This is a genomic window from Streptomyces sp. NPDC049597, from assembly GCF_040675505.1.
Taxonomy (GTDB): domain Bacteria; phylum Actinomycetota; class Actinomycetes; order Streptomycetales; family Streptomycetaceae; genus Streptomyces.
Map to the genome: position 1 here is coordinate 57,491 of NZ_JBFAOY010000013.1, position 57,138 is coordinate 114,628.

The window sequence follows — 57,138 nt, forward strand, 5'->3', positions numbered from 1 at the left end:
AGCGTACCTGTGCCGGGAGCGGGGTCTTGCAGGGAGCCGGACGGACGTGAGACGGGGCGACGACGAACGGGACGGGCTAGCCTGAATCAGTCGAAAAGCGGCATTTCCCGGTAAGGAGGGGCGGCATGGCAGCAGGCGCCCCCCGGGTCTTCGTCTCGCACCTCGCGGGCGTACCCGTCTTCGACCCCAACGGCGACCAGGTCGGCCGCGTGCGCGACCTGGTGGCCATGCTGCGCGTCGGGCGGCGTCCGCCCCGGCTGCTGGGACTCGTCGTCGAAGTGATCAGCCGCCGCCGCATCTTCCTGCCCATGACCCGGGTCACCGGTGTGGAGTCGGGCCAGGTCATCACCACCGGCGTGCTGAACATGCGCCGCTTCGAGCAGCGCCCGACCGAACGCCTGGTGCTGGGCGAACTGCTCGACCGGCGGGTGCGCCTCGTGGAGACCGGCGAGGAGGCCACGGTCCTCGACGTGTCGATCCAGCAGCTGCCGGCCCGCCGCGACTGGGAGATCGACAAGGTCTTCGTGCGCAAGGGCAAGGGCGGCGCGCTGCGCCGCAGGGGAGAGACGCTGACGCTGGAATGGTCCGCCGTCACCGGGTTCTCGCTGGAGGAGCACGGGCAGGGCGCCGAGAGCCTGCTGGCCACCTTCGAACAGCTGCGCGCCGCCGACCTGGCCAACGTGCTGCACCACCTCTCCCCCAAGCGCCGCGCCGAGGTGGCCGCCGCGCTCGACGACGACCGGCTCGCCGACGTGCTGGAGGAACTCCCCGACGACGACCAGGTGGAAATCCTCGGCAAGCTCAAGGAGGAGCGCGCGGCCGACGTCCTGGAGGCCATGGACCCCGACGACGCCGCCGACCTGCTCTCCGAACTGCCCGAGGAGGACAAGGAACGGCTGCTGACGCTGATGCGCCCGGACGACGCGGCCGACGTGCGCCGGCTGCTGTCGTACGAGGAGCGCACGGCGGGCGGTCTGATGACGACCGAGCCCATCGTGCTGCGCCCGGACGCCACGGTCGCCGACGCCCTCGCCCGCGTCCGCCAGGCGGACCTCTCCCCGGCACTCGCCGCGCAGGTGTACGTGTGCCGGCCGCCGGACGAGACGCCGACGGGCAAGTTCCTGGGCACCGTGCACTTCCAGAGGCTGCTGCGGGACCCGCCGTTCACCCTCGTCAGCTCGATCGTCGACAGCGACCTGCCGCCGCTGTCGCCGGGCACCCCGCTGCCCGCCGTCACCAGCTACCTCGCCGCGTACAACATGGTCGCCGCGCCCGTCGTCGACGAGAGCGGCTCGCTGCTCGGGGCCGTCACCGTCGACGACGTGCTCGACCACCTGCTGCCGGAGGACTGGCGCGAGACCGAGTTCGAGGAGTCCGCCCATGGGTAGCGGCGGCGAGCTGGGATCGGGCGAGCGGGGCGAGACGCGCGAGCGCATGCCGGCGGGCGCGAGCGCGGCATCGCGGCGGGCACGGCTCGACCTGCCGCGCGCTCCGCGGCGCGCCCTGCTGCCCGAGTACGACCCGGAGGCGTTCGGGCGGCTGTCGGAGAAGATCGCGCGCTTCATCGGAACCGGCCGGTTCCTGGTCTGGATGACGGTGACGATCATCGCCTGGGTGGTGTGGAACGTCAGCGCGCCGCAGCACCTGCGCTTCGACGAGTTCCCGTTCATCTTCCTCACCCTGGCGCTGTCGCTCCAGGCCTCGTACGCCGCGCCCCTGATCCTCCTGGCGCAGAACCGGCAGGACGACCGTGACCGGGTCAACCTGGAGCAGGACCGCAAGCAGAACGAGCGGTCGATCGCCGACACCGAGTACCTGACCCGGGAGATCGCGGCGCTGCGCATGGGCCTCGGCGAGGTCGCCACACGGGACTGGATCCGCTCCGAGTTCCAGGACCTGATCAGGGAGATGGAGGAGCGGCGCGCGCTATTCCCGCCCGAGCACTCGGGACACAGTGACGAAGGCGACCGCTGACAGGGCTTTCCCCGGGCGGGAGGCTGCGCCGTACCATCGTCCGTATGGTTACGGAAGACGCGGTGCTCGAGGCACTGGCGACAGTGAACGACCCCGAGATCAACCGACCGATCACCGACTTGGGCATGGTGAAATCGGTCGACATCGGGGACGACGGCACGGTCGCCGTCACGGTGTACCTCACCGTCTCGGGCTGCCCCATGCGCGAGACGATCACCAAGAACGTGACCGACGCGGTCGCCCGCGTCGACGGCGTCGGCCGCGTCGACGTCTCGCTCGACGTCATGAGCGACGAGCAGCGCAAGGACCTGGCGGCGTCCCTGCGGGGCACGGCCGCCGAACGCGAGGTGCCGTTCGCCAAGCCCGGCTCGCTGACCCGCGTGTACGCGGTGGCCTCCGGCAAGGGCGGCGTCGGCAAGTCCTCGGTGACCGTGAACCTGGCGGCCGCGATGGCGGCCGACGGGCTGAAGGTCGGCGTCGTGGACGCCGACATCTACGGCCACAGCGTGCCGCGGATGCTGGGTGCGGACGGCCGTCCCACCCAGGTCGAGAACATGATCATGCCGCCGTCGGCGAACGGCGTGAAGGTCATCTCGATCGGCATGTTCACCCCGGGCAACGCGCCTGTGGTGTGGCGCGGCCCGATGCTGCACCGCGCGCTCCAGCAGTTCCTCGCGGACGTGTACTGGGGCGACCTCGACGTACTGCTGCTCGACCTGCCGCCGGGCACGGGTGACATCGCGATCTCGGTCGCCCAGCTCGTGCCGAACGCCGAGATCCTCGTCGTCACCACGCCGCAGCAGGCGGCTGCCGAGGTCGCCGAGCGCGCCGGTTCCATCGCGGTGCAGACGCACCAGAAGATCGTGGGCGTCGTCGAGAACATGTCGGGCCTGCCGTGCCCGCACTGCGACGAGATGGTCGACGTCTTCGGCACCGGCGGCGGCCAGAAGGTCGCCGAGGGCCTGTCGCGGACGACCGGCACGACGGTGCCGGTGCTGGGCTCGATCCCGATCGACGTGCGCCTGCGCGAGGGTGGCGACGAGGGCAAGCCGGTCGTGCTGACCGACCCCGACTCCCCCGCGGGCTCGGCGCTGCGCACGATCGCCGGCAAGCTGGGCGGCCGCCAGCGTGGCCTGTCGGGCATGAGCCTGGGCATCACGCCGCGCAACAAGTTCTGATCCGCCTCGCCTCCGCGTGTGCGACGGGCTGATTCCTGGAGAGGGAATCAGCCCGTCGGCGTCCGGCCCGGGGCAGCCTCGCCACGTCCGGCGGCACGCACGATGTCCGGAGGTCCACGGGGCGGAGCCGAGGCCCGCCGGACGGGCAGGAAGCCGCTGGCCCCGGGCGCGGTGACCCCCGGGTGGCGGGGCCGGGCACGCGGCCCCGAGCGCCCGCGCAAGAGCACCGGCCGAGGTCAGTCCATGTACGCGGACACGTCCACCACCGAGAACCCGAGCCCGTACGCGCTCATGCCGCGCCCGTACGCCCCGATGTGGACTCCCTTGTCCGTCGTCCCGGCGAGCACCCAGCCGAACTCCGCCTCGCGGTAGTGGAACGGCGTCGGCACCCCGTCCACCGGCAGCGACAGCATCGACCACGCCGGACCCGTCAGGTCGTCCGCGAGCTCGAACGCCGTCTCCGTCTGCTGTTCCAGCCAGTCGTCGCGCAGCGAGTGGTCCAGCTGCGGCGGCCAGGTGTGCGCCAGCAGGCCCGAGCCCGCGAGCCAGGCCGCGGACGAGACCGTCGTGGCGTCCAGGACTCCCGTACCGTCGCCGCTGTGCCGGAGCGGACTCGCCGCGACGGTCACGACGACGGCGAAGCGCTCCTTCTCCCCTCCGGCCGCCTCGGACCGTATCGACGGCTCGTCGCCATGACCGATCGCGCCGTGCTGAACGGTTCCGTCCGCCGCGGTGCCCACCTGGAGCAGCCGACGCGGGCCGGTGAAGACATCGTCCAGCCCGTACCAGGGGAAACCGGCGCTCATGAAGCCGTCGGCCGTACGCCGGGCAGCCGCCGCAGCCGTTCCCCCCTGCGTCGCGCGGGGACCGCTGCCGCCCTCGGCCGGCTCATCGCCCGCCGTGTCCCGCGCCGTCACCCGACCCGTCGTCGCCATCTAGCCGGCCGCCTCCTCCGTCGTTCGTTCCTTCAGCGGACCCGCCCCCCTCGGGCGTCCTCACTGCCGGACAGATGGAGAGAATAGCCACCCCGCCCCCGCGCACAGGGGATGACGGTGCTCGGGCGCGCTCAGGTGGCGTCGGCGTCGAACGGCGGCCGCTCGTCCCGATCGGCGCTGTCGCGCTTCTTCAGCAGGTCGGGGCCACCCGAGGGCGAGCCGTTCACCGCGGCCGGGACGGAGCCCTCGGACACGCCGGACGGCTCCTTGCCGTTGACGGCGTCCGCGACGTCGTTGATCTCCTTCTTGAGATCGAAGCTGCTGCGGAGCTCCTTCAGTTCCTTGAGGTCCTCGTTCTCCGCGAGCTGCTTGCGCAGATACGTCTTGGGGTTGAGGTCCTCGAACTCGAAGTCCTTGAATTCCGGGCCCAGTTCGCTGCGGATGTCCTCCTTCGCGCTCTCGGAGAACGCGCGGACCTTCCGGATGAAGCGGGCGGCGTCCTGGATCACCTTCGGCAGCTTGTCGGGGCCGAAGACGAGCACGGCGAGGATCACGAGAGCCACCAGCTCCAGTCCGCCTATGTCATTGAACACCCTGCTGCTCCTCGTGCTCTCTGTGGCCCGCAGGTCGGATGTGGTCCGGACCCGAACCACGGTACCTGGCGAAACTGTCGCCCCGGTACCGTCCGGTCGCCGCGCGGATGGTCATGAGCTGTCCGCCGAACCGAGGGTCAGCGTCATCGTCCGCTCGTCGCCGCCGCGCCTGATCGTGAGCTCCAGCCGGTCGCCCGGCCGGTGGGCGCGGATCTTGACGATGAGCTCCTCGCCGCTGTGCACCCGCTGCCCGTCGACCTTGGTGATGACGTCGCCCGGCTTGATGCCGGCCTTGGCGGCCGGGCCGCCAGGGGTGATCGACGGGGTGTCGTCCTTGCCCCGTTCGCCGACGCGGGCCCCGTCGCCGGTGAACTTCATGTCGAGGCTGACCCCGATCACCGGGTGCGTGGCCTTCCCGGTGTTGATCAGCTCCTCCGCGACGCGCTTGCCCTGGTTGATCGGGATGGCGAAGCCGAGCCCGATCGAGCCTGCCTGGCCCTCGGCGCCCGCCCCGGTGTCGGCCGCCCTGATGGCGCTGTTGATGCCGATGACCCGCGCCTTGCTGTCGACGAGCGGGCCGCCCGAGTTGCCCGGGTTTATCGGGGCATCGGTCTGCAGCGCGTCGACATAGCTGACGTCGCTGCCGTCGCCCTTCTCGCCGCCGGCCGTGATCGGGCGCTCCTTGGCGCTGATGATCCCGGAGGTGACGGTGTTCTGGAGGTCGAACGGGGCGCCGATGGCGACGACGGGGTCGCCGACCCGGACGTTGTCGGAGTTGCCGAGCGGCAGCGGCTTCAGTCCGGAGACGCCCGTGACCTTGACGACCGCGAGGTCGTACCCGCTGTCCTTGCCGACCAGGGTGGCCTCGGCCGTCTCCCCGCCGCTGAACGTGATCGTGATGTCGCCGGAGGTCCCGGCAGGGTCGACGACGTGGTTGTTGGTGAGGATGTGGCCCTGCCGGTCGAGCACGAAGCCGGTGCCCGTGCCCTGTTCGCCGCCGCCGCTGACGTGCAGCGTGACGACGCTGGGCAGGGCGCTGGCCGCGATCCCGGCGACGCTGTCGGGCGCGCGGTCCCCGTTCTCGCGGTCCGCCTGGGGGAGCTCCACCTGGACGATGCCGCCGTTGCGCTCGACGTACGCGCCGATGGCGCCGCCCGTGCCGCCCGCGACGAGGGCGATGACGAGCGCGCCGACGAGCAGTGGGCCGCGCCTGCGCTTCCTGGCGACCGGCTCGCCGGGCTCGGTGAGCGGGCGGCCCGGTGCGCTCCAGGGGTCGTACTGCAGCCACACGGAGTTCAGCGGCTGCGGGCGCTCGTCGGCAGGCGGCTGCGGGTGGTGGTGCATGGGCTGCTGCGGGTGCGGGACGGCCGGCTCGGGCTGCGCCGGCGGCAGCGGGGCCGAAGGGGCGGCGTGCGGGGCCGGCGGTGCGGGCGGCACCGGCTGGGCCGCGTGCGGGACGGTCTGCGGCACCGTGTACTGCGCGGGCACGGGCGTGCCCTGCGCCGGGGTCGGGACCGGCCGCTGCACGGGGGGTGCGGGGGCCCAGGGGCCCGGGCCGCCGTAGGGCGGCGTGCTGTAGGGATCGGGCTCGTGCAGCGGAGCCGGCCTGGACGGAGCCGTCGCGACGGGCGTCGCCGGGGCGGCCGTGTCGGCGACTGCGGGTGCGGGGGCGGCGACCGTGTCCGCGATGACGGGCTCGGCGGGCTGCGGCGGGGCCGCCGTGTCGGACAGGGCAGGCTCGGCGGGCTGCGGCGCCGTCGTCGGGGCGGTGGCCTTAACCGTGGCCTCCCGGCCCGCCTCGGGCGCGGCGGCCGACGGCTGCGCGTCGGCCGGCTCGGATTGCTCCGGCACGGAAGGCGTCACCCGCACCGCACTGGGGCGGCTCCACCACTTCGCCTTGGATCCGGTGGGCTTCCCGTCGTCCATGATCTCCCCGCAACTGCCGGCCTCTGCGGTACCCCTGCGGGGCACGCACCCAGGATTCAACCAGGTTTGCGAATCCCTGCGCAGGGGCCGGTGCGTGCTGCCGTCAGCGCGGGGGCGCCATCGACGAGCCGGGGGCCGTCGGAGCCGCGAGATGCGTGGGGGCCGGGGTGGCGGTCGGTGAAGCGGCCGAGCCGATGGCGAGCGGGAACGCCGACGCCGTGGGCTGTATCAGTGGCGGCGGCAGGGCAGCGGAGTTGTACATCAGCAGCGCTGCCGTGTACGGGTGTGCCTGCTGCGGGCTCGGGGGTGCGGTGGGCGCGACGGCGTGGAACGGACCGGTGTCGGGCTTGACCGGCGTACCCGTCGCGCTCCGGCGCCGCTCGCCCTCCACGCCGCGCAGGGAGACCGCGCCGCCAGTCGTCGTGGCTCCGGAGGAGGCGCCGGTGGGCCCGGCGGACGCCGTGCGGACGGGGGTCACCTTGCTGCCACCGCTCTGGCCGCGGGCACTCGTCTCGCCGGTGACGTCCAGGGGGACGGCCCCGCCGAGCGCGATGGCGGCGAAGGACACGGCGCTGGCCGCGGCGAACGCGAAGCGTCTGCCGCGCCACGGGGAGCGCTCAGCATCCGCGCGACCGACCTCGTGGATACGGAAGCCGCTGCCCGCACCCGGCAGGATCGCGTGCGTACCCCCGGGGACGTACCCGAAGGTCTCCCCGCGAGGTTCGCGGGTATGTCCCGCGGACGGGTTCAGAGCTCCGAGCACACCGTCGGAGGGGCGGCCGCCGAACGGACCGCCGCGGTCGTCGTCGCCGCCCGTGTCGGCGGGCAGCCCCTGGAGCCGGGCGAGCAGCCCCGCGGACAGCGGCGGCGGCGCGGACTGCGCGAACACGCTCTTGAGGCGGCGCTGGGCGTCCGCCTCCGCCTTGCACTTGGGGCAGGTCGCCAGATGCGCGAGGACGCGGTCGCGCACGTCGTGTTTCAGCTCGCCGTCGACCAGTGCGGCGAGCCGGTCCCCCAGATGCTGCTCCGCGGGGGTCGGACTGGTGCCACTCACGCCGGCGCGACCTCCCCGGCAAGGCCGACGACACCCGCCAGGGACCGCTGCTGCTCGGCACGGGCCTCCGGGGACCGGTGCTGCAGGGCCTTGCGCAGATGCGAGCGGCCGCGGTGGATACGGCTGCGGACGGTGCCGAGCTTCACGCCCAGGGTCGCGGCGATCTCCTCGTACGACAGCCCCTCGATGTCGCAGAGCACCACGGCGGCGCGGAACTCCGGGGCGAGGGTGTCCAGCGCGTGCTGCACGTCGGCGTCGAAGTGGGTGTCGTTGAAAACCTGCTGGGGGGACGGCTCGCGGCTGGGCAGGCGCTCGGCCGCGTCGTCGCCGAGGGCGTCGAAACGGATGCGCTGCTTGCGGCGGACCATGTCCAGGAAGAGGTTGGTCGTGATGCGGTGCAGCCAGCCCTCGAACGTGCCGGGGGTGTACGTCGACAGCGAACGGAAGACGCGGACGAACACCTCCTGGGTGAGGTCCTCGGCGTCGTGCTGGTTGCCCGTGAGGCGGTAGGCCAGGCGGTAGACCCGAGCGCTGTGCGTGCTGACGATCTCCTCCCAGGTGGGAGGGGTCCACGCCTGCGATTCCGCATCCGATGCGAACGTCGCGGTGGCTACGGAGTCGGCGGGCACGGAACGGTCAGCGGTGTTGGTCACGGATTTGGGCTCACCCACCGACCTGAGGAAGCGCCTGAGCACTCCTCCCCGGTCCGCAGGTGCAGCCGCACCTCCCCTGTCAGCTCTGGTGGTGTCCAGCGGAGCCCCTACCATAGCCACCTCGCCCGTTAGCTCCGGATAAGAATCTTTACGTGGATTTGGGTCCATGGATCCGGCCCCTGCGACCGGCCCGGTCCACGCCCTCTCCCCGTCCTTCCTCAACGTCCGGTCCCATCTGCGGGTTCCCGGGTGCAGCGGATACAGTCAGCGTCGCGCCAACTACGGGGACAGGAGAGGGTCATTACCGCCAACCGGCAGACGAGCTGGGCGTTCGCCGACGCCTTTGTCGCCGAGGACGACGCTCTGCGCTGGGCCCGCGAGCGGGCCCGGGAGGCAGGGCTGCCCTCGGTGTCGCCCGGCACCGGCTCCGCGCTGCGCCTGCTGGCCGCCACCGCCGACGCCAAGGCCGTGGCCGAGATCGGGACCGGGACCGGTGTGTCGGGGATCTACCTGTTGCAGGGCATGCGGCCCGACGGCGTGCTGACCACGGTCGACCTGGAGCCGGAGCGCCAGCAGTTCGCGCGGGAGGCGTTCCGCGCGGCCGGCTTCGCGGCGAACCGCGCGCGCTTCATCCCCGGCGGCGCGCTGGACGTCCTGCCACGGCTGGCCGACGGCGGATACGACCTCGTCTTCTGCGACGGGGACCGTACGGAGTCGCTGGACTACCTCGCTGAATCGTTGCGCCTGCTCCGTCCGGGCGGGCTCGTCTGCTTCGAGGGCGTGTTCGCGGACGGCCGCACGGTGGACTCGGCGGCGCAGCCGTCGGAGGTGCTGAGGGTCCGGGAGCTGCTGCGCACGGTGCGGGAGAGTCCCGAGCTGGTGCCGACACTGCTGCCGGTGGGCGACGGCCTGCTCTGCGCGGTACGCCGCGGCTGAGCGCTGCGCGGGGCCGCCCGCCGTCGCTGCGTCCGGCTGCCCGCACGTCCCGGGCACGCCGCCCGGTGACCACTGTGCGCCTGGGCCGAGGCCTCTCCAGGGCGCTGCACGGGGTGACCCGCAGCGGGCTCCGGGCGACCGCTCCGGGGCGGCCCCGAAACCCGCGCTCCCTGCACGCGGCGAACGACCCGGGCCAAGAAAGCGCGCTGCCCCGGCACTCGGGTGCCGGGGCAGGCGAAGAATCAGGGCGCGTCAGCCGACGACCTTCTTGAGGGCGTCACCCAGTGCGTCGGCTTCGTCCGGAGTCAGCTCGACGACAAGCCGACCGCCGCCTTCGAGCGGAACGCGCATGACGATGCCCCGCCCCTCCTTGGTCACCTCGAGCGGGCCGTCGCCCGTCCGCGGCTTCATGGCCGCCATGCTCGTTCCCCTTCCTGAAACCAGCTCATCGCAGCCGGCGGCCCCATGACAGGTGCTGTGTCACCGGCATCGAACACATTGCTTCCAGGCCATTATCCCGCATGGCGGGACCCAAAGACCAACATCAGTCCGCATCGCTTACGCAACGCGCTCTCGCAAAACCACCCAATACGGCGATCGGCCTGCGATACTTCGCCACCCTGCGAAGCCGCCGCGACGAGGATTGTTTGACGCAGGTCACATGTCCCCGCCCGGCGATCTCCGCCATGCTGGGCCCCGACATTGCCGTCAGAACCGCAAAGGGGACCCACCATGGCCGACGCCGTGCTGTACGACGTGAGCGACGGACTCGCGACGATCACGATCAACCGGCCCGAGGCCATGAACGCCATGAACGTCGAGGCGAAGGTCGCGCTGCGCGACGCCGCTCGGGCCGCCGCCGCCGATCCCGGCGTACGCGCGGTGCTGCTCACGGCGACGGGCAAGGCGTTCTGCGTGGGGCAGGACCTCAAGGAGCACGTGGAGCTGCTGGCCGCCGACCGGGAGTCGGGCAGCGGCGGCACCATGAGCACGGTGCGGGAGCACTACAACCCGATCGTCCGCGCGCTGACCGAGATGCAGAAGCCGGTCGTCGCGGGCGTGAACGGCGTCGCGGCCGGCGCGGGCCTGGGCTTCGCCCTGGCCGCCGACTACCGGATCGTGGCGGACACGGCGAAGTTCACGACGTCGTTCGCCGGGGTGGCGCTGACCGCGGACTCCGGGGTGTCGTGGACGCTGCCCCGGCTGGTCGGCCAGAGCCGCGCGGCCGACCTCCTGCTGTTCCCGCGGTCGTTCTCCGCGCAGGAGGCGTACGACTGGGGCATCGCGAACCGGCTGGTCCCGGCGGACGAGCTGGCCGCGCAGGCGGCAGCCGTGGCCCGGGAGCTGGCCGAGGGGCCGACGGTCGCCTACGCGGCGCTGAAGGAGTCGCTGGCGTACGGCGCGAGCCGTTCGCTGAGCGAGGCGCTCGACAAGGAGGACGAGCTGCAGTCGAAGGCGGGCGCCTCCGAGGACCACGCGATCGCCGTGCAGGCCTTCCTCGCGAAGGAGAAGCCGAAGTACCTCGGCCGCTAGTGACCTGAGCCCCAGTGACCTGAGCCCCGCTGCCGCGCATCGCCGCGTGAGCCGCGAGATCCGGGAGAGCGCCTAGGGACGCGGGCCGCGGGCCACACAGTCGGCGAGGTGGTCGTCGACGAGGCCGCACGCCTGCATCAGGGCGTAGGCGGTCGTCGGCCCGACGAAGCGCAGGCCGCGCTTCTTGAGTGCCTTGGACAGCGCGGTCGACTCGTCGCTGACGGGCGGGACGTCGGCCAGGGTCCGCGGGACCGCGCGCCGGGCGGGATCGGGGGCGTAGGACCAGATCAGGGCGTCGAGCTCGCCGGCGGGCCAGTCGGCGAGCACGCGCGCGTTGGCCACGGTCGCCTCGATCTTGGCGCGGTTGCGGATGATGCCGGCGTCGGCGAGGAGACGCTCCTTGTCGGCGTCCGTGAACGCCGCGACCGAGGCGATCTTGAAGCCGTCGAAGGCGCTGCGGAAGCCCTCCCGCCGGCGCAGGATCGTGATCCAGGACAGGCCGGACTGGAACGCCTCCAGGCAGAGCCGCTCGAACAGCGCGTCGTCGCCGTGGACGGGGCGGCCCCACTCCTCGTCGTGGTAGGCCACGTAGTCCTCGGTGGACAGGCCCCAGGGGCAGCGCAGAGCGCCGTCGGGACCGGGCACCGCACCGCCGCTCATCGGTCCGTCTCCTCTTCCGGCTTGCCGAACACGTCGCCGCGGCGGGCCGCCGTCGCCTGTGCGCCGGCCAGCGCCGACTCCAGGTCGGCGATACGCGCGTCCCGCTCGGCGAGCTCGGCGCCGAGCCGGTCGAGGACCTCGTCGACGTCGTCCATCCGGTAGCCCCGCGGGGACACGGGCAGGCGCAGGGCCTCCACGTCCGCGCGACCCAGCGGGCGGTTCAGCGGGAGGGGGTCGGTCAGCTGCTCGGGCGCCACCTCGGGCAGGGCCGCGCTGTCGCCGCCGCCGACGACGGCGAGCGTGACCGCGGCGACGACCACGACCATCGCGATCAGCAAGAACAAGAACACGAGCGACCCTCTCCCCTGACGACCTGGGAACACCCCGGGCGGAAACACTCCCGTGCCGATCGTGCCACGGGAGACTGACAGTAGGGTCGCAGGGCGGACGATCTGAGGAGGAAACTGCGGATGCTGCGGCTGGGACGGCGCGAGTTCGACGCGCACGAGCCGGTGATCATGGCGATCGTGAACCGGACGCCCGACTCCTTCTACGACCAGGGCGCCACGTTCCGCGACGAGCCCGCGCTGTCCCGGGTCGAGCAGGCGGTGGCCGAGGGCGCGGCGATCATCGACATCGGCGGGGTGAAGGCGGGTCCCGGCGAGGAGGTGAGCGCCGAGGAGGAGGCGCGGCGCACGGTGGGGTTCGTGGCGGAGGTCCGCCGGCGGCACCCGGACGTGGTGATCAGCGTCGACACCTGGCGGCACGACGTGGGCGAGGCCGTGTGCGAGGCGGGCGCCGACGTGCTGAACGACGCGTGGGGCGGGGTGGACCCCCGGCTGGCCGAGGTCGCCGCGCGGTACGGCGCCGGCCTGGTGTGCACGCACGCGGGCGGTGCCGAGCCCCGTACGCGCCCGCACCGGGTGGCGTACGACGACGTGATGGCGGACATCCTGCGGGTCACGGTCTCTCTCGCCGAGCGGGCCGTCGAGCTGGGCGTACGCCGGGACGGGATCATGATCGACCCCGGTCACGACTTCGGGAAGAACACCCGGCACAGTCTGGAGGCGACCCGCAGGCTGGGCGAGATGACGGCGACCGGCTGGCCGGTGCTGGTCTCGCTGTCCAACAAGGACTTCGTCGGCGAGACGCTCGACAAGCCGGTCAAGGAGCGGGTGCTGGGCACTCTGGCGACGACCGCCGTCTCGGCCTGGCTCGGGGCGCAGGTGTACCGGGTGCACGAGGTGGCGGAGACCAAGCAGGTGCTGGACATGGTGGCGTCGATCGCGGGCCACCGCCCTCCGGCGGTCGCCCGGCGGGGACTGGCCTGACGGCACGCCGCCGGTGCGCTCCGGGGAGGTCCGGGGCACACCGGCGACGTGGGGCGGCCTACCTGCCGGTCTCCTTGGTGACCATGGCGACGGCCTCTTCCACGTCGTCCGTGACGTGGAAGAGCAGCAGGTCACGCTCCGACGCCTTGCCCTGGGCGACCACGGTGCCGCGCAGCCAGTCGACCAGGCCGCCCCAGTACGCACTGCCGAACAGGACGATCGGGAAGCGGGTCACCTTGCGGGTCTGGACCAGGGTGAGCGCCTCGAACAGCTCGTCCAGGGTGCCGAGACCGCCGGGCAGTACGACGAAGCCCTGCGCGTACTTCACGAACATCGTCTTGCGGACGAAGAAGTAGCGGAAGTTCACGCCGATGTCGACGTGCTGGTTGATGCCCTGCTCGAAGGGCAGCTCGATGCCCAGGCCGACGGAGATGCCCTTGGCCTCCCGCGCGCCCTTGTTGGCGGCCTCCATGGCGCCCGGCCCGCCACCTGTGATCACGGCGAAGCCGGCGTCGACCAGCGCCCGGCCGAGCTGTACCCCGACCTCGTACTCCGGTGTGCCGGGGCGGGTACGGGCGGAGCCGAACACGCTGATGGCGCTGGGCAGTTCGGCGAGCGCGCCGAAGCCCTCGACGAACTCCGACTGGATGCGCATGACCCGCCAGGGGTCCGTGTGCACCCACTGGGAGTCGCCTTCGGTGTCCAGCAGCCGCTGGTCGGTGGTCGTCGGCTGGACCTGCTCCCTGCGGCGCAGTACCGGTCCCAGTCGCTGCTCCTCCAGCGCGCGCAAACCCTCGGAGTTGCTGCTCATGACCTGCTCCCTCCGCCGAACATCATTTTTCTTCGGGCCAGGGTAGGTCGGCGGACGTTACGAATGGCGAAATAAGGGCGATCCGCCGGCCCTCGATGTCGGGAAGCACGGGACCGCGCAGGGGCCACGGAGGGCCGCCGGGGCGGTCAGGCGGTGAGCCACTCCCGCAGCCGCTCCTCGCAGTGCGTGATCTTGTCGACGGCCACGTGCTCGTCCCGCTTGTGGGCGAGGAGCGCGTCGCCGGGGCCGTAGTTGACGGCCGGGACGCCGAGAGCGCTGAAGCGTGAGACGTCGGTCCAGCCGAACTTGGGCTGCGCGGTACCGCCCACGGCGGCCATGAACGCCGCCGCGGCGGGGTGTGAGAGTCCGGGCAGCGCACCGCCTGTGTGGTCGTCCACCACGAATTCGCTCACTCCGCAGTCGGCGAACACCTCGCGAACGTGGGCTTCGGCCTCCTCCATGCTGCGGTCGGGGGCGTAGCGGTAGTTGACGACCACGGTGCACGCGTCGGGGATGACATTGGTGGCCACGCCGCCCTCGATGCCGACGGCGTTGAGGCCCTCCCGGTACTCCAGCCCGTCGATCACCGGCCGGCGGGGTTCGTACGCGGCGAGGCGGGCGAGGATCGGGGCCGCGGCGTGAATGGCGTTGGATCCCATCCAGCTGCGCGCGGAGTGGGCGCGCTCGCCCTCCGTGCGGAGATGGACCCGCAGCGTGCCCTGGCAGCCGCCCTCGACCTGGGCGTCGGAGGGCTCCAGAAGGATCGCGAAGTCGCCCGTGAGCCACTCGGGATGGGCGTCTGCCACATGACCCAGGCCGTTCAGGTGTGCTGCGACCTCCTCATTGTCGTAGAAGACGAACGTGAGGTCACGGTTGGGCCGGGGAACGGTGGCCGCGATGCGCAGCTGGACGGCGACGCCCGACTTCATGTCGCTGGTGCCGCAGCCCCACAGGATGCCGTTCCCGTCGAGGCGCGAGGGCAGGTTTCCCGCGACCGGAACCGTGTCGATGTGCCCGGCCAGCACCACGCGCTCGGCCCGCCCCAGGTGCGTCCGGGCCACGATGTTGTTGCCGTGGCGGTCGACCGTGAGGTGCGGCAGGAGACGCAGGGCCTGCTCGATGGCGTCGGCGAGGGGCTTCTCCTCCCCGCTGACCGAGCGGTGGTCGACCAGCGCGGCGGTGAGCGCCGGGCCGTCCAGGGTGAGGTCAAGCACGTGTTCGGGCATGGCACAGACCCTAACGCCACCTCCAGTACCGTGGGCGTCGTGTCCGAGACCGCCTCCCCTGTCCGGCGCGGCCGCCTCCTTCGCTTCGCGGCCGCGTTCCTCGTGCTGTCGGCTCTCATCGGCTACGTCGTCGTGCAGTACGTCACCGGCGGCGGCCCGCCGCGCTGCGTCGTGCGCACGTCGCAGGACGGCGGCACGTCGTACGAACTCTCCGCGGAGCAGGCGGACAACGCGGCGACGATCTCCGCGGTCGGCACCACGCGGGGCATGCCCCAGCGCGCGGTCACGATCGCGCTGGCCACCGCGCTCCAGGAGTCGGCGCTGCGCAACATCGAGCACGGCGACCGGGACTCGCTCGGCCTGTTCCAGCAGCGTCCCTCGCAGGGCTGGGGCACGCCGGAGCAGATCCTCGACCCGGTGTACGCGGCCGGGAAGTTCTACGACCATCTCGCCGAGGTGCCCGGATACTCGCGTCTGCCGCTGACCGTGGCCGCCCAGCGTGTCCAGCGCAGCGGCTTCCCGCAGGCGTACGCGAAGCACGAGCCGGACGCCACGCTGCTGGCGGCGGCGCTCACGGGCAGCGCGGCGGCCACCCTGACCTGCGAGGCCCGGGAGGGCGGGCGGGCCGGCGATCCGGCGAAGCTGCGGTCGGAGCTGGTGCGCGCCTTCGGCTCCGACGTGCTGCCGCGCGGTGGCGCGGGACGTGGCAGCGCCGGCGCGCAGGACACGACGGAGCTTGCCGTACCGGTGGCGTCCGCGGTGGCGGCGGACGACGGCGCGGCGTCGCGGAGGGGCTGGGAGCTGGCGCACTGGGCGGTGGCCCGTGCGGACGTGCTGCGCATCGCGGAGGTCTCGTACGGGGGCCGGGTGTGGAGCACGGCGCGGTCCGAGGAGGGCTGGCGCGAGGAGCTGCCCGGCGCGGGCGGCAGGGCCGGCGCGGGTGCGTCCGGAGGCGGCACCGCCGATCAGGGCACGGGCGACGTCCGGATTCGGCTCGCACAGTAGTCCGCCGCCTCCCTCGAAGGAGGCATTCCACTCCCTTCGCGCGGAGGGCGCACGGCCGCTGCCACGCAGACCCGGTGGATTCCCGAAATCCCTTGCACGGCAAGGGAAGTGACGGTTCGCCAGTGCGCCGGACATGGCAATGTTCGCCCGTTTTCCGGCGAAGCCGATTATGCGACGCGTTACCAATTCTTTACCTGGCGGCACCGCAACTTCTCCCGGCCTCCCCACGGTTGTCAGGACGTCCGTACGCCGGACAGCAGATCACGCACCACGCACAGTCCGAACGTCCTCTCGCTGCAAGGAGCATCATGTCCCTCCCCCTGACCCGTCGGATCGCCCGTGCCGCGCTGCTCATCGCGGCGGGAGCAGCTCCCGTGGTCGGTGCGGCCGGCTCCGCTGGCGCCGTGGAACTCCCCCAGGCCCCGGTCGGCGGCCTGACGGCCCTCGACTCGGACAACGTCGACGGAACGGTCGGCGGTGTCTCGAAGGAGACCACCGAGGTGGCCCGCCAGGTCGGCGGCCAGTCGGTCGAGAAGGCCGCTCCCGCGGCGGCCAGGACCGTCGGCAAGACCGTCGTCAAGACCGCCAGGACGGCCGCTCCGGTCGCGAAGAAGGCCGCCGGTGCCACCGCCGGCGAGGCGGGCGGCCTGATCGGCGGTGCCGCCCAGGGCGGTCTGCCCACCGGCGCGCTCGGCGGTCTGCCGCTGGGCGGCTGATCCGCCGCCGGCCGGTCACGCGTCGGCCGGCCGGCGGGCCGGGGCCTCGGCGGGCCGCGGCTCGGGCAGGCCGGCGGGTGACCGCGAAGGGCCCGGGAGCCACCGCTCCCGGGCCCTTCCTCACGTCCGGTGCGCCGACGGCCCCGGCGCCTGGGAGATCAGCCCAGGCGCTTCACGGCCGCCTCGACCCGCTCGTCGGTGGCCGTGAACGCCACCCGTACGAACCGCTCGCCCGCCTCTCCGTAGAAGTCGCCGGGCGCGACCAGGATGCCGAGGTCCGCCAGGTGTCCGACGGTCTCCCAGCACGGCTCGTCACGCGTCGCCCACAGGTACAGGCTGGCCTCGCTGTGCTCGATGCGGAATCCGTGCGCCTCGAGCGCCGAGCGCAGCGCCGTACGGCGGGCCGCGTACCTGGCGCGCTGCTCGACGACGTGCGCGTCGTCGCCGAGGGCCGCGACGGTCGCCGCCTGCACGGGGGCCGGGGTCATCATCCCGCCGTGCTTGCGGATCCGCAGCAGTTCGCCGAGCACGTCCGCGTCACCGGCGATGAACGCGGCACGGTACCCGGCCAGGTTGGACCGCTTGGAGAGCGAGTGGACGGCGACGACGCCCTCGTACGTGCCGCCGCAGACGTCCGGGTGCAGCACGGACACCGGATCGGCCTCCCAGCCGAGCTCCAGGTAGCACTCGTCGCTGAAGACCAGTACGCCGTTCTCACGCGCCCAGGCGACGATCCGGGTCAGCTCGTCCTTGGCCAGCACCTTGCCGGTGGGGTTGGACGGCGAGTTCAGCCACAGCAGCGCGAGGCCGGCCGGGTCGAGCTCTGTCGGGTCGTCGTAGACGACGGGCTCCGCGCCGCACAGGCGCGCGCCCACCTCGTACGTCGGGTAGGCGAGCCGCGGGTAGGCGACCCTGTCCCCCGCGCCGAGGCCGAGCTGTGTGGGCAGCCAGGCCACCAGCTCCTTGGAGCCGACGACGGGCAGCACGTTGGTGTGCTCGACGTTCACCGCGCCGAGCCGGCGCTCCACCCAGCCCGCCAGCGCGTCCCGCAGCGCGGCCGTGCCCCACACCGTGGGGTAGCCGGGCGAGTCGGCGGCGGCCACCAGGGCCTGCTGGATCAGCGGGGGCACCGGGTCGACGGGCGTGCCGACGGAGAGGTCGACGATCCCGTCGGGGTGGCCGGCGGCCGTCGCCTTGTACGGCTCGAGCTTGTCCCAGGGGAAGACGGGGAGGCGCGAAGAGACTGAGGCCACGGCGGCGCTCGCTTTCTGGTACGTGGGCGTCACACGCCTCGGTCCCGTACGGACGACGAGCCGTACGGGACCGGGGGATGCGGATCGGATCTGCCGCCCCGCGGCGGATCGGCGGCTCAGCGGCCGGTCCGCCGGCGGGCGCGGATCAGTCCCGGCGGCTGATCAGCCGTTCTGCGGGGGCAGCGCGGCGATGAAGGGGTGGTCGCGCTCGATCAGGCCGAGCTTGGAGGCACCACCGGGCGAACCGAGCTCGTCGAAGAACTCGACGTTCGCCTTGTAGTAGTCCTTCCACTCCTCCGGCGTGTCGTCCTCGTAGAAGATGGCCTCCACGGGGCAGACCGGCTCACAAGCACCGCAGTCGACGCATTCGTCCGGGTGGATGTACAAGGACCGGGAGCCCTCGTAGATGCAGTCGACGGGGCACTCCTCGATGCACGCCTTGTCCTTGACGTCGACACAAGGCTGCGCGATGACGTAGGTCACGCTGTCGTTCCTCCTCGGTAAGGGCTGGCTTGCGCGGGAGCGCGGCGTCGTCGATGCCCGCCCCTAGTATCTCCGTTCTTGGCAACGATCCGAACAGGAGGGGCTCGCAGAGCTGTGGAATTCACTGCCGGCGGACGACTCGAGGTCCGTATTACACCTGATGACGTGGGGAAACGAGTCTCCGTCCGGACCGTGGACGCGCCCGGCGGTCCGGGACACGCCTTCACCGACACGGTCGGTGTTCTCACATCATGGACCGGCGGTGTGCTGCTGATCACACGGCGGACCGGCGAGAGCGTCCACATCGCGGAATCGTCCCTGGTCGCGGGCAAGGTCGTACCCCCGGCACCGGCCCGTCGGCGGGGTCCGGCGGCCGGCTTCGAGGAGCTCGCGCGGGTGATGGCCCGGGCCTGGCAGCCGGTGGAGAGCGAGCGGCTCGGCGACTGGGAGCTGCGGGCATCGTCCGGCTTCACCCGGCGCGCCAATTCGGTGCTGCCCCTCGGCGAGCCCGGGATGGAGCTCGACGCGGCGCTTGAGCGGGTGCGCGACTGGTACGGACGGCGCGGCCTTCCGGCGTACATGCAGACCGCGACCGGCGCCGCGGGCACACAGGAGGAGCTGTGCGCCGAGCTGGAGGCGCGCGGGTGGCGGCGCGAGGTGTCGGCCCAGGCGCAGGTCGGCGGCCTCGCACCGGTCGGCGATCTGGACGCGGACGTCACGCGGGTGGAGCTGGCGCGCACCGTCGACGAGGCGTGGCTGCGGCGCTACCAGCGGTCCGGTGTGCCGGGCCCCCATGTGCTCAAGGTCCTGGGCAGCGGCCCTTCGGTGTGGTTCGCCACCGTACCCGGCACCGGGGAGGTGCCCGCGGCGATCGGCCGGTGTGTGGTCGACGGACGCTGGGCGGGCTTCATGGCGGTGGAGGTCGACCCCGAGTACCGCCGTCAGGGGCTCGCCAGGGCGGTCATGGCGGCCCTGGCCCGGCGGGCGCTGGAAGAGGGCGCGTCGGCCGCCTGGCTGCAGGTGGAGACGGACAACGAGGCGGCCCGCGCGCTGTACGCAGCCATGGGTTTCGCGGTCCACCACCACTACCACCACTTCCGAGCGGCGTAGACGGGTACGAGAAGCGTATGCAGCACGATTCCCGGCAGCAGTCCTGGCGGGAGCGGTTCGCCGAGGAGGCCCGCGCCGAACGCCCCGACCTCGCCCTGCTGTGCCTGCTCGTCGGCACGCAGGCGGACCACGCGCTGGACGAGGCGGGCATCGACGCGGCCCAGATCGAGCTGGACCGTCTCGCGGGGATGCTGCCGTACGGGCTCACCACCCCCCACGCCTGGGCACGGGCGCTGGCGGACCTGCTCGGCGGCCGGGAGGGCTTCCACGGCAGCCCGGCGGACTACGAGAGCCTGGAGTCTTCTCTCCTGCACGAGGTGCTGCGCCGCCGCCGCGGCCTGCCGATCCTGCTCTCCGTCGTCTGGACGGAGGTCGCCCGACGGGCGGGCGGGCACGTGTACGGCGTGGCCCTGCCCGGCCATTTCGTGGTCGGTTTCGGCGAGGCCGACGCGCAGGTCCTCGCGGACCCGTTCGCCGCGGGACGGCTGCTGACGGCACAGGACACGGAACTCCTCGTGACGAGCACAACGGGCGCGCCGCTGACCCCGTCGATGCTGACGCCCGCGGACCCGCTCTCGGTGGTGTCGCGGATCCTGAACAACATCCGCGCCTGGGCGTCGCCCCGCCCGGAACGCTCGGACGTGGCCCTGTGGGCACTCGACCTGCTCCTCCTGCTCCCCGCCCACCCGGCCCGGCTCCGCTACGAACGGGCCCATCTGCTGGTCCAGCGCGGCGACTTCACGACGGGCGCGGCGGAGATGGAGGCGTACGCGGAGGTGGTGTCGGCGGTGGACCCGACGACCGCGGATGCGGTCAGGGCCCGGGCCCGGGCGGCGCGGGCGATGCTGAACTGACGGGGGCGGACGGCTTCCCCGGGCGCGGGAGGACCCGCCGCTCCTGACCGGCCCGGTCCTGGCGGGCCGGGCCGGTCCGGTCGGGGAGCGGGGGTCGCGGTCAGAGGCTGTTCTTGTAGAGGAGCAGGTTGGGGGTGCCCGCCGGATTGTTCTTGATCACACCCTTGGTCGCGTTGGCGGTGATCCAGCTGTTCACCGTGGAGGAGGCCGCGTCGCCCATGGCTCCCTTGTAGAGCGCTCCGACGCCCGCCACGTGCGGGCTGGCCATCGAGGTGCCGCTGATGGTGTTGGTGCCGCCGAGGAGCCAGGCGGAGGTGATGCCCACACCCGGTGCGTAGGTCTCGACGCAGGAGCCGTGGTTGGTGAAGGAGGCCGCGGTGTCCGTCCTGTCGGAGGCGGCGACGGTCATCACGCCGGAGGCGCTCGCCGGCGAGGTCGCGCAGGCGTCCTCCCCGTCGTTGCCCGCCGCGACGGCGAGGAAGACGCCCGAGTTGTTCAGGCTGGTGGCGGCGCTGTTGACGGTGGCGGAGAAGCCGCCGCCGAGCGACATGTTGGCGACCGCCGGCTTGACCGCGTGCGTGCGCACCCAGTCCATGCCCTCGATCACGTCGGCGTTGGTGCCGATGCCGGCGCAGTTGAGGACGCGTACGCCGCGCAGTTCGACGCCCTTGGCCACGCCGTGGGCCAAGCCGCCGATGGTGCCCGCGACATGGGTGCCGTGACCGTTGCAGTCCAGGCCGGTGCCTTCGAGGGTGGCGTCGTAGGCGATCGCGGCCCGGCCGCCGAAGTCCCGGTGGCCGGGGTCGATGCCGGTGTCGATGACGTACGCCGTCACGTTCGAGGCGGTGGTGGTGTAGCTGTAGGTGGTGGACAGCGGCAGGGTGCGCTGGTCGATGCGGTCCAGCCCCCAGGTGGCGTTGTTCTGGGTGGCGCCGGCACGGACCTCCTGGTCCTCCTCGATGCGCGTCACCGCGGGGTGCTTGCGCAGGGCGGTCAGCTGACCGGGGGTGAGTGCGGCGGCGAAGCCGTCGAGGACGGAGTCGTAGGTGTGCCGCGGCCGCACACCCGCGAGGCGGGCCAGACCGGCGGCGTTCGTGCCGGACTCGAGCGTGACGATGTACTGGCCGGGTACGGCCTTGCCGGTGGCCCGGACCACCTCGGCCAGAGGGCCGTCATCGTGGGTCGCGGCCTCCGCGGTGGCGGGCAGGGCGGCCACGGCGAGGGGGATCGCCATCAGGGCGGCGGCAGTTCGTGTCTTCACGGGGTGCCAGTCCTCCTTGTCGACGTCCGCCGAGGGGTCACCACGGCGGACGTTCCATGTGGGGGGGCGACAGGGAACGTATGAGCGACGCATGCCGGCGGCAAGGGGCATGACAAGGTTTTCCTCGCGAGTGGAATGCCGCCTCTCACTTCGCTGCCCCTGCGTGCGCATGCCGGGCAACTGCCCTGCCGACAAGGGGAGTTAGCGACAGGAGCGGCCGCGAGCGCAATGGGAGGCGACCTCGCGATGGGCGACCTCACTGGGCGGTACGACCCCGGCCACGCCCTGCCCCTGCCGCATCCCCAGCGTGTCCCGCATCCTCCCGCGCGACTGGCCTTGCTCCGCACACGGAAAAGCCCCTGCCCGCATCGGGCAGGGGCTTTGACGAGCGGTTTCGCTCGGGCTGCTCAGCTCGGGTCGAGCGCGATCACGGCCGTGCGCTCCGCGGGGGTCTTGCCTCGCAGGGCCGGGCCCATCGCCTGGGCGACGTCGTCCGCGGACACCTGGTGCTGCTTGCCGTCGCCCTTGGTGATCATGATGCCGTCGAAGACACCGTCCAGCAGCTCCTCGATGGCCTGCTTGTCGTAGACCTCGACCAGCTTCCCGTCGATGGGCTTCATGGAGAGGATCTTCGGCAGGGACTTCGCCGGGCCGAACTGGATCGACTTGTCACCCGCCTTGATCGTGATCAGGCCGGACATCGCGGGCTGGGCGAACTCCTTCATCGCCCGGTCCAGTTCCGCCTTCGTGATCGTCGGCTCGCGGGTGGCCACCGGGAGATCGACCACGTTCGGCCTGCCGGTCTCGACCTGGGCGCGGTACGCGTCCTTCACCGAGATCATCGAGCGGCCGACGTCCAGGGACTGGCCCGCCTTCCCCGGCACGGCGACCGCCTTGCCCGGCTCGAAACGGATCGTGCCGTCGGTGGCCGAGCCGGACGTGCCCGCGAGGTCGGCGAGCGCCACGCTCAGCTTCTCCTCGTCGACGAGGATCACCGGCTCGGCGACGCGCTCGCCGCCGAAGAGGGAGCCGATCACCGACACCGGGTTGTAGTCGCTGCCCGCGGCGGCGCGCACCGTCGCCTGGCTGTCCAGGGAGAGGCCGGCCTTGTCCGGGGCGAGTTCGGCCTTCTTGCCGCCGACGGAGAGCTGGAGCGGCGTGCCGGCCCGCTCGCCGAGCGCCGCGTCGAGCTTGTTGACGGCCTCGTCCCGCGTGCCGCCGCCGATGTCGACCCCGAGGACCGTGGTGCTCTTCGGCACGTCCGAGTGGTTGAGCAGCAGACCGGCGCCGTACGCGACGCCGAGCAGGCCGATCAGACCGACGCCCACGAGCATCAGCTTGGAGCGGCCCTGCTTCGCGGGCGCGGGCGCGGGCCGGGGCGCCGGCCGCGACTCCGCGGTGGAGACCGGGCCCGCCGGGCCGCCGCCGGGGCCGGCCGGGAACTCCGGCGCGGAGAACTCGGCTTCCGGACCCTGCGGGCCGCCCAGCGTCGGGAACGGAGAGCGGTGCTCCGCGGGGACGACGGGAATACCGCTGGTCAGCGTGTCACCGGAGACGTAGCCGCCACCCGGTTCGGGCGCAGGCTTCTGCGGGGTGAGCACCGCGGTGTCGTCGGACATGCGGGGCCCGCCGCCGGGGCCGCCGGGCATTCCGCCGGGCGTCATCGTGCCGGTGGCGGGGCCGGACGTGGGGCCCGCGGGGCCGGAACGACCCGGCCCGCCCGGCGGACGCACGCCCAGCGGGGGCGTGTTGGGGCCAGGTGCGAAGCTGTTGCCGCCCTGGCCGGGGCCCTCCGGGCGGGGGCCTGCCTGGCCGCGGCCGCCGCTGGGACCGTCCGGGCCGGGCGCGCCGCCGAGGCCGGGCCGGGGGCCGTCGGGGAAGTACGGGCTGCCCGTGCCGGGAGGCATGCCGGTGCCGGGAGGCGTGCCCGTGCCGCCGCGCGGGCGCGTGGGGAGGGGAGGCACACCCGCGTCCTCGGCGAGCGCCGCGAGCCCCGACTTGCGGGGGGCGTCGTCGCCCGCGCCCGGTCCGCCGGCGGAACCCGGGCCGCCGGCCGCCGGACCACCCTGCGGGGCCGGGGCAGAGGCAGGGGCCGCGGACTTGCGCGGCGCGAACCAGTCGCTCGCCGCCGGCTTCTCCCCGGTCGCCGGGGCCTCCGCCGTCTCCTGGGAGGCGGCGGGCCGCGGGACGCTCCCGGTGCCCTCGCTCTCACGCTCGCTCGCGCCGTTGTCGCCATCGGCACCGGCCGCCGATCCGTTCCGCGCGCCGGCGTCGGTGTCACCCATCGGCGTACGCATCACGACGGGCGGGATCGGCCGCGATCCCGGGATGTTGATCCGGATCCGCGTCGTCAGCGTGGTCTCGGTCTTCTTCTCCTCCGGCTGTCGCGGGGAAGCGGCGCCCTCGTCCGGAGCGTCCTGCGTCGGATGCAGCGACGGATACTGGCGGGATCCGTACGGCGGTGTTCCCGAGGGGTACGCGGCTCCACCGCGCCCCTGGGGGCCGGAGGACGAACTGTCAGTTTCACGACTCAAAGCAGGTTCTCCCGATTGGCTTCGCCGCCCGTTCTTACTGGACAGCTACTGCTGCGGGCGGCTCGGCGGCGCGCACCACCATACTGGCCACCGCCGACGCACACCCGGGGACTGCGGTAAGCGGCTCCCGGCGGCCCTTCGGCGGGCCGTACGGGCACGGCCGGTTGAAAAGCACCGGGGCCCGTCGGTCGACCCACCCTAGGGGGCCGCCGAACCGGCTGCGTGCTGGGGGTACGGGCTACGGCTGCCCGCCAAGTCGGCCCGGCCCGCCGCCCGGTTGCGACAGCCGCGACATGGTGGCACACATCACAGCCGTGGCCATACCGCCGAGCATGTAGACGAGTGGCCCGATCCCGGAGGTGAACATGGCGTCGCCCTCAGGGCGTCCGACGCTGAGCACGACGATGGCCAGCAGCCAGCCGACGGCAGACGCGGCCACCCCGAGCTGACCCCCGGTCGCACGCCGCGAGCCGTAGAACAAGGCGGCCGTGGCGGCCAGCGAGAGCGCCAAACCGCCCGGGAACCAGGCGCCTTGGACGAGCGAGCCCGCGATGCCGACGACCGCGCCGAGGAGCGCGAGACCGAGGTACACGACGGCTCGGCCGGGCCTCGGGGGGCGGGCGAGGAAAGAGCCGGCAGCGCCACCGCCCGGCCCCCGCTCACCGCCGTGACCGGTCGCACCACCGGAACCGGCCGTGCCCTGCCCCTTCCTTCCCTTCGCCCCTGCCGTGTCGGCGCGCCCGCGCGTTCCGCCCTTTCCGGTCGTTCCGCTCATGCGGTCACCCCCGAAGTCCCCTCAGGATTCTCACCTCGTGAGACTTTCCCAAATGCCGCGTTCTCCGCGAGCCCGTCCTGCTCCCCGGCGTCGCCGACGCCCGCGAAGAGGTCGTGCTCGCGCTCGCCGGCCGGCGCTCCACAAGCGCCGACGGCCAACTGGTAGTACTCGGTGGTGAACAGCGGCTGCCCCAGGTCGTTGGAGAGCGCGAAGAAGGCGCCGTCCACGGCGATCTGGGTGGCGTGCGCGCGCATCGCGGCCGCCTTGCGCTCCGCGTACGCGGTGCCGTCGATCTCCGTGGTGATCTCGGAGTCCTCCACCACGCCCGGGATGTCGCCGATCTCCGCGATGCCGGGAAAGTCCACACCCGCGGCGCGCAGCCGGGCGAATCCCTCCTCGGCGGCGGAGCGCGGCACCCGGTTCCAGTAGATCTTGGCGATGGCGTGCGGGGCGCCGAGGTCGCGCCGGTAGGCGGGCTCGGCGGACAGCTCGGCGGCGCGCATCGCGACGCGGTGGGTCTGGATGTGGTCGGGGTGGCCGTAGCCCCCGTCGGGGTCGTACGTGACCATCACCTGGGGGCGCACGGAGCGGATGATCTCCACGAGGTGTGCGGCGGCCTCGTCGACCTCGGTGTTCCAGAACGCGCCCTCGCGGTGGTTCTGCTCGACACCCATCATTCCCGAGTCGCGGAACCGGCCCTGTCCCCCCAGGAAGCGGTGGTCGCCGACCCCCAGCTCCTTCATCGCCGCGGCCAGTTCGCCGGCGCGGTGGGGGCCGAGCCGGTCCTCCCGGTCGGGCGCGAGATGGGCGAGATCGGCCGGAATGACCTCGCCCTCCTCGCCGAGCGTGCAGGTCACCAGGGTGACCTGGGCGCCGGCGGCCGCGTACAGGGCCATCGTGGCGCCGTTGTTGATCGACTCGTCGTCCGGGTGCGCGTGCACCAGGAGCAGACGACGGGCGGGCAGATCCTTCATACCGGACAGACTAGGCCCCCGCCGCCGGAGGCCCTGCTCAGAACTTGATGCCCCCGAGCATTCCCGCCACGTTCGTGGTCAGCTCCGTGATCGTCGGAGCCACCGAGGAGCTGGCGAGGTAGAACCCGAGCAACACGCAGACCGCCGCATGTCCGCCCTTCAACCCGGCTTTCCGGATCAGCAGGAAGACGACGATCGCCAGCAGCACCACCGCCGAAATCGAGAGTGCCACGGCGGTTCACCTCCACAGATATTCGGTCGGGACGGGCCAGTTGCATGTGCCGGAGGGTTTCTACCCACCTTGCGCTACGGATCATAACTATCCGTGCCCACGCATCGATCGGTGCACGGCAGCACACGGGGGCGCACACGCGCGGCCCCGGTGCCCTAGGTTCGGTTCCATGACAGCGACGCAGCAGCTCTCCTTTCCGCGTCAGTCGGCGCGGACCCAGCGCTTCACGCTCGGCGCTCCCCGGTCCTTCACCGTTTCGCCGGACGGCTCGCGGGTGGTCTTCCTGCGGTCGGCGTCCGGCACGGACCGGACCGGCCTGCTCTGGGTGCTCGACCTCGACGGCGCCGCCCCCGCGGAACGGCCGGCCGCCGACCCGCGCGATCTCCTCGGAGGCTTGGCCGAGCACCTGTCGCCCGAGGAGCGGGCGCGGCGTGAGCGCAGCCGTGAGGGGTCGGGGGGCATCGTCGGCTACGCGGTGGACCAGGCGGTCGAGTTGGCGGCGTTCGCCCTGTCCGGGCGGCTGTTCACGGCAGAGCTGCGGGCCGGGACCGCGCGCGAACTGACCACCCCGGGGCCGGTGATCGACCCCCGGCCCTCCCCCGACGGACGGCACGTCGCCTACGTCGCGCGGGGCGCGCTGCGGGTGACGGGCGCCGAGGGCGAGGGGGACCGCGCGCTGGCCGGACCGGAGGAGAAGAACGTCACCTGGGGTCTGGCCGAGTTCATCGCCGCCGAGGAGATGGGGCGTTCACGCGGCTTCTGGTGGTCGCCCGAGTCCGACCGGCTGCTCGTGGCCCGCGTCGACGACCGGGAGGTGCGGCGCTGGTGGATCGCGGACCCGGCGCATCCGGACCGGGAACCGGCGAAGGTCGCGTACCCGGCGGCCGGGACGCCCAACGCCGAGGTCCGGCTGTACTTCGTCACCTTGGACGGCCGGCACACCGAGGTCTCGTGGGACCGGGCCCGCTATCCGTACCTCGCGCGCGTGCACTGGTCGGCCTCCGGACCGCCGCTGCTGCTCGTGCAGTCGCGCGACCAGCGCACGCAGCTGTACCTGGTGGTCGACCCGGAGACGGGAGGCACGCGCACGGTGCACGTGGACGAGGATCCGGCGTGGCTGGAACTGTTCCCCGGCGTGCCCGCGTGGGCGCCCGAGTCGTCGGGCGCGCGCGGTTTCGGCGGCGGGAGGCTGGTGCGGATCGCCGACGAGGGCGGCGCCCGGGTGCTCGCGGTGGGCGACCGGGTGCTGACAGGGGCCCAGTTGCAGCTGCGCGCCGTGCTCGACATCGGGGAGAGCGATGTCCTCGTGTCGGCGGCGGCGGGCGAGCAGGCCGCGGACCCGGAGATCGGCGAGATCCACGTGTACCGGGTCAACGAGCTGGGGGTGGAGCGCGTCTCCGACGTGCCGGGGGTGCATGCGGCCGTCCGCTCGGGCGGTATCACGGTCCTCGCGTCCTCGGTCACCGGAGCGAGCGGCACGAGCGTGCGCGTGCTGCGGGACGGCAAGCAGATCGCGGAGGTCGTGTCGTACGCGGAGCGGCCGGTGCTCACGGCCCGCCCGCGGCTCGTCGAGGCGGGCGAGCACCGGATTCCGTGCGCGGTGCTGCTGCCGTCCGGTTACCGGGAGTCGGACGGTCCGCTGCCGGTGCTGCTCGATCCGTACGGCGGGCCGCACGGCCAGCGGGTGCTGGCCGCGCACAACCCGTACCTGACCTCGCAGTGGTTCGCCGACCACGGCTTCGCGGTGATCGTCGCGGACGGGCGGGGCGCGCCGGGCCGCTCCCCCGCCTGGGAGAAGGCGGTCGAGAACGCGTTCACGCTGACGCTCGACGACCAGATCGAGGCGCTGCACGCGCTGGCAGGATCGCATCCGCTGGACCTGGAGCGGGTGGCGATCCGCGGCTGGTCGTACGGCGGCTACCTGGCGGCCATGGCGGTGCTGCGCCGGCCGGACGTCTTCCACGCGGCCGTGTCGGGCGCGCCGGTGACGGACCTGCGGCTGTACGACACGCACTACACGGAGCGCTACCTGGGCGACCCGGCCGCACAGCCGGAGGTGTACGCCGCCAACTCCCTGGTCGGCGACGACGGTCTGACGGTGGCCGAGACGCCGCACCGGCCGCTGATGATCATCCATGGTCTGGCGGACGACAACGTGGTGGTGGCCCACAGCCTGCGGCTGTCGTCGGCACTGCTGGCCGCGGGCCGCCCGCACGAGGTGCTGCCGCTGACGGGCGTGACGCACATGACGCCGCAGGAGCAGATCGCGGAGAACCTGCTGCTGCTCCAGGTGGACTTCCTGAGGCGGTCGCTGGGTCTCGGCTGAGGCAGGCCGGCCTGGGCGCGTGCTCCGAACCCGCTCGACGTACCGGCAGGGCCACGGACGACAGGCGGGCGGGTGGCCGGCCGGGGCCACATGGCGAGACCCCGGCCGGCCCAACGGCACCCGCACGGCCGTACGCTGTTCAGCGTGACGCGTTCGTATATCGGAGTTGCGACAGTCAAGTTGCCTGCGTGTTAACGAGTTTGGTGCGCATTCCTCACGCTTTGCACCCTCGATCTGACAGTCCGTCAATCAATTTCAGGGGGACGCGTGGAGCGTCCCGCCGCCGTACGGCTGGTCCCCGCCCGGCACCACATGCCGTTCCTCCGCGAAGTGGCACGCCGACGGATGCTGTACGGGCCCTGGGGCCGCCCGCAGATGGGCGGGCACGGCGAGCAGCGGAACCTCCCGTGCGCAGCGCTCCTGTGCCTTCCAGCACCGGGTGCGGAACCGGCATCCCGAGGGGATGTTCGTCGGTGACGGCACGTCCCCGGTCAGGATGATCCTCTCCCGGTGCTCGCGCGCGTCGGGGTCCGGGACGGGGACGGCCGAGAGCAACGCCTGGGTGTACGGGTGGGTGGGGTGGTCGTAGATCTCGGCGTCCTTGCCGATCTCCACCACGCGTCCGAGGTACATCACGCCGACCCGGTCGGAGATGTGGCGCACGATCGACAGGTCGTGGGCGATGAAGAGGTAGGACAGATTGAACTCGTCCTGCAGCTTCTCCATCAGGTTGACGACCTGCGCCTGCACCGACACGTCGAGCGCGGAGACCGGCTCGTCGGCCACGATGATCTCGGGCCGGAGCGCGAGCCCGCGCGCGATGCCGATGCGCTGGCGCTGGCCGCCCGAGAACTGGTGCGGGTAGCGGTTGACGTGCTCCGGATTGAGCCCGACCACGTCCAGCAGCTCCTGCACCTTCTGCCGGCGAGAGCCCCTCGGCGCGACCTCGGGGTGGATCTCGTACGGCTCGCCGACGATGTCGCCGACCGTCATCCGGGGATTGAGCGAGGTGTACGGGTCCTGGAACACCATCTGGATGTTGCGGCGCACGGCCCTGAGCGCGCGCCCCGACAGCCGGGTGACGTCCTCGCCCTTGTACCGGATCGAGCCGGCCGTGGGCCGCTCCAGGTGGACGAGCATCCTGGCGAGCGTGGACTTGCCGCAGCCCGACTCCCCCACGATGCCGAGCGTCTCGCCCGCCAGCAGGTCGAGGTCGACGCCGTCGACCGCCTTGACCGCGCCGATCTGCTTCTTGAACAGGACGCCGCGCGTGAGCGGGTAGTGCTTGTACAGGTCGCGGACCTCCAGGATCGCCTCAGCCATTCAGGGCCTCCTCCCAGAAGTGGCAGGCGCTCCCGCGCTCCTCGTCCACCTCGTACAGCGGCGGCTCGTCGGTGCGGCACACGTCCCGGGCCAGCGGGCAGCGCGGGTGGAAGGCGCAGCCGGGCGGGATGCGCATCAGGTTCGGCGGCAGGCCCTTGATCGCGTAGAGCTCCCGGCCCTTCTGGTCCAGGCGCGGGATCGACTCCAGCAGCCCCCGGGTGTACGGGTGGGCGGGCGCCTTGTAGATGTCGTGCACGGGGGCGGTCTCGACGATCCGGCCCGCGTACATCACGGCGATCCTGTCGGCGACGTCGGCGACGACGCCGAGGTCGTGGGTGATCAGGATCAGGCCCATGTCGAGCTCGCGCTGCAGCTCGGCGAGCAGGTCCATCACCTGGGCCTGCACGGTGACGTCGAGGGCGGTCGTCGGCTCGTCGGCGATGATCAGGTCCGGCTCCAGGGAGAGCGCCATCGCGATCATGATGCGCTGACGCATGCCGCCGGAGAACTGGTGGGGGTACTGGCCGACGCGCTCCTTCGCGGCCGGGATGCGCACCCGGTCCATCAGCTCGACCGCCTTGGCCTTCGCGTCCTTCCTGGACATGCCCCGGTGCACGACGAACATCTCGCCGAGCTGGTCGCCGACGCTGAGGACGGGATTCAGCGCGGAGAGCGCGTCCTGGAAGATCATGGCCATCTCGGCGCCCCTGACCCTGCGCCGTTCGTCCTCCTCCAGCTTCAGCAGGTCCCGGCCCTTGAAGAGGATCTCGCCGCCCGCGATCCTGCCGGGCGGCATGTCGAGGATCCCCATGACGGCCTGGGCGGTGACCGACTTGCCGGAGCCGGACTCGCCGAGGACGGCGAGCGTCTCGCCCGCGGACACGCCGAAGTCGACGCCGTTCACGGCCTTGGCGACACCGTCACGGGTGCGGAACTCCACGTGCAGGTCGCGCACTTCGAGCAGCGGCCCCGATCCGGCGGACACCTCCGATGTGACGGACACGGTGGACACCTCCTAACGCAGCTTGGGGTCGAGGGCGTCGCGCACCGCGTCGCCGAGCATGATGAACGCGAGCACGGTGACGGCCAGCGCGCCGGCGGGCCAGAGCATCATGTGCGGGGCGTTGCGGATGTAGGGGGACGCGGAGGAGATGTCGATGCCCCAGGACACGGTCGGCGGCTTCAGTCCGGCGCCGAGGTAGGAGAGCGTCGCCTCCAGCGCGATGTAGGTGCCGAGGGCGATCGTGGCGACGACGATCACCGGCGCGACGGCGTTGGGCGCGATGTGCCGCAGCAGCATGCGGGTGTGGGACGCGCCGAGGGCCCTCGCGGCCTGGACGTAGTCGTTCTGCTTCGCGGTGATGACCGAGCCGCGGGCGATACGGGAGATCTGCGGCCAGCCGAGCAGCACCATGAAGCCGACGACGGGCCACACGGTGGTCGAGCGCACGACGGACAGCAGCACGAGGCCGCCGAGTACGACCGGAATGCCGAAGAAGATGTCGGTGAGCCGGGACAGGATCGCGTCCCAGAACCCGCCGAAGAACCCGGCGAGCGCGCCCAGCGCGGAGCCGAGGAGCGCGACCCCGAGCGTGGCGCAGACGCCGACGGTGACCGAGGTCCGCGCGCCGTAGACGGTCCGCGTGTACACGTCGCAGCCCTGCCCGTTGAAGCCGAAAGGGTGGCCGGGCTGGGAGCCCTCCTGGGCCTTGGCGAGATCGCATGCGAGCGGATTGCCGGAGGCGATCAGCGAGGGCCACAGGGCGATGACGACCAGGAAGAGGATCACCAGGGCGGAGACCACGAAGACCGGGTTGCGCCGCAGGTCGCGCCAGGCGTCGGACCACAGGCTGCGCGGCTTGCCCGACGGCCCGGCGTCACCGGGCGGACCACCCGGTGTCCTCTCCAGGGTCTCGCCCTCGCTCATCGCGAGGTCGGTCCCGCCGCCCGCCCCGGTGGACGCGATGGCGTTGTCGCCGAAGGGCTGCTGCTCAGGCATACCGGATCCTCGGGTCGAGAACGGCGTACAGGAGGTCGACGAGCAGGTTCGCCAGCAGGAAGACGATGACGAGCACGGTCACGAAGCCGACGACGGTCTGCGTGTTCTGGCGGAGGATCCCCTGGTAGAGCTGGTAGCCGACGCCGTGGATGTTGAAGATGCGCTCGGTGACGATGGCACCGCCCATCAGGGCGCCGACGTCCGTGCCGATGAAGGTGACGACCGGGATCAGCGAGTTGCGCAGCAGATGACGGCGGATGACCCGCCCCCGGGGCAGGCCCTTCGCCTTGGCGGTACGGACGTAGTCGGAGCGCGAGTTCTCGGCGATCGAGGTGCGTGTGAGACGGGTGACGTACGCGAGGGAGACCGAGGCGAGCACCAGCCCGGGCACGATCAGTTCGTCGAGGCGTGCGTCGAAGGACACGGACGGGTCGATGACGGCCCACTTGATGCCGAGCACCAGCTGGACGATCAGACCGGTGACGAAGGTGGGCACGGCGATGACCACGAGGGTGACCAGCAGGACGCCGGTGTCCACGGGGCGGCCGCGGCGCAGCCCGGTGACGACGCCGAGGGTGATGCCGATGAGGATCTCGAAGAAGACGGCCACGAGGGTCAGCCGGATGGTGACCGGGAAGGCGTCGCCCATCAGCTCGGTGACCTTCTGCCCGTTGAACGCGGTGCCGAAGTCCCCGGTGAAGACGTTGCCCATGTAGGTCAGGTATTGCTGCCACACGGGCTTGTCGAGACCGAACTCCTTGCGCAGCCGGGCGGCCGTGGCGGGGTCGCACTGCCGGTCGCCGCACAGGCCGGCCACGGGGTCGCCCATGACGTTGACCATCAGGAAGATCAGCAGCGTGGTGCCGAAGAAGACCGGGACCATCTGCAGCAGACGCCTGATCACATAGCGTCCCATGAGGCGCTCCTGGGGGTCGTCGCGGGAAGAGGGGCGGCCCGGCGCGCGCGGTGTGCCGGGCCGGATGGCTTCCGCCGTCAGTTGACCGTGATCTCCTCGTAGACGGGGACGCTGAAGGGGTTCAGGGCCACGTCGGAGAGCCGCTCCGAGTAGCCGGCGCTGCCGTTCTGGTACCAGAGCGGGATGGCGGCCATCTCGTCCCGCACGACCTTCTCGGCCTCCTTGAAGGTCTCGACGGCCTTGGCCTGGTCGCTCTCGGCATTGGCCCGGTCGACGAGGTCGTCGAACTTCTCGTTGGTCCACTTGCCGTCGTTGGAGGAGGCGTTGGTGTAGTAGAGCGGCTGCAGGAAGTTCTGGATCAGGGGGTAGTCCATCTGCCAGCCGGCCCGGAAGGGGCCGGGCATCTTCCGGTCGCCGATCTGGTTGCGGAAGTCGGCGAAGGTGCCGACGGGCGCGCCGACGCAGGCCTTGTCGTTCCCGAGGGCGTTGTTGACGGAGTTGCAGACGGCGTCGACCCAGTCCTTGTGGGAGCCGGTGTCCGCGTTGTACGTGATCTTCACCTGGCCGCCGGGGATGCCGCCGCCCTCCTGGATGAGCCTCTTCGCCGCCGCGGGGTCGTACTCGCACGCCTCGCCGCACAGGGTGTCGTCGAAGCCGCCCTCCGCGCCCAGTACCGGGGAGGTCCAGTCCTTGGCGGGGGTGCGGGTCTTCTGGAAAATCGTGTCGGTGATCTGCTCGCGGTTGATCGCCCTTGAGAGACCGGTGCGCACCTTGGCCCCGCCGGGGGTGTTCCACTTCTTGTCGTAGAAGGGGAAGGCGAGGGTCTGGAGGATGCCCGCGGGTGTGTTGATGTACCGGTCCCCGAGGTCGGCCCGGACGTTCTTGAGCTGGGCGGCCGGGACGTCGTCGACGAGGTCGATGTTGCCCGCGATCAGGTCCGTGTAGGCGGTGTTGTTGTCGGTGTAGACCATGAGGTCGATGCCGCCGTTCTTCGCCTTGTCCGGGCCGTTGTAGCCGTCCCAGCGGCGCAGCTGTGCCATCGAGCCCTTCTTGTAGGAGTTCAGGGTGTACGGCCCGTTGCCGATCGGCTTGGCGACCCAGGCGTCGTGGTCGTCGAAGAAGGCGCGGGGCAGCGGGGCGAAGGCCGCGTAGCCGAGGGTGTCGGGCCAGGTGGAGAACTTCTGGCTCAGCCTCACCGTGAAGCGCAGGTCGTCGACGACCTTCAGTCCGGACATCGTCTCGGCGGTGGCCTCGCCCTTCTCGGGATGGACCTGTTCGTAGCCCTCGATGTAGCCGAAGAAGTAGGCGTTCTTCTGGTTGTTCCTGATGTGGGCGCCGTAGTTCCAGGCGTCGACGTACGACCTGGCGGTGACCTTCTCGCCGTTGCTGAAGGTCCAGCCGTCCTTGAGGGTGACCGTGAAGTTCCGCGAGTCGGTGCTCTCGATCCTCTCGGCCATCATGTCCGTGGCCGCGCCGGTCTTCGGGTCGTACCTCTTCAGCCCGCGGAAGATCATGTCGAGGACCTTGCCGCCCTGCACCTCGTTGGTGTTGGCGGGCTCCAGCGGGTTCTGCGGGTCGGTCCAGGAGGACCTCACGATCCCGTCGGCGCCACTGCCCCCGCCGTCGCTCCCGCCGCCGCAGCCCGTCGCCGCCAGGGCGACGACGACCGCGCATGCGGCCCACTTGGCGTGCGTGGCTCGACGCATGGGGTTCCTCCCGAGTCCTCAGCATGGCTTAGGACCGAATATCACCCCATAGGGGATCTAACGCACTTTCAGGGCGTCCGGGTGGTCGGTGCGGTCACCGGGAGGGTGACCTCCCACGTGTCGACGGCGTAGTGCGGGGTCATCCCGTGGGCCTCGTACAGGGAGAGCGCCCCCGACGCGTTCCGCGTGTCCACGCCCAGGCCGATGGTGTCCCGGCCGCGGGCCGCGCAGACGCCGAACACATGGCGGAGCAGATGACCGGCGACGCCCCGGCCGCGGGCCCGTTCGCGTACGCCGAGATTGCGGATCCAGCCCATGGCCTCGCGGTCGTGCCGGGTGAGGACGACCGCCACGTCGCCCTCGCCGGCGAGCGAGGCGATCCACACGAGCGACCAGTCCAGGCGTGCGCCGTCGATGTCGGCCAGCCTCCCCCGGACTCCGTCCGGGGGTACCCACACGGTACGTCCGGGGCTGGTGGCCGAAGTGGCCGGCGAAGGTCTCCTCCACGAGCGCGTGCGCGAGCCGGCGGTCCTCATCGGCCCGGCAGTCGCGCAGCGTCAGCCCGGCGGGCGGCTCGGGCACGGAGCCGGCGGCCGGCGACAGGGGGCGGGTCATGACCCGGTGGTGCCGCACGGTGCGCCGGCCGCGGGCGCAGAGGAGCGCGGTGTCGGGGCTGGGCCGGGCGTTGAGGTACAGACGGAGCACGGCCCGCGCGCATCCGGCGGCCGCCGCCTCGGCCGCCGCCCTCGCCTCGATCAGCTCCAGCAGCAGGACGGCCGCGGCAGGACGGTCCGGCAGGACGTAGTGGTCGACGCCGATGTCGCCCTCGCCAAAGTCGCTCCACAGCGCGCCGAACGCCACGGGCTCGCCGTCCTCGCTCACCAGCCAGGCGTCACGGGTGACGTCGGCAACGGTGCGGGCGAGCTCGGCCTCGACGCTGTGCAGGTCGGTCTCCGGGCGGCCGATCTCGACGAGGTCGACGGCGTTCATGAGCGCACACACGGCGGGGGCGTCCTCGAGGCCGGCCGGCCGGCCGGTGAGGGGCATGCGGCCACTGCTGGGCCCGCGGCACGCGCCCGGCAATCGGTTTTCCCCACGCGAGGGCCCCGCCCGCCGTGGCGCGGCGGACGGGGCCCTCGTGTGCGCGGACGACTACTGCACCGCGTGGACGACGTCCTTCTCCTCGGCGAAGTGGCACGCCGACTCGTGCGCGGCCGGCGAGTCCGAGCCCTGGAAGCGCTCGGGGACCGCCAGCAGCGGCACCTCGGTGGCGCACTTGTCCTGGGCCTTCCAGCAGCGGGTGCGGAAGCGGCAGCCCGACGGCGGGTTGGCCGGCGAGGGGACGTCACCGGTGAGGATGATCCGCTCGCGGCCCTCGCGGGCATCCGGGTCGGGCACCGGGACGGCCGACAGCAGCGCCTGGGTGTAGGGGTGCGTCGGGTGGTCGTAGATCTGCACGTCGGTGCCGATCTCCGCCATCTTGCCCAGGTACATGACGCCGACGCGGTCCGAGATGTGACGGACGATCGACAGGTCGTGCGCGATGAAGAGGTAGGACAGGTTGAACTCGTCCTGCAGCTTCTCCATCAGGTTGACGACCTGCGCCTGCACCGACACGTCGAGCGCGGAGACCGGCTCGTCGCAGATGATGATCTCGGGGTTCAGCGCGAGACCGCGGGCGATGCCGATGCGCTGGCGCTGACCGCCGGAGAACTGGTGCGGGTAGCGGTTGATGTACTCGGGGTTGAGACCCACGACGTCCAGCAGCTCCTGCACCCTGCGGCGCCGGTCGCCCTTCGGGGCCACCTCGGGGTGGATCTCGAAGGGCTCGCCGATGATGTCGCCGACCGTCATACGCGGGTTCAGCGAGGTGTACGGGTCCTGGAACACCATCTGGATGTTGCGCCGCACCGCCTTGAGCGCGCGCCCCGACAGCCGGGTGATGTCCTGGCCCTTGTAGAACACCTCGCCCGCGGTGGCGGTCTCCAGCGTCATCAGCAGCTTGGCGACCGTGGACTTGCCACAGCCGGACTCGCCGACGATGCCGAGCGTCTCGCCCTGGTAGAGGTCGAAGGAAACCCCGTCCACGGCCTTGACGGCGCCGACCTGCTTCTTGAAGAGGATGCCCTGGGTCAGCGGGAAGTGCTTGACCAGGTTGCGCACCTGGAGGATCGGCTCACCGCGCCGGACCGGGGCCTCGATCGCCGCCACCGCCTCCTGGGTGGTGCCGGCGTCGACCGTCTCGACCTCGGTGACGTTGGGAGTCGCGTCCACGGCCTCGTCCGTCTTCCTGAGCTCAGCCATGGATCGTCTCCTTCCAGAAGTGGCACGCGCTGCCGCGGCCGGGCAGCTCGGTGCCGTCCTGCTCGGTCACCGGCGCGAGGGCCGGGATCTCGGTGCGGCAGATGTCGTCCGCCTTGGGGCAGCGCGGGTTGAAGGCGCAGCCCGTCGGGATCCTGAGCAGGTTGGGCGGCAGGCCCTTGATCGCGTACAGCTCCTGGCCCTTCTGGTCCAGGCGCGGGATCGAGTCCAGCAGACCCCGGGTGTAGGGGTGCGCCGGACGCTTGTAGAGCTCGTGCACGGGGGCGGTCTCGACGATCCGGCCCGCGTACATGACCGCGATCTTGTCCGCGACGTCGGCGACGACGCCGAGGTCGTGGGTGATCAGGATCAGGCCCATGTTGTACTCGCGCTGGAGCTCGGCGAGCAGGTCCATGACCTGCGCCTGGACCGTGACGTCCAGAGCGGTGGTCGGCTCGTCGGCGATGATCAGGTCCGGCTCGAGTGCCAGGGCCATGGCGATCATGATGCGCTGGCGCATACCGCCGGAGAACTGGTGCGGGTAGTCGCCCACCCGGGCCTTGGCCGCCGGGATCTTCACCCGGTCCATCAGCTCGACGGCCTTGGCCTTGGCCTCCTTCTTGGACAGGCCCTGGTGCACCCGGAACATCTCGCCGAGCTGGTAGCCCACGGACAGCACCGGGTTCAGCGAGGACAGCGCGTCCTGGAAGATCATGGCGATCTTCCGGCCGCGGATCTTCCGGCGCTCCTCGGCGGACATGGTGAGCATGTCCTGGCCGCGGAAGAAGATCTGGCCCTGCGGGATGCGGCCGGGCGGCATGTCGAGGATGCCCATGATGGCCTGGGCCGTCACGGACTTGCCGGAGCCGGACTCGCCGAGGACGGCGAGCGTCTCGCCCGCGTCCACGCTGTAGTTGACGCCGTTGACGGCCTTGGCGACACCGTCACGGGTGTGGAACTCCACGTGCAGGTCGCGCACTTCGAGCAGATGTCCCTCGTGGTCCCCGGTACTCCGGGGCGCGGGGACGGCTGCCGTCTTGTCGATGGTGGTCACGTACGCCTCCCTCAGCGCATCTTCGGGTCGAGGGCGTTGCGTACCGCATCGCCGAACATGAGGAACGAGAGCACCGTGATCGAGACCATCACCGAGGGGATGATCAGCACGAACGGCGCGTTGCGCAGCTGCTCGCGGCCGCTGGAGACGTCCACGCCCCAGGAGACCGTCGGGTCGGCGAGGCCGACACCGAGGTAGGACAGCGTGGCCTCGGCCGCGATGTAGCCGCCGAGCGCGATCGTCGCGACGACGATGATCGGGGCGAGCGCGTTGGGCAGCACGTGCTTGAAGAGGATGCGCGTGGTCGAGGCGCCGAGCGCCTTGGCCGCCACGACGTAGTCGGCCTGCTTGATGGTGATGACCGCACCGCGGGCGACGCGGGCGATCTGCGTCCAGCCGAGAAAGACCAGGGCGAGGATGACGACCCAGATCGCGCGCTTCTCGAAGCTGGTGAGGACGACGAGGGCGCCGAGCATGAACGGGATGCCCATGAAGATGTCCGTGAGCCGCGACAGCAGCGTGTCCGTGATGCCGCCGAAGTAGCCGGCCAGCATGCCGACGATCGTGCCGAGGACGCTCACCAGCGCGGTGACGCCGACACCGACGACGATCGAGGCACGGGCGCCGTAGATGACACGCGCGTAGATCGAGCGGCCCTGGCCGTCGTAGCCGAACCAGTCCGGGGCGAAGAAGTGACCCCAATTGGGCTTCTGCAGGAAGTGGTTGGCGAGGTCGGCGTCACGTGGCGAGGCCGACGTGAACAGGCTCGGGAACGCGGCGATCACCAGCAGCAGCACGATGAGGCCCGCGGAGACCAGGAACAGCGGGTTGCGGCGCAGGTCGCGCCAGGCGTCGGACCACAGGCTGCGCGCCTTGTCCGGCTTGGGGCCGCTCACCGCGAGCGCGGTGTCCGGCGCGGCGGCGGTCGTGGATTCGGCGGTCGCGGTGGGCGCCGTGGTGGCAGCGGTCTTCTCAGGCATACCGGATCCTCGGGTCCAGGACCGCGTAGAGCAGGTCGACGAGCAGGCTGGCGAGCAGGTAGACGAGGACGATCAGCGAGGCGATGCCGACGACCGTGGCACCCTCGCGGCGGAACAGCGCCTCGTAGATGGCGTCACCGACGCCCTGCACGTTGAAGATGCCCTCGGTGACGATCGCGCCCGTCATGAGGTTGCCGATGTCGGTGCCGAGGAAAGTGACCACCGGGACAAGGGAGTTGCGCATCAGGTGGACGCCGACGATGCGACGGCGCGGCAGCCCCTTGGCGATCGCGGTGCGCATGTAGTCGGCGCGCAGGTTCTCCGCCATCGACGTACGGGTCAGACGGGCCACGTACGCGAGCGAGAGCGAGCCGAGGACGATGGCCGGCAGCAGCAGGTCGCCGAAGCTCTCGGAGTCCTGCACGGTCGGCGTGGTCAGCCCCCACTGGAAGGCGAAGAGGTACTGCATCAGGTAGCCCAGCACGAAGGAGGGCATCGAGATGAGCACGAGCGTGAGGCCGAGCAGACCGCGGTCGCGCACCGACTCGGGCTTCAGACCCGCGACGATGCCGAGGGCGATGCCGACGATCACGGTGAAGCTGAAGGCGAACAGGGTCAGCCGGATGGTGACCGGGAACGCCTGGCCGATGATGTCGGCGATGGGGCGCTGACTGGCGATCTCCGTACCGAAGTCGCCCTGCAGCAGGCCCCCGAGGTAGTTCAGGTACTGCTGCCACAGGGGCAGGTCGAGACCGAGATCCTTGCGGATCGAGGCGACGATCGCCGGATCGAACGCCTGGTCTCCCATGAGCGCTCTGACGGGGTCTCCGGGGAGAGCGAACATCATGGCGAAGATCAGAAAGGTTGACCCGATGAACACCGGGATCATCTGGAGCAGTCGTCGTGCGACGTAGCGCCCCATAGGTGCCTCCGTGAGGGGTTGACACGTCCAGGGGCGTCCCTGAGTGCAGCAGGGCGCCCCCGGACCACCGCCGCCGCCGGATGACCGACGGCGGCGGGTTATGGCCGAGTGGGGATAAGGCCCGTCAAGCGCGTGGCGCTTACTTGACGGTGACTCCGGTCAGCTCGAGGTCGCCGTGGAAGTCGACCTGGACGTTGTCGACGCCCTTGCCGTGGCCACCGTTGATGCGGTAGTACCACAGCGGGATCGCCGGCATCTTCTCGAGCAGCTTCTTCTCGACCTCCTGGTAGCCCTTCACGGACTCCTCCAGGGAGTTGGCCTTGTCGGCCTCCGCCATCATCTTGTCGATCTCGGCGTCCTTGAAGCGACCGTTGTTCGCCTCGGCCTTGGAGTTGTAGAGCTCCTTGATGAAGTTCACGTTGACCGGGTAGTCGGCCACCCAGCCACCGCGGTACATCGACTTCACCTGGTCGTTGTCACGGGCCTCGAGGTCCGTGGCGAAGTCCGGCTTGGCGTCGCCGACGCAGTCGACACCGGTCGCCTTGCGGATGGACTCGCAGACCGCGGTCACCCACTCCTTGTGGCCACCGTCGGCGTTGTACTGGATCATGATCTTGTTGCCGGGGACGCCGCCGCCCTCGGTGACAAGCTGCTTCGCCTTGGCGGGGTTGTACGTGAAGACGTCCGTGCCCAGGTCCTGGTTGCCCTTGACCTGCGGCGGCGTGAAGCTCGTCGCGGGGGTACGGGTGTTGTTCAGGACGGTCTTGGTGATCGTCTCACGGTCGATCGCCATGGACAGACCCTGGCGGACCTTGGGGTCCATCTCCTTGAACGTCGCGGTGTAGAACGCCGGGACGAGCGTCTGGATCGCCGCGTACGGCTGCTCGATGGCGCCGTCGCCCAGGTCCTGCTTGTACTTCGGCAGGTCGGTCGGGCCGACCTGGCGGATGATGTCCAGGTTGCCGGAGACGACGTCCTGGTACGCGGCCTCGACGGTCGCGTAGTTCTTGAACTGGATGCCCTTGTTCTGCGCCTTGTTCGGGCCCTGGTAGTCAGGGTTCGCGGCGACCTGGATGAGCTTCTTGTGCGTCCACTTCTCGAACTTGTACGGGCCGTTGCCGATCGGCTTCTGGCCGAACGCCTTCGGGTCGTCGTAGAAGACCTTGGGCAGCGGGGCGAACGTCGCGTAGCCGAGCTTGTAGTTGAAGTACGGGACCTTCTCGGTCAGCTCGATCGTGAAGGTGGTGTCGTCGACGACCTTCAGACCCGACATCTTGTCGGACTTCGGGTCACCCTTCTCGGGGTGCACGTCGGCGTAGCCGGCGATGTCGCTGAACCAGAAGCTGTTCTGCTGGTTGTTCTTGACGTTGGCGTACCAGTTCCACGCGTCCACGTAGGACTGCGCGGTGACGGCCTCGCCGTTGTGGAACTTCCAGCCGGACTTGAGCTTCACGGTCCAGGTCTTGGAGTCCTTCGTCTCCACGGACTCGGCGTTCGTGTAGACGATGTTGCCCTTGGCGTCGAAGTCCAGCAGCTGGGTGAAGAGCGACTGAATCACGTACGAGCCGAGGCTCTCGTTGGTGTCCGCCGGGATCAGCGGCTTCTGCGGCTCACCGACGTCGATCGAGACGTAGCCCGCGGGCTTGCCCGAGGCGTTGTTCTTGTCCGAGCCACTGTCGCTGCCACCACAGGCAGTTGCCGACAGGGCGACGACGATCGCACCCGCGACCCACTTGGCGCTCTTGGCACCGCGCATGGGTTCCTCCTCATGAGTCCACTTGTCACTACAAGAAGGGCACTGGAAGTTGCGCCGACACCCCTGACGACGCTGTGTCAATGCCCCGAGTGTGCTCGTGAGTCGGCGCTCCCCACAGCGCGTGACCCATTGACCCGAGCTCAATGGAGCCAACTATTAAGTACGTCCGGGCGGTAAACCACACTTAAAGGGTCTCGTTTTGACAACATCAGCTGCCGTTCACAGATCGAAATCCGGACAAAGCGAGCACAGACAGACACACGCGAAACGGACCGTTAACACATGTTCCGGAGAGCGACGGCCGATATGCGGACACTCGGACCACCAAAACGAGTTGACGAAACGGCCCGGCCCCCCACAGTGTCTGCGGGGGACCGGGCCGTCGGTCAAGACCTGCTGCGTCAGCCGTGCTTGGCGCGCGAGGCGGCGCGGCCGCGCTCCTTCTGGTCGAGCACGACCTTGCGGATGCGCACGGCCTCCGGGGTCACCTCGACGCACTCGTCGTCGCGGCAGAACTCCAGGGACTGCTCCAGCGACAGCTTGCGCGGCGGGACGATCGCCTCGAACGAGTCGGCCGAGGACGACCGCATGTTCGTGAGCTTCTTCTCCTTGGTGATGTTCACGTCCATGTCGTCGGAGCGCGAGTTCTCGCCGACGATCATGCCCTCGTACACCTCGGTGCCCGGGTCGACGAAGAGCACGCCGCGCTCCTGAAGGTTCGTCATCGCGAAGGCGGTGACGGAGCCGGACCGGTCGGCGACCAGCGAGCCGTTGTTACGGGTCGTCAGCGTGCCGAACCACGGCTCGTGGCCCTCGTGGATGGAGTGCGCGATACCCGTGCCGCGGGTGTTCGTCAGGAACTCCGTACGGAAGCCGATCAGACCGCGGGAGGGGACGACGAACTCCATGCGGACCCAGCCGGAGCCGTGGTTCGACATGTTGTCCATGCGGCCCTTGCGGACGCCCATGAGCTGCGTGACGGCGCCCATGTGCTCCTCGGGCACGTCGATCGTCATGCGCTCGACCGGCTCGTGGACCTTGCCGTCGACCTCCTTGGTGACGACCTGGGGCTTGCCGATGGTCAGCTCGAAGCCCTCGCGGCGCATCTGCTCGACCAGGATCGCCAGCGCCAGCTCACCGCGGCCCTGCACCTCCCAGGCGTCCGGGCGCTCGGTGTCCAGCACACGCAGCGAGACGTTGCCGATGAGCTCGCGGTCCAGGCGGTCCTTGACCTGACGGGCCGTGACCTTGCGGTCCTTGACCGCGGCCTTGGCGTCCGCGCCCTTGCCGGTGCCGCCGCGGCCGACCAGCGGCGAGGTGTTGGTGCCGATGACCATGGAGATGGCGGGCTCGTCGACGGTGATCAGCGGCAGGGCCACCGGGTTCTCCGGGTCGGCCAGCGTCTCGCCGATCATGATGTCCGGGATGCCGGCGACCGCGCAGATGTCACCGGGGCCGGCCACCTCCGCGGGCTTGCGGGTGAGCGCCTCGGTCATCATCAGCTCGGTGATGCGGACGTTGGAGATCGTGCCGTCCCGCTTGATCCAGGCCACGGTCTGGCCCTTGCGCAGCTCGCCCTGCTCGACGCGGAGCAGCGCGATGCGGCCGAGGAAGTTGTCGGCGTCCAGGTTGGTGACGTGGGCCTGGAGGGGGGCCTTCTCGTCGTACTCGGGGGCCGGGACGTGCGACAGGATGGTGCTGAAGAACGGCTCCAGGTTGTCGCTGTCGGCCGGGACGGTGCCGTCCTCCGGCTTGGTCAGCGAGGCGACGCCGTCACGGGCGCAGGCGTAGACGATCGGGAACTCGATCTGGTCCTCGTCGGCGTCCAGGTCCAGGAACAGGTCGTACGTCTCGTTGACGACCTCGTCGATCCGGGAGTCCGGGCGGTCCGTCTTGTTGATGCAGAGGATGACCGGCATCCGGGCCTGAAGCGCCTTGCGCAGCACGAAGCGGGTCTGCGGGAGCGGGCCCTCGGACGCGTCGACGAGGAGCACGACCGCGTCCACCATCGACAGGCCGCGCTCGACCTCGCCGCCGAAGTCGGCGTGGCCGGGGGTGTCGATGATGTTGATGGTGATCGGGTCGCCGCCGTCCTTGGGGTGGTACTTGACGGCGGTGTTCTTGGCCAGGATCGTGATGCCCTTCTCACGCTCCAGGTCGTTCGAGTCCATCATCCGGTCGTCGAGCTGCTCGGCGGCGTGCGCGGCGAAGGCACCGGCCTGCTTCAGCATGGCGTCGACCAGGGTGGTCTTGCCGTGGTCGACGTGGGCGACGATGGCGACGTTACGGATGTCGTGGCGCGTGGGCATGCTGGCTGGCGCTTCTCTCGATCGTGGGATGCGGCGTCTTTTCCTCGTACGCCCGCCGGGCTGACACGCCACGGCTCCTCCCATGGTACGGGCACGCCGGATGAACAGGCTTCCGGGACGGGAAGGGAGGGGGCGAAGGAGGCGCGGATCACGCCGGGGGGCGGCGTCGGGGGCATGATCGGCAACGGCCGGGAGAACAAGGGGCGACGTGCGGGTGCCGGGCGGCGGGCGCGCTGTTCGGGGAGCACGCGGGCCGCTGTCGGCGCCGGGTGGAGCTGGGTCGGGAGGCGGCATGAGCATGCCCGCCGGCGCGGCCGGCGGGCAAGGGACTTGAGGGACTTCTGAGGTTGCCGGGGCGAGGGGTGCCGGCGGCCGAGGACCGGACGGTCCCCGTGCCCGGCCCTACTGCCGGGCGGCGCCCCCGGCCGGGGTGGCCTTCCGGTAGCCGATGTCCTGGTAGACGGGGGTCGCGAAGCCGAAGGCGCCGACATTGACCAGCCGGGAGCGCACCGCCACCAGCTCGGGGCGCTGGTAGAGGGGGATCGACCCTGCCGCGGCCCAGATGCGCGCGTCGGCCCGGCGCATCAGATCACGGGCGGCGTCCTCGTCCAGCTCGCCGGCCGCCTGGTCGAAGAGCTGGTCGATGTGGTCCGTGCCGACGCGGGTGTAGTTCTGCTCGACCAGCAGCGAGCCGTCAGACGCGGGCCGGGGCTTGGCGTAGATCGGGCGGGCGTCGGTCGCCGGGTAGGCGCTCGCGGGCCAGGAGTAGAGGGCGAGGTCGAAGTCGCCGGACGCGATGTGGTCCTTGAAGTAGCTGTCGTCGGAGACCTTGCTGATCTCGGTGCGGATGCCGATGCGGCGCAGCATCTCGGAGATCTTCTCGCCCACCGTGCGCACCGCCTCGGAGCCGGGGCCCGACGGGAGCACGAAGCGGAGGCTCAGCGGCCTGCCGTCCTTGCCGACGGCACCGCCGGCGGACGCCGGATCGGGGGCGGCCGTGCCGCGCGGGGCGTAGGCGCCGGCCACGCCGCCGCTCTCCCGTGCCGTGGTGTCCGTGCGGCGGCCAGCGGTTCCCGCTCCGTCTGCGAGCGACCGCGCCTGGCGCTCGACGATGCGGCTGTGGAGGGCCGCGGCCGGGGCGGGTGCGAGGACGTGCGTGCCGAAGGCGGCCACGTCGTGCAGGCGGGCGTCGGCCGGGGGCTTGTCGTCCCCGACGATGTGGAGGCCCTCGTCGGAGGCGGTGTCGCCCTCGCCGGAGGACCTCACCCCGGGCTTCTGCGCGTCCTTGTTCTTCTCCGACCCGGTGGCCTCGCCGCCCGCCTTGGCCGGCCCGGACGTCTTCAGGGCGCCGCCGGGCGTCCAGCCGGCGTCGGCGAGCAGGGCCTGCGCCTCCTGGGTGTCCTGGTCGCCGAGCGCACCGCTGTTGTCGCTGTACGCACGCTGCCCGGCCAGCGCCACGTGGCTGCCGGGCGGGTCGGCGGGCAGTCCGAGCGGTGTCAGCACGGTTTCGGCCAGTTCCTTGCGGTCGATGGCACGGGCGACGGCGCGCCGGACGCGGTCGTCGGACAGCGGCCCGGACTCGCCGTTCATCGCGAGCTGGGTGTAGGCGGGCTCGAGCGACTTGCGGACCTGGAAGCCGCGCAGCACCGACTGCTCGGCGGCGTACTGCGCCTGCGCCTTCGCGGTGCGCTCGCGGGCCGCCCGCGCCGCCTCGGCCAGGCTCTCGTCGGAGCCGTACGCCTGCGCCCATGACGCGAGAGCGGCGGAAGGGGTGATGTCGGAGCCGGGGCCGTGGGCGAGCGGCCGGCCACCGCGGCCTGCGTCCTTCGCGGCGTAGGAGATACGTTCCGCCGCGGACCGGTCGACCTCCGCCACGTCGAGCGTGCCCGAGGTGAGCGCGGCGATGCGTGCCTCGCGCGGGACGGCGGCGAACACCAGCGTGTCGAGCTTGGCCCGCCGCCCCCACCAGCGCGGATTGCGGACGAGGGTCGTGGTGGAGGTCTTGTGGTCGATCTGCTTGACCGTGAAGGGCCCGGCCGTCATGGCGAGCCTGGTGCGCGCGCCGTCGTTGAAGGCGGCCGGCGTCGCCGTCACCTCCTTCGGGTACAGCGGCGTGAACAGCGCCCGCCAGTCCGCGTAGGGCTTGGCGAAGGTGACCTTGACCTCGAGGTCGTCCTTGCCGCGCTCGATCCGCTCGATCCGCTCGTAGCCGGCGTTGCGGGCCGTCCAGTACGCGGAGTCCTTGCCGCTCAGCGCGCGCCACTGGGCGAGGAAGTCGGGGGCGCCGATCTCCCGGCCGTCGCTCCACACGGCCTGCTGGTTGAGCTTGTAGAGGACGACCTGCTTGGGTTCGCGCTCGACGATCTCGGCCGATTCCAGATAGTCGGGGTTGCGCTCCGGGCGGCCGTTCTCGTCGAGGACGAACAGGGCGGGCAGCACGGCTCCGGCGATCCGGCTCGTGGTGGCGTCGGCGTCTGCCTGGAAGGCGTTCAGCGTGGCGGGCACGCTGTCGACGGCCCACCGCACGGTGCCGCCGTCGGCCGTCTTGTCCCGTCCGGCGGGAGCGATGTCCTGGGCCACGGGCTTGCCCGTGGCCTCGTCGTCGCCCGAACCGCAGCCCGCGAGGACGGGCAGGGCGAGCACACCGCCGGCGAGCAGTGCGACGGAGCGGAGCTTTCGGGAGCATGTCCGCCCGCGGAGGGCCTCGACCTGGGACATGGCTTGCACCTCTTGGTCCTGGTTTGTCGAATTTGGAGATGATCACACCGATTCCCCCACTGAAGTGGACGAGGGCGACGGGCCGCCGCCGACACGACGAAGCTCCGCCGAAGGTCACCCGCGCGGGTCAACCGCGAATGCCGCATCGACGTGCATAAAGGCACAAAATGGGGGGAGTGAGACACCAACCACGAGGGGCGCGCCGACAGCGCGTGCGCCGGGAATCCCTGCACGTCCCTTCACAAGCGGGGATGTGACGCGCGACACTCTCAGGCGCATGAGCGATGCCACCGCACCCTGCGGAAGTGAGGACACGTCATGTCCCAGCAGGAAGAGATGACGGCGATGCGGCAGCGTATCGACGAGCTGGTCCAGCGCGTCGGGCAGCTGGAGCGGACCGTCGATCAGCTGCGGGTGTCGGGCCGGGCCGAGCCCGGCGGCCGACCGAAGGAGCCGAGCCGTCCCGAGCTGGTCACCATCCCGGACACCCCGTACAACCACGCCCTGTGGACGGACACGGACGACGAGGGGCTGGGCGCCCGCGACCGGCACGCGCCCTGAGCGGCACGCATCCCCCGGACCTCACCCGATCCCACTCCACCCGGAGTCCTCGTTGGCCACAGGTACCGAACCACCACAAATCCACAAGGGCGTGCACGGACGGACGCGCGCCGCCATCGGCCCCCGCCACCTGCGGACGGACCGGTGGTGGCTCGCCCCGGCCCTCACCACCGCCGGACTGCTCGCGTTCGTCGTCTACTCGACCTGGCGCGCGTTCGCGAACGCCGACTACTACGCGGCGCCGTACGTCTCGCCGTTCTACTCGCCGTGTCTGGCCGAGAACTGCGTGCCGATGCGGGCGGGACCCAACTGGGAGATCTTCGGCAGCTGGTGGGGGCTCTCCCCCGCCCTGCTGATCCTGATCTTCCCGCTCGGCTTCCGGCTGACCTGCTACTACTACCGCAAGGCCTACTACCGGGGCTTCTGGGCCTCGCCACCGGCCTGCGCCGTCGCCGAGCCGCACACGACGTACACCGGCGAGACGCGCTTCCCGCTGATCCTGCAGAACATCCACCGGTACTTCTTCTACGCCGCGCTGCCCGTCGCCGGGATCCTCACCTACGACACCGTGCTGGCCTTCCGCGACGAGCACTACGCCTGGGGACACATGGGCCTCGGCACGCTCGTCTTCCTGGTGAACATCGTGCTGATCTGGGCGTACACCCTGTCCTGCCACTCCTGCCGGCACATCGTCGGCGGCCGGCTGCGGCACTTCTCCAAGCACCCCGTGCGCTACCGCCTGTGGAGCTGGGTCGGCAAGCTGAACGCCCGTCACATGCAGCTCGCCTGGGCGTCGCTGCTGAGCGTCGCGCTCGCCGATCTCTACGTCTACCTCGTCGCGTCCGGCGCCTTCGACGATCCGCGCTTCTTCTAGGGGAAGGTGCCAACCGACATGACACAGCTCGAACGTCAGGAGTGGGACGTCGTCGTGGTCGGCGCGGGCGGCGCCGGTCTGCGCGCCGCCATCGAGGCGCGTGAGCGGGGGGCGCGTACGGCCGTCGTCTGCAAGTCCCTGTTCGGCAAGGCGCACACCGTCATGGCCGAGGGCGGCATCGCCGCCTCCATGGCCAACGTCAACGAGCACGACAACTGGCAGGTCCACTTCCGCGACACGATGCGCGGCGGCAAGTTCCTCAACCAGTGGCGGATGGCCGAGCTGCACGCCCAGGAGGCGCCGGAGCGGGTGTGGGAGCTGGAGACCTGGGGCGCGCTCTTCGACCGCACGAAGGACGGCCGGATCTCCCAACGGAACTTCGGCGGCCACGAATACCCGCGCCTCGCCCACGTCGGCGACCGGACCGGCCTGGAGCTGATCCGCACGCTCCAGCAGAAGATCGTCTCGCTGCAGCAGGAGGACAAGGAGGAGTTCGGGGACTACGAGGCCCGGCTCAAGGTCTTCCAGGAGTGCACGGTCACCCGGATCCTGAAGGAACACGGGCCGAACGAAGGCGACAGGGTCGCCGGGGCCTTCTGCTACGAGCGCGAGACCGGCCGCTTCTTCACCCTCGAAGCGCCCTCCGTGGTGCTGGCCACCGGCGGCATCGGCAAGTCCTTCAAGGTCACGTCGAACTCGTGGGAGTACACCGGCGACGGGCACGCGCTCGCCCTGCTGGCCGGGGCCCCGCTGCTCAACATGGAGTTCGTGCAGTTCCACCCGACCGGCATGGTCTGGCCGCCGTCGGTGAAGGGCATCCTCGTCACCGAATCGGTGCGCGGCGACGGCGGGGTACTGCGCAACTCCGAGGGCAGGCGGTTCATGTTCGACTACATCCCCGACGTGTTCAAGGAGAAGTACGCCGAGTCCGAGGACGAGGGCGACCGCTGGTACGACGACCCGGACAACAACCGCCGCCCGCCCGAGCTGCTGCCCCGCGACGAAGTGGCCCGCGCCATCAACGCCGAGGTGAAGGCCGGCCGCGGCTCCCCGCACGGCGGCGTCTTCCTGGACGTGTCGACCCGGATGCCGGCCGAGGTCATCCGGCGCCGGCTCCCGTCCATGTACCACCAGTTCAAGGAGCTCGCGGACGTCGACATCACCGCCGAGGCGATGGAGGTCGGGCCCACCTGCCACTACGTGATGGGCGGGATCGCCGTCGAGTCCGACACCGCCGCCGCGGTGGGCGTCCCCGGCCTGTTCGCCGCCGGAGAGGTGGCGGGCGGCATGCACGGCTCCAACCGGCTCGGCGGGAACTCCCTCTCCGACCTGCTGGTCTTCGGCAGGCGGGCCGGGCTGTACGCGGCCGAGTACGCCGAGGGCCAGGCCGTCCGCCCGGTCGTGGACGAGGCCCAGATCGACGCGGCGGCGGCCGAGGCACTGCGCCCGTTCAGCGCGGAGGGGGCCGAGCCCGGGGCGACTTTGGAGAACCCGTACACGCTCCACCAGGAGCTCCAGCAGACGATGAACGACCTGGTCGGGATCATCCGGCGCGCGGGCGAGATGGAGCAGGCGCTCGACAAGCTCGCCGAGCTGCGGGCGCGGGCGCGCCGGGCAGGGGTCGAGGGGCACCGGCAGTTCAATCCCGGCTGGCACCTGTCCCTGGACCTGCGGAACATGCTGCTCGTCAGCGAGTGCATCGCACGGGCCGCGCTGGAGCGGACGGAGAGCCGCGGCGGCCACACCCGCGAGGACTGCCCCGCGATGGAGCGCTCCTGGCGCCGGGTGAACCTGATGTGCCGGCTCGCCGGTCCGGGCGGTGACGTCGCGGCCCCCGACCCCGAGCGCGGCCGGATCGTCCTGGAACGCAGGACGACCGAGCCCATCCGACCCGACCTGCTCGGCCTCTTCGAGAAGGAGGAGCTGGTCAAGTACCTCGCCGAAGAGGAGCTGACCGAATGAGCACGTACGACGCCCGCTTCAGGGTGTGGCGGGGCGACCAGGACGGCGGGGCGCTCACGGACTTCACGGTCGAGGTCAACGACGGCGAGGTCGTCCTCGACATCATCCACCGCCTCCAGGCCACCCAGGCCCCCGATCTCGCCGTCCGCTGGAACTGCAAGGCGGGCAAGTGCGGATCGTGCAGCGCGGAGATCAACGGCCGGCCGCGGCTGATGTGCATGACCCGGATGTCGGTGTTCTCGCGCGAGGAGACGATCACGGTCACCCCGCTGCGGGCGTTTCCCGTCGTACGGGACCTGGTGACCGACGTGTCCTTCAACTACGAGAAGGCACGCGAGGTCCCCTCCTTCGTGCCGCCGCCGGGCCTGGTGGCGGGCGAGTACCGGATGCAGCAGATCGACGTGGAGCGCTCGCAGGAGTTCCGCAAGTGCATCGAGTGCTTCCTGTGCCAGGACACCTGCCATGTGGTGCGCGATCACGAGGAGAACAAGGCGGCGTTCGCCGGCCCCCGCTTCCTGATGCGCATCGCCGAACTGGACATGCATCCGCTGGACGCGGCGTCCGGGGCGGGCATCGACCGGAAGACGACGGCCCAGGACGACCACGGTCTCGGCTACTGCAACATCACCAAATGCTGTACGGAGGTGTGCCCGGAGGGCATCAAGATCACCGACAACGCGCTGATCCCGCTGAAGGAGCGCGCGGCGGACCGCAAGTACGACCCGCTGGTGTGGCTGGGAAGCAGGATCAGGCGGCGGAAGGACGATGCGCTCGAGTGAGGTCGCACGAGCGGGCCGGCTGATACCGGGGGTCCCCCGCGGCGGCCGTGCGGTCGCGGCCGCCTGCTACCGGGCATAGCCTCCCGAATGTGACACGAAGAGCCACCCGGGCCGCCCTCGCCGTGCTGGTGGCGGCGTGGTGGCTGGTCGTGCCCGCCGCCCCCGGCGTTCGTGCCGACGACCCCGTCGAGCTGTCCCGGCAGGGGCAGATCACCGACCGGGTGGGCGCGCTGGGCGACCGGGAGCCGCAGGTCGTACGGGCGCTGGACCGGCTCTGGGACGAGCAGCGGCTCCAGCTGTTCGTGGTGTACGTCCGCGACTTCTCGGGCTTCGGCGCACAGCAGTGGGCCGGCGAGACGGCCGACCGGAACGGGCTCGGGCAGAACGACGTCCTGCTCGCCGTCGCCACACGCGACCGCCAGTACGCGTACTGGGTCGACGAGGCCTCGCGCCTGACCGGCCCCCGGCTCGCCGAGGTCGCCGCCAGGGGCGTCGAGCCCGCGCTGCGGCAGAACGACTGGGCGGGCGCGGCGATCGGCGCGGCCGAGGGCTACGGCGCCGTACTGGCCGGCCGGCCCGTGCCCGAGGTCGCCGTCACCCCGGGCGTCTCGGACCCCGGCTCGGACCCGGGCGCCGGGACGGGCGCGGGCGACCTGGTGCTGCCGGTCGCGGTGCTCGGCGGGGCCGCCGCGCTGGCCGCCTACACGTACGCCAAGCGCCGTCGGCGCACGGCGACCCGTACGACACCGCAGGGCGGCCAGGAGGGCTGGGGGGAACCGGGGCACAGGCCGCTGCCCGAACTCGATGCCGCGGCGAAGCGGGCTCTCGTGGACACCGACGACGCGCTGCGCACCAGCCAGGAGGAACTGGGCTTCGCCGTCGCGCAGTTCGGTGAGGAGGCGGCCGGGCCGTTCACCGCGGCCGTCGAGCACGCGGGTGACGAACTCACCGCGGCGTTCCGGCTGCGGCAGCGGCTCGACGACGCCCACCCCGAGGACGACGCCACCCGGCGCCGGATGCTGGACGAGATCCTCGCCAGGTGCGCGGAGGCCAACCGCCGCCTCGACGCCGAGTCCGAGGACTTCGACCGGCTGCGCGCCCTCGAGCGGAACGCTCCCCAGGCCCTCGCCGCGGCGGAGGCCGTGCTCGACGACGTCAGCGGGCGCATGGTGAGCGCGGAGGCCGCCCTCGGCGTGATGCGCGAACGGTACGCGCCGACGGCGTCCGCTCCGGTCTCGGGCGCCGTGGAGCAGGCGAAGGACCGGCTGGAGTTCGCGACGAACGGTCTCGCACAGGCGCGCAAGGCCGTCGAGGGCGGCGACAACGGCACGGCCGCCGTCCACGTACGCGCCGCCGAAGGCGCGGTCGCCCAGGCCGAACGGCTCGTCGACGCGGTCGACCGGCGGGCGCGGGAGCTGGCGGAGGCGGCCGGGAAACTCCCCGGGGCGCTCGTCGAGACCGAGGCCGATCTGGCGGAGGCGCGCGGCATGTTGGAAGGGGCGCCGGAGGGCGTGTCCACCGCCGCGCTGCGGGGGCGGGTCGCCCGCGCGGAGACGGTGTCGGCCGAGGTGCGTCAGGAGGTCGAGGCGGGGGCGTACGACCCCATCGACGCACTGCGCCGGGTCGAGGAGTTTGACGCCGCGCTGGACGAGGCCCTGGCGGAGGCCCGGAGCAGCGAGCAGGGGACGCTGCGTGCCCGCGCGCTGCTGGACCGGGCCCTGCTCGGCGCCCGCGCGGCGACCGATGCCGCCGCCGACTACATCGCCACGCACCGCGGCGCGGTCGGCAGCGAGGCCCGCACCCGGCTCGCGGAGGCGCGGCGACGGCTGGAACGGGCGCGGGCGGTGGGCGACGGCGACGCCCGGACGGCGCTGGCCGAGGCACAGAATGCGGACGCGCTGGCGCGGGAGGCGCAGTCGCTGGCGGAGAACGACGTGCGCGGCTACCCGGGTCACGGGGACTTCGCAGGCCCCTTCGGAGGCGGAGGCCCGGGCGGGAGCGGACTGGGCGGTGCGGTGCTGGGCGGGATCATTCTCGGCGGAATGCTGGGCGGCAGGGGCTTCGGGGGCGGTGGGGGCTTCGGGGGCGGTTTCGGAGGCGGGGCACCCGGGAGCTTCGGCGGCGGGGGCACGCGCGGACGGATGGGCGGTGGCCGTTTCTGACCCTGCTCGGATCCCGGCCGTACGGCGTTCAAGGAGAGTGCGATGACCAAGCAGACCGTCCTCGGACGGGTCGCCCGGCTGGCCAGGGCGAACATCAATGCGCTGCTGGACCAGGCGGAGGACCCGCAGAAGATGCTCGACCAGCTGATCCGCGACTACACGGACAACATCGCCGAGGCGGAGCAGGCGATCGCGGCCACCATCGGCACCCTGCGACTGATGGAACAGGACCACCGGGAGGACGTGGAGGCCGCGCGGGAGTGGGGCGGGAAGGCGCTCGCGGCGAGCCGGAAGGCGGACGAGCTGCGCGCCGCGGGGCAGTCGGCGGACGCGGACAGGTTCGACAACCTGGCGAAGGTGGCGCTCGGCAGGCAGCTCCAGTCCGAGAAGGAGGCGGCTACGGCGGAGCCGACGGTCGCCGCGCAGACCGAGGTCGTGGACAGGCTGAAGTCCGGACTGGAGCAGATGAAGTCGAAGCTGACCCAGCTCCGGGCCAAGCGGGACGAGCTGGTGGCGCGGGCGGCGTCGGCGCAGGCGCAGAACCGGATGATGGACGCGGTGAAGAGCATCGACGTGCTCGACCCGACGAGCGAACTGAGCCGTTTCGAGGACAAGGTCCGCCGCGAGGAGGCGCGGGCGCTCGGCAAGCAGGAACTGGCGGCGTCGTCGCTGGACGCGCAGTTCGAGGAGCTGGAGGCGATGGGCGACAGTGCGGAGATCGAGGCGAGGCTGGCGGCGCTGAAGTCCTCGCCGTGACCGCCCGTCGGGGCTGCGCCCCGAACCGGGTCCAGGGGCGGAGGCCCGGTTGGCGCTGCGCCCCTGGACCCGCGCCTCACACGCCGGCGGGCCGGCGGAGCCCCGGTGCCCGCCTCCGAGCCGTCGACGGCCCCGGCTCAGCGCGGCCTTCCTGCGGCTCTGCCCCAAGGCGTCGTCTCACACGCCGGCGGGGCTGGGACGCCGCCCGGCCGGGAGTTCCTCCCCCGGCCACCAGGCCGTGAGGAGAGGGCGAGGACGCCGCGTGCGGCACGCGCCGGTCAAGGGGCGGGGCCGTGGACCGGGGGCGGAGCCCCCGGTTGGGGATGGGGCGCGTGAGGGGGAAACACCCCGTCAGAACATGCTCAGCAGCTGCTCCACCGTCGGCTCGGCCGACCCCCCTCCGTCCGGGAGCGGGAGTTCGAACCAGACCGTCTTGCCCCGGGGCGTCCGTCGAGAGCCCCACGACGCGCTCAGCAGGCCCACCAGTTGCAGGCCGCGGCCGCCCTCGTCCGTGTCGCGGGCACGGCGGCGGCGGGGCTGGACCAGGCCCGCGTCCCAGACCTCGCAGACGAGCGTCCGGTCGCGCAGCAGGCGCAGCCTGATCTCGCCCTCTCCGTAGCGCAGCGCGTTGGTGACCAGTTCGCTGACGAGCAGTTCGACGGTGTCGACCAGCGCCTCCAGGTCCCAGGCCACGAGCTGCCCGCGGGCCAGCTCGCGGGCCCGGCCCACCGAGCGGGGTTCGCGCGGCAGGTGCCAGTCGCCGACGGACTCGGCCGGCAGGCCCTGGACTCGGGCCATGAGGAGGGCGATGTCGTCCTCGCCGTGCCGCGTGTCCAGCGTGTTCAGCACGTGGTCGCAGACGTCCTCCAGCGGACGCCCGGGATCCGTGAGCGCCGTGCGGAAGGCGCGCAGCCCCTCGTCGAGAGGGTGGTCGCGGGACTCGACGAGGCCGTCGGTGTAGAGCGCGAGGAGGGCTCCTTCGGGAAGTTCGACCTCCACCTCCTCGAACGGCTCGCCGCCCACCCCCAGCGGCATCCCCGGCGGTACGTCGAGCAGCAGCGCCTCCTCGCCCGGTTCGACGAGGACGGGCGGCAGATGGCCGGCGTTGGCGAAGGTGCAGCGCCGGGTGACCGGGTCGTAGACGGCGTACACGCACGTGGCGAGATAGACCTCGGAGAGGTCCGCCTCCCGACGGGACTTGGGCGAGGCCTGGTGCGGGATCTGGGCGCCTCCCGTGGAGCGGCGGAGCTGCGAGGGGCTGCCCGGGCTGCCGAGGCCGCGGGCGATCTCGTCGAGCGCGGAGAGCACCTCGGCCGGTTCCAGGTCGAGCAGCGCCAACGTCCGTACGGCGGTGCGCAGTTCGCCCATGGCGACCGCGGCCCGCAGCCCGCGGCCCATCACGTCGCCGACGACGAGCGCGGTGCGGTGCCCGGGGAGTTCGATGACGTCGAACCAGTCCCCGCCCACCTCGGTGGCCGTGGTGCCGGGCAGGTAGCGGCAGGCGATGTCGAGGCCGGCGGCCTCGGGGTCGCCGGGCGGGAGCAGGCTGCGCTGCAGGATGAGCGCGCGCTCGTGCTCCCTGCGGTAGAGGCGGGCGTTGTCGATGCAGACGGCCGCGCGCGCCGCGAGTTCGACGGCGAGCGCCCGGTCACGGTCCCCGAAGGGTTCGCTGCCCTTGGTGCGGGCGAACTGCACCAGCCCGACGACGGTGTCGTGCGCCATCATCGGGACGGCGAGCGTGGACTGGACGAGGCTGCCGTCGCGCCCGGGAATGGTCTGCGGGCTCGCGGTCCGAAGGGCGCTCGCGCACGGCGAGTTGAACGGGTAGCGGTGGACCTCGCCGACCTCGGTGGGCCCGCCGCCCTCCGGTACGCAGTCGGGTGTGGTCATCAGGGGGGCGTCGGACACGGCGCTGGCGAAGGCGACCCGGCGCAGCTCGGCGCTGCCGCCGCCGAAGCTCTCGGCGTGCACGGCGGCGAACTGCCCGGGCGGCGCCTCGTCCCCGGTGAGCAGCCCCTGGTAGAGGTCGACGGAGGCGAGGTCGCAGAAGCCGGGGACGGCGACGTCGAGCAGCTCGCGGGCCGTGGTCTCCAGATCGAGGGAGTTGCCGATCCGCGCGCTCGCCTCGTTGAGCAGGGCGAGGTTGCGCCGGGCGTTCGCCGCCTCTCGGGCCGCCATCTGACGGCGTGTGACATCGGTGCCGAGGCCCGCGACCCCGACAGGCCGGCCCGATCCGCCGTGGACCCGGTAGAGGTTGACCGCCCAGTGCCTGCGGTCGGTGCTGCCGGGTACGGTGCCCACGATCTGGAGGTCGGTGACGGCCTCGCCGGTCTCCAGGACGCGGCGCAGGGCGGCGTTCATCCGGTCGGCCTCGGGGCGGGAGAGGTAGTCGTCGACGGTGCGTCCGCGGTGCTCTTCCGCGGCGCCGCCGAAGACGGTGGCGAAGCGCTGGTTGGCGCGCTGCACGGTGAGGTCCGTGCCGAAGAGCAGGAACCCGAAGGGCGATTGACCGAAAATGGCCTGAGATGCGGCGAGATCGCTCTCGATCCGGCGCAACGCCCGCACATCGACGACGATGCACAGCGCGGCCTGCTCGCCGCGCTCGGTCTCGCTCGGCATCACATAGATCTCGGCGAGCCCGTGGGCGCGGTCCTGGCCCGGCACACGGAAGGGGACGAGGCCCGTCCACTCCTTGCCGTCCAGGATCTCGGCGACCTTGCGGTGACCTCGTGGCCTGAGGTCGGCCGGCATGAACACCTCGACCGGGTCCTTGCCCCTGACCTCCTCGGCAGTGATGCCGAACAGCTCCACGGCGCGTTTGCTCCACTGATCGACGAGCCCATCGGGGCCGATCGAGAACGATGCGACCTTGATGTAGTCATAGATCGAGCCAGGCGCGCTGCTCTGCCACATGGCACCGCTCGCCGTCCCAGGTATCTCGCTCACGCGACCGTCCCCTCCAGCTCACCGCACCGGACCGGCCATGACCGCAGTATTCAGCACTACGGCTCCGACCGGCACGGCGTTCACGATCACAGAGAGGTCTCGTTCATTTTCGGCCGAGCCCCCGTGATCGTCGTCCCTCCAGACTCCTAACCCGCCAGGGCCAGCTCGAACCACACCGTCTTGCCGGTCCTGCCCCGCCGGGTGCCCCAGCGACGAGCCGTGCAGGCCACCAGCTGCAGACCCCGGCCGCCCTCGTCGTCGGGGTGGGCGGACCGCTCGGTGGGGGGATCAGGCAGCGGGTCCGAGACCTCCACCCGCAGGGTCGGCGCGGTGCCGTCGCCGCTGGGGCGGACCATCCGCAGGCCGATCGGCCCGGAGGTGTAGCGCTGGGAATTGGTCACCAGTTCGCTGACCAGCAGCACGGTCACATCGCCGACGGCGGTGTCCAGGCCCCACGCCCTGAGGGTCTCGCGGACGGCGTGGCGCGCGGCACGCACGGCGTTCGGCTGCGCCGGGAAGGTCCACTCGGCGCTGTCGCCTTCGCTGCCGGTCACGCCGCTCACTTCCCCAGACCGAACACGGGAGCAATGCCCCTTTTGATGGGGTTAATCAGCACATACCCGATATTTGATGCCGAGTATCGCGGCACGGGTGGGAACCAGGGCACCGATGGCCCGTACGGCGCACGCGTCGCGCTCGTGCCGCCCGGCGCGGCACACACGCCCTCCGCACGCGCCGGCCCGGATGCCGGAATGTCATGCCCCAGTCATCCATCCGTCGC

The 57,138-nt window shown here is 71.6% G+C and carries 49 protein-coding genes; 17 read left to right on the plus strand and 32 right to left on the minus strand.

Annotated features, from left to right (window positions below; all coding sequences use genetic code 11):
• The first annotated feature begins 125 nt into the window (after nt 1-125).
• From AB0K02_RS16980 to AB0K02_RS16990, 3 genes are read left to right on the plus strand one after another with little or no spacing between them, the layout of a single operon-like run.
• Nucleotides 126-1,388 (plus strand): CBS domain-containing protein, encoded by a 1,263-nt coding sequence (locus AB0K02_RS16980; protein ID WP_365993224.1) that lies wholly within the window; start codon nt 126-128, stop codon nt 1,386-1,388.
• Nucleotides 1,381-1,974: a DUF1003 domain-containing protein gene (locus AB0K02_RS16985; protein ID WP_365993225.1), complete on the plus strand. Its 594-nt coding sequence runs from the start codon at nt 1,381-1,383 to the stop codon at nt 1,972-1,974. Before AB0K02_RS16980 ends, AB0K02_RS16985 begins: the two co-directional genes overlap by 8 nt.
• A gap of 44 nt (nt 1,975-2,018) precedes the next feature.
• Nucleotides 2,019-3,152, plus strand: coding sequence for an Mrp/NBP35 family ATP-binding protein (locus AB0K02_RS16990; RefSeq protein ID WP_365993226.1), 1,134 nt, complete (start codon nt 2,019-2,021; stop codon nt 3,150-3,152).
• A 236-nt stretch (nt 3,153-3,388) separates the two neighbouring features.
• On the opposite strand, the gene AB0K02_RS16995 is transcribed toward AB0K02_RS16990, so the two are convergent.
• The 5 genes from AB0K02_RS16995 to sigE form a co-directional block, all read right to left on the minus strand.
• Complete coding sequence (locus AB0K02_RS16995) at nt 3,389-3,958, minus strand: hypothetical protein (protein ID WP_365993351.1); 570 nt, start codon at nt 3,956-3,958, stop codon at nt 3,389-3,391.
• Nucleotides 3,959-4,218: 260 nt separating this feature from the next.
• Nucleotides 4,219-4,680, minus strand: a complete 462-nt coding sequence (locus tag AB0K02_RS17000; protein ID WP_365993227.1) for a sec-independent translocase — start codon at nt 4,678-4,680, stop codon at nt 4,219-4,221.
• 111 nt (nt 4,681-4,791) lie between these two features.
• On the minus strand, nt 4,792-6,606 hold the full coding sequence (locus AB0K02_RS17005) for a trypsin-like peptidase domain-containing protein (RefSeq protein WP_365993352.1): 1,815 nt from the start codon (nt 6,604-6,606) through the stop codon (nt 4,792-4,794).
• 103 nt (nt 6,607-6,709) lie between these two features.
• Complete coding sequence (locus AB0K02_RS17010) at nt 6,710-7,660, minus strand: zf-HC2 domain-containing protein (protein ID WP_365993228.1); 951 nt, start codon at nt 7,658-7,660, stop codon at nt 6,710-6,712.
• On the minus strand, nt 7,657-8,427 hold the full coding sequence (sigE, locus tag AB0K02_RS17015; protein WP_365993353.1) for an RNA polymerase sigma factor SigE: 771 nt from the start codon (nt 8,425-8,427) through the stop codon (nt 7,657-7,659). The genes AB0K02_RS17010 and sigE overlap by 4 nt, the downstream gene beginning before the upstream one ends.
• A 144-nt stretch (nt 8,428-8,571) precedes the next feature.
• On the opposite strand from sigE, the gene AB0K02_RS17020 reads away from it, so the two are divergent.
• Nucleotides 8,572-9,249, plus strand: coding sequence for an O-methyltransferase (locus AB0K02_RS17020; protein ID WP_365993354.1), 678 nt, complete (start codon nt 8,572-8,574; stop codon nt 9,247-9,249).
• 252 nt (nt 9,250-9,501) lie between these two features.
• Here AB0K02_RS17020 and AB0K02_RS17025 read toward each other — a convergent pair whose 3' ends face one another.
• Nucleotides 9,502-9,669 (minus strand): DUF3117 domain-containing protein, encoded by a 168-nt coding sequence (locus tag AB0K02_RS17025; protein ID WP_003966491.1) that lies wholly within the window; start codon nt 9,667-9,669, stop codon nt 9,502-9,504.
• Between the two features lie 312 nt (nt 9,670-9,981).
• On the opposite strand from AB0K02_RS17025, the gene AB0K02_RS17030 reads away from it, so the two are divergent.
• Nucleotides 9,982-10,782: an enoyl-CoA hydratase-related protein gene (locus AB0K02_RS17030; protein ID WP_365993229.1), complete on the plus strand. Its 801-nt coding sequence runs from the start codon at nt 9,982-9,984 to the stop codon at nt 10,780-10,782.
• Nucleotides 10,783-10,854: 72 nt separating this feature from the next.
• Here AB0K02_RS17030 and AB0K02_RS17035 read toward each other — a convergent pair whose 3' ends face one another.
• Nucleotides 10,855-11,442, minus strand: coding sequence for a DNA-3-methyladenine glycosylase I (locus AB0K02_RS17035; protein WP_365993230.1), 588 nt, complete (start codon nt 11,440-11,442; stop codon nt 10,855-10,857).
• The gene (locus tag AB0K02_RS17040) at nt 11,439-11,792 is read right to left on the minus strand and encodes a DivIVA domain-containing protein (RefSeq protein ID WP_365993231.1); all 354 of its coding nucleotides are present in this window, start codon (nt 11,790-11,792) and stop codon (nt 11,439-11,441) included. Before AB0K02_RS17040 ends, AB0K02_RS17035 begins: the two co-directional genes overlap by 4 nt.
• A 120-nt stretch (nt 11,793-11,912) precedes the next feature.
• Here AB0K02_RS17040 and folP point away from each other — a divergent pair, with 120 nt between their 5' ends.
• Nucleotides 11,913-12,773: a dihydropteroate synthase gene (gene folP / locus AB0K02_RS17045; RefSeq protein WP_365993232.1), complete on the plus strand. Its 861-nt coding sequence runs from the start codon at nt 11,913-11,915 to the stop codon at nt 12,771-12,773.
• A 58-nt stretch (nt 12,774-12,831) separates the two neighbouring features.
• Here the strand turns inward: folP and AB0K02_RS17050 are convergent, their stop codons facing one another.
• A complete protein-coding gene (locus tag AB0K02_RS17050) occupies nt 12,832-13,584 on the minus strand; it encodes a TIGR00730 family Rossman fold protein (RefSeq protein WP_365993233.1) in 753 nt (250 codons plus the stop codon).
• 146 nt (nt 13,585-13,730) lie between these two features.
• The gene (gene dapE, locus AB0K02_RS17055) at nt 13,731-14,810 is read right to left on the minus strand and encodes a succinyl-diaminopimelate desuccinylase (protein ID WP_365993234.1); all 1,080 of its coding nucleotides are present in this window, start codon (nt 14,808-14,810) and stop codon (nt 13,731-13,733) included.
• A gap of 39 nt (nt 14,811-14,849) precedes the next feature.
• Here dapE and AB0K02_RS17060 point away from each other — a divergent pair, with 39 nt between their 5' ends.
• On the plus strand, nt 14,850-15,815 hold the full coding sequence (locus tag AB0K02_RS17060; RefSeq protein ID WP_365993235.1) for a hypothetical protein: 966 nt from the start codon (nt 14,850-14,852) through the stop codon (nt 15,813-15,815).
• A 308-nt stretch (nt 15,816-16,123) separates the two neighbouring features.
• A complete protein-coding gene (locus AB0K02_RS17065) occupies nt 16,124-16,531 on the plus strand; it encodes an ATP-binding protein (protein ID WP_365993236.1) in 408 nt (135 codons plus the stop codon).
• A 158-nt stretch (nt 16,532-16,689) separates the two neighbouring features.
• Here AB0K02_RS17065 and dapC read toward each other — a convergent pair whose 3' ends face one another.
• Nucleotides 16,690-17,784, minus strand: a complete 1,095-nt coding sequence (dapC, locus tag AB0K02_RS17070; RefSeq protein WP_365993237.1) for a succinyldiaminopimelate transaminase — start codon at nt 17,782-17,784, stop codon at nt 16,690-16,692.
• A gap of 162 nt (nt 17,785-17,946) precedes the next feature.
• The gene (fdxA, locus tag AB0K02_RS17075; RefSeq protein WP_003985062.1) at nt 17,947-18,267 is read right to left on the minus strand and encodes a ferredoxin; all 321 of its coding nucleotides are present in this window, start codon (nt 18,265-18,267) and stop codon (nt 17,947-17,949) included.
• Between the two features lie 114 nt (nt 18,268-18,381).
• On the opposite strand from fdxA, the gene AB0K02_RS17080 reads away from it, so the two are divergent.
• Together AB0K02_RS17080 and AB0K02_RS17085 are read left to right on the plus strand one after the other, a co-directional pair.
• A complete protein-coding gene (locus tag AB0K02_RS17080) occupies nt 18,382-19,377 on the plus strand; it encodes a GNAT family N-acetyltransferase (protein ID WP_365993238.1) in 996 nt (331 codons plus the stop codon).
• Between the two features lie 17 nt (nt 19,378-19,394).
• Nucleotides 19,395-20,231 (plus strand): transglutaminase-like domain-containing protein, encoded by an 837-nt coding sequence (locus AB0K02_RS17085; RefSeq protein ID WP_365993239.1) that lies wholly within the window; start codon nt 19,395-19,397, stop codon nt 20,229-20,231.
• A gap of 100 nt (nt 20,232-20,331) precedes the next feature.
• Here AB0K02_RS17085 and AB0K02_RS17090 read toward each other — a convergent pair whose 3' ends face one another.
• The 5 genes from AB0K02_RS17090 to AB0K02_RS17110 all read right to left on the minus strand — a co-directional run bounded on the left by AB0K02_RS17090 (nt 20,332) and on the right by AB0K02_RS17110 (nt 26,007).
• The gene (locus AB0K02_RS17090; protein WP_365993240.1) at nt 20,332-21,492 is read right to left on the minus strand and encodes a S8 family peptidase; all 1,161 of its coding nucleotides are present in this window, start codon (nt 21,490-21,492) and stop codon (nt 20,332-20,334) included.
• Nucleotides 21,493-21,899: 407 nt separating this feature from the next.
• Nucleotides 21,900-24,026, minus strand: coding sequence for a hypothetical protein (locus tag AB0K02_RS17095; RefSeq protein ID WP_365993241.1), 2,127 nt, complete (start codon nt 24,024-24,026; stop codon nt 21,900-21,902).
• 238 nt (nt 24,027-24,264) lie between these two features.
• Nucleotides 24,265-24,801: a DUF6113 family protein gene (locus AB0K02_RS17100; RefSeq protein WP_365993242.1), complete on the minus strand. Its 537-nt coding sequence runs from the start codon at nt 24,799-24,801 to the stop codon at nt 24,265-24,267.
• Nucleotides 24,798-25,775 (minus strand): N-acetyl-1-D-myo-inositol-2-amino-2-deoxy-alpha-D-glucopyranoside deacetylase, encoded by a 978-nt coding sequence (gene mshB, locus AB0K02_RS17105; RefSeq protein WP_365993243.1) that lies wholly within the window; start codon nt 25,773-25,775, stop codon nt 24,798-24,800. The genes AB0K02_RS17100 and mshB overlap by 4 nt, the downstream gene beginning before the upstream one ends.
• A gap of 37 nt (nt 25,776-25,812) precedes the next feature.
• Nucleotides 25,813-26,007, minus strand: a complete 195-nt coding sequence (locus tag AB0K02_RS17110; RefSeq protein ID WP_005312422.1) for a hypothetical protein — start codon at nt 26,005-26,007, stop codon at nt 25,813-25,815.
• 169 nt (nt 26,008-26,176) lie between these two features.
• On the opposite strand from AB0K02_RS17110, the gene AB0K02_RS17115 reads away from it, so the two are divergent.
• Nucleotides 26,177-28,333 carry an alpha/beta fold hydrolase gene (locus AB0K02_RS17115; protein WP_365993245.1) on the plus strand — a complete coding sequence of 719 codons (2,157 nt, stop codon included), beginning with the start codon at nt 26,177-26,179 and terminating at the stop codon, nt 28,331-28,333.
• A 255-nt stretch (nt 28,334-28,588) separates the two neighbouring features.
• Here the strand turns inward: AB0K02_RS17115 and AB0K02_RS17120 are convergent, their stop codons facing one another.
• The 13 genes from AB0K02_RS17120 to AB0K02_RS17180 form a co-directional block, all read right to left on the minus strand.
• Nucleotides 28,589-29,656 (minus strand): dipeptide ABC transporter ATP-binding protein, encoded by a 1,068-nt coding sequence (locus AB0K02_RS17120; protein WP_365993246.1) that lies wholly within the window; start codon nt 29,654-29,656, stop codon nt 28,589-28,591.
• Complete coding sequence (locus tag AB0K02_RS17125) at nt 29,649-30,620, minus strand: ABC transporter ATP-binding protein (protein WP_365993355.1); 972 nt, start codon at nt 30,618-30,620, stop codon at nt 29,649-29,651. Before AB0K02_RS17125 ends, AB0K02_RS17120 begins: the two co-directional genes overlap by 8 nt.
• A gap of 51 nt (nt 30,621-30,671) precedes the next feature.
• Nucleotides 30,672-31,655, minus strand: coding sequence for an ABC transporter permease (locus AB0K02_RS17130; protein WP_365993247.1), 984 nt, complete (start codon nt 31,653-31,655; stop codon nt 30,672-30,674).
• Nucleotides 31,648-32,571, minus strand: a complete 924-nt coding sequence (locus AB0K02_RS17135) for an ABC transporter permease (RefSeq protein WP_365993248.1) — start codon at nt 32,569-32,571, stop codon at nt 31,648-31,650. The genes AB0K02_RS17130 and AB0K02_RS17135 overlap by 8 nt, the downstream gene beginning before the upstream one ends.
• Nucleotides 32,572-32,648: 77 nt before the next feature.
• Complete coding sequence (locus AB0K02_RS17140) at nt 32,649-34,277, minus strand: ABC transporter substrate-binding protein (protein ID WP_365993249.1); 1,629 nt, start codon at nt 34,275-34,277, stop codon at nt 32,649-32,651.
• Nucleotides 34,278-34,345: 68 nt separating this feature from the next.
• A complete protein-coding gene (locus tag AB0K02_RS17145) occupies nt 34,346-34,735 on the minus strand; it encodes a GNAT family N-acetyltransferase (protein WP_365993250.1) in 390 nt (129 codons plus the stop codon).
• A gap of 694 nt (nt 34,736-35,429) precedes the next feature.
• Nucleotides 35,430-36,581, minus strand: coding sequence for a dipeptide ABC transporter ATP-binding protein (locus AB0K02_RS17150; protein WP_365993251.1), 1,152 nt, complete (start codon nt 36,579-36,581; stop codon nt 35,430-35,432).
• Nucleotides 36,574-37,632 (minus strand): ABC transporter ATP-binding protein, encoded by a 1,059-nt coding sequence (locus AB0K02_RS17155; RefSeq protein WP_365993252.1) that lies wholly within the window; start codon nt 37,630-37,632, stop codon nt 36,574-36,576. Before AB0K02_RS17155 ends, AB0K02_RS17150 begins: the two co-directional genes overlap by 8 nt.
• A gap of 11 nt (nt 37,633-37,643) precedes the next feature.
• Nucleotides 37,644-38,612 (minus strand): ABC transporter permease, encoded by a 969-nt coding sequence (locus AB0K02_RS17160; RefSeq protein ID WP_365993253.1) that lies wholly within the window; start codon nt 38,610-38,612, stop codon nt 37,644-37,646.
• Nucleotides 38,605-39,534 (minus strand): ABC transporter permease, encoded by a 930-nt coding sequence (locus AB0K02_RS17165; protein WP_365993254.1) that lies wholly within the window; start codon nt 39,532-39,534, stop codon nt 38,605-38,607. The genes AB0K02_RS17160 and AB0K02_RS17165 overlap by 8 nt, the downstream gene beginning before the upstream one ends.
• Nucleotides 39,535-39,673: 139 nt before the next feature.
• A complete protein-coding gene (locus tag AB0K02_RS17170) occupies nt 39,674-41,290 on the minus strand; it encodes an ABC transporter substrate-binding protein (protein ID WP_365993255.1) in 1,617 nt (538 codons plus the stop codon).
• A gap of 401 nt (nt 41,291-41,691) precedes the next feature.
• Nucleotides 41,692-43,599: a translational GTPase TypA gene (gene typA / locus AB0K02_RS17175; RefSeq protein ID WP_365993256.1), complete on the minus strand. Its 1,908-nt coding sequence runs from the start codon at nt 43,597-43,599 to the stop codon at nt 41,692-41,694.
• Nucleotides 43,600-44,001: 402 nt separating this feature from the next.
• Nucleotides 44,002-46,317: an ABC transporter family substrate-binding protein gene (locus AB0K02_RS17180; RefSeq protein WP_365993257.1), complete on the minus strand. Its 2,316-nt coding sequence runs from the start codon at nt 46,315-46,317 to the stop codon at nt 44,002-44,004.
• Between the two features lie 318 nt (nt 46,318-46,635).
• Here AB0K02_RS17180 and AB0K02_RS17185 point away from each other — a divergent pair, with 318 nt between their 5' ends.
• From AB0K02_RS17185 to AB0K02_RS17210, 6 genes are all read left to right on the plus strand, one after another.
• A complete protein-coding gene (locus tag AB0K02_RS17185; RefSeq protein ID WP_177150674.1) occupies nt 46,636-46,878 on the plus strand; it encodes a hypothetical protein in 243 nt (80 codons plus the stop codon).
• 52 nt (nt 46,879-46,930) lie between these two features.
• Nucleotides 46,931-47,752 (plus strand): hypothetical protein, encoded by an 822-nt coding sequence (locus AB0K02_RS17190; RefSeq protein WP_365993259.1) that lies wholly within the window; start codon nt 46,931-46,933, stop codon nt 47,750-47,752.
• An 18-nt stretch (nt 47,753-47,770) separates the two neighbouring features.
• Complete coding sequence (locus tag AB0K02_RS17195) at nt 47,771-49,714, plus strand: fumarate reductase/succinate dehydrogenase flavoprotein subunit (protein ID WP_365993260.1); 1,944 nt, start codon at nt 47,771-47,773, stop codon at nt 49,712-49,714.
• On the plus strand, nt 49,711-50,493 hold the full coding sequence (locus AB0K02_RS17200; protein ID WP_365993261.1) for a succinate dehydrogenase/fumarate reductase iron-sulfur subunit: 783 nt from the start codon (nt 49,711-49,713) through the stop codon (nt 50,491-50,493). Before AB0K02_RS17195 ends, AB0K02_RS17200 begins: the two co-directional genes overlap by 4 nt.
• Nucleotides 50,494-50,582: 89 nt before the next feature.
• The gene (locus AB0K02_RS17205) at nt 50,583-52,655 is read left to right on the plus strand and encodes a TPM domain-containing protein (protein ID WP_365993262.1); all 2,073 of its coding nucleotides are present in this window, start codon (nt 50,583-50,585) and stop codon (nt 52,653-52,655) included.
• Between the two features lie 42 nt (nt 52,656-52,697).
• A complete protein-coding gene (locus AB0K02_RS17210; RefSeq protein ID WP_365993263.1) occupies nt 52,698-53,411 on the plus strand; it encodes a PspA/IM30 family protein in 714 nt (237 codons plus the stop codon).
• A gap of 351 nt (nt 53,412-53,762) precedes the next feature.
• Here AB0K02_RS17210 and AB0K02_RS17215 read toward each other — a convergent pair whose 3' ends face one another.
• Together AB0K02_RS17215 and AB0K02_RS17220 are read right to left on the minus strand one after the other, a co-directional pair.
• The gene (locus tag AB0K02_RS17215; RefSeq protein ID WP_365993264.1) at nt 53,763-56,357 is read right to left on the minus strand and encodes a SpoIIE family protein phosphatase; all 2,595 of its coding nucleotides are present in this window, start codon (nt 56,355-56,357) and stop codon (nt 53,763-53,765) included.
• A gap of 146 nt (nt 56,358-56,503) precedes the next feature.
• Nucleotides 56,504-56,920, minus strand: coding sequence for an ATP-binding protein (locus AB0K02_RS17220; RefSeq protein ID WP_365993265.1), 417 nt, complete (start codon nt 56,918-56,920; stop codon nt 56,504-56,506).
• Nucleotides 56,921-57,138 lie beyond the last annotated feature (218 nt).

What these genes read in the sequence shown, in the direction of transcription:
- AB0K02_RS16980 (WP_365993224.1), top strand. Translation starts at nt 126, where the DNA reads ATGGCAGCAGGCGCCCCCCGGGTCTTCGTCTCGCACCTCGCGGGCGTA.
- AB0K02_RS16985 (WP_365993225.1), top strand. Translation starts at nt 1,381, where the DNA reads ATGGGTAGCGGCGGCGAGCTGGGATCGGGCGAGCGGGGCGAGACGCGC.
- AB0K02_RS16990 (WP_365993226.1), top strand. Translation starts at nt 2,019, where the DNA reads ATGGTTACGGAAGACGCGGTGCTCGAGGCACTGGCGACAGTGAACGAC.
- AB0K02_RS16995 (WP_365993351.1), bottom strand. Translation starts at nt 3,958, where the DNA reads ATGAGCGCCGGTTTCCCCTGGTACGGGCTGGACGATGTCTTCACCGGC.
- AB0K02_RS17005 (WP_365993352.1), bottom strand. Translation starts at nt 6,606, where the DNA reads ATGGACGACGGGAAGCCCACCGGATCCAAGGCGAAGTGGTGGAGCCGC.
- sigE (WP_365993353.1), bottom strand. Translation starts at nt 8,427, where the DNA reads ATGGTAGGGGCTCCGCTGGACACCACCAGAGCTGACAGGGGAGGTGCG.
- AB0K02_RS17025 (WP_003966491.1), bottom strand. Translation starts at nt 9,669, where the DNA reads ATGGCGGCCATGAAGCCGCGGACGGGCGACGGCCCGCTCGAGGTGACC.
- AB0K02_RS17030 (WP_365993229.1), top strand. Translation starts at nt 9,982, where the DNA reads ATGGCCGACGCCGTGCTGTACGACGTGAGCGACGGACTCGCGACGATC.
- AB0K02_RS17035 (WP_365993230.1), bottom strand. Translation starts at nt 11,442, where the DNA reads ATGAGCGGCGGTGCGGTGCCCGGTCCCGACGGCGCTCTGCGCTGCCCC.
- folP (WP_365993232.1), top strand. Translation starts at nt 11,913, where the DNA reads ATGCTGCGGCTGGGACGGCGCGAGTTCGACGCGCACGAGCCGGTGATC.
- AB0K02_RS17050 (WP_365993233.1), bottom strand. Translation starts at nt 13,584, where the DNA reads ATGAGCAGCAACTCCGAGGGTTTGCGCGCGCTGGAGGAGCAGCGACTG.
- dapE (WP_365993234.1), bottom strand. Translation starts at nt 14,810, where the DNA reads ATGCCCGAACACGTGCTTGACCTCACCCTGGACGGCCCGGCGCTCACC.
- AB0K02_RS17065 (WP_365993236.1), top strand. Translation starts at nt 16,124, where the DNA reads ATGTCCCTCCCCCTGACCCGTCGGATCGCCCGTGCCGCGCTGCTCATC.
- AB0K02_RS17085 (WP_365993239.1), top strand. Translation starts at nt 19,395, where the DNA reads ATGCAGCACGATTCCCGGCAGCAGTCCTGGCGGGAGCGGTTCGCCGAG.
- AB0K02_RS17100 (WP_365993242.1), bottom strand. Translation starts at nt 24,801, where the DNA reads ATGAGCGGAACGACCGGAAAGGGCGGAACGCGCGGGCGCGCCGACACG.
- mshB (WP_365993243.1), bottom strand. Translation starts at nt 25,775, where the DNA reads ATGAAGGATCTGCCCGCCCGTCGTCTGCTCCTGGTGCACGCGCACCCG.
- AB0K02_RS17115 (WP_365993245.1), top strand. Translation starts at nt 26,177, where the DNA reads ATGACAGCGACGCAGCAGCTCTCCTTTCCGCGTCAGTCGGCGCGGACC.
- AB0K02_RS17120 (WP_365993246.1), bottom strand. Translation starts at nt 29,656, where the DNA reads ATGGCTGAGGCGATCCTGGAGGTCCGCGACCTGTACAAGCACTACCCG.
- AB0K02_RS17130 (WP_365993247.1), bottom strand. Translation starts at nt 31,655, where the DNA reads ATGCCTGAGCAGCAGCCCTTCGGCGACAACGCCATCGCGTCCACCGGG.
- AB0K02_RS17135 (WP_365993248.1), bottom strand. Translation starts at nt 32,571, where the DNA reads ATGGGACGCTATGTGATCAGGCGTCTGCTGCAGATGGTCCCGGTCTTC.
- AB0K02_RS17140 (WP_365993249.1), bottom strand. Translation starts at nt 34,277, where the DNA reads ATGCGTCGAGCCACGCACGCCAAGTGGGCCGCATGCGCGGTCGTCGTC.
- AB0K02_RS17150 (WP_365993251.1), bottom strand. Translation starts at nt 36,581, where the DNA reads ATGGCTGAGCTCAGGAAGACGGACGAGGCCGTGGACGCGACTCCCAAC.
- AB0K02_RS17160 (WP_365993253.1), bottom strand. Translation starts at nt 38,612, where the DNA reads ATGCCTGAGAAGACCGCTGCCACCACGGCGCCCACCGCGACCGCCGAA.
- AB0K02_RS17165 (WP_365993254.1), bottom strand. Translation starts at nt 39,534, where the DNA reads ATGGGGCGCTACGTCGCACGACGACTGCTCCAGATGATCCCGGTGTTC.
- AB0K02_RS17170 (WP_365993255.1), bottom strand. Translation starts at nt 41,290, where the DNA reads ATGCGCGGTGCCAAGAGCGCCAAGTGGGTCGCGGGTGCGATCGTCGTC.
- typA (WP_365993256.1), bottom strand. Translation starts at nt 43,599, where the DNA reads ATGCCCACGCGCCACGACATCCGTAACGTCGCCATCGTCGCCCACGTC.
- AB0K02_RS17180 (WP_365993257.1), bottom strand. Translation starts at nt 46,317, where the DNA reads ATGTCCCAGGTCGAGGCCCTCCGCGGGCGGACATGCTCCCGAAAGCTC.
- AB0K02_RS17185 (WP_177150674.1), top strand. Translation starts at nt 46,636, where the DNA reads ATGTCCCAGCAGGAAGAGATGACGGCGATGCGGCAGCGTATCGACGAG.
- AB0K02_RS17195 (WP_365993260.1), top strand. Translation starts at nt 47,771, where the DNA reads ATGACACAGCTCGAACGTCAGGAGTGGGACGTCGTCGTGGTCGGCGCG.
- AB0K02_RS17200 (WP_365993261.1), top strand. Translation starts at nt 49,711, where the DNA reads ATGAGCACGTACGACGCCCGCTTCAGGGTGTGGCGGGGCGACCAGGAC.
- AB0K02_RS17210 (WP_365993263.1), top strand. Translation starts at nt 52,698, where the DNA reads ATGACCAAGCAGACCGTCCTCGGACGGGTCGCCCGGCTGGCCAGGGCG.